Source organism: Shewanella frigidimarina, from assembly GCF_003797125.1.
Classification (GTDB): Bacteria; Pseudomonadota; Gammaproteobacteria; order Enterobacterales; family Shewanellaceae; genus Shewanella; species Shewanella frigidimarina.
This window is the reverse complement of record NZ_RKKE01000013.1, coordinates 1-46,396: the sequence shown is the minus strand read 5'-3', so window position 1 is coordinate 46,396 and position 46,396 is coordinate 1. Positions and strand designations below refer to the sequence as shown.

At 42.9% G+C, this 46,396-nt stretch carries 55 protein-coding genes, 4 tRNA genes and 1 rRNA gene; 7 read left to right on the top strand and 53 right to left on the bottom strand.

Going from position 1 to position 46,396, the window contains the following annotated elements; all coding sequences use genetic code 11:
- Positions 1-227 precede the first annotated feature (227 nt).
- Genes EGC86_RS20570 through EGC86_RS20555 form a run of 4 tightly spaced genes read right to left on the bottom strand, consistent with a single transcriptional unit; the run spans position 228 to position 3,851 of the window.
- The gene (locus EGC86_RS20570) at positions 228-767 is read right to left on the bottom strand and encodes a TlpA family protein disulfide reductase (protein WP_102037388.1); all 540 of its coding nucleotides are present in this window, start codon (positions 765-767) and stop codon (positions 228-230) included.
- A gap of 60 nt (positions 768-827) precedes the next feature.
- A complete protein-coding gene (gene nrfF, locus EGC86_RS20565) occupies positions 828-1,310 on the bottom strand; it encodes a heme lyase NrfEFG subunit NrfF (RefSeq protein ID WP_011635674.1) in 483 nt (160 codons plus the stop codon).
- Positions 1,310-1,864: a DsbE family thiol:disulfide interchange protein gene (locus EGC86_RS20560; protein ID WP_011635673.1), complete on the bottom strand. Its 555-nt coding sequence runs from the start codon at positions 1,862-1,864 to the stop codon at positions 1,310-1,312. Before EGC86_RS20560 ends, nrfF begins: the two co-directional genes overlap by 1 nt.
- 16 nt (positions 1,865-1,880) lie before the next feature.
- Complete coding sequence (locus EGC86_RS20555; protein WP_123778856.1) at positions 1,881-3,851, bottom strand: heme lyase CcmF/NrfE family subunit; 1,971 nt, start codon at positions 3,849-3,851, stop codon at positions 1,881-1,883.
- 417 nt (positions 3,852-4,268) lie between these two features.
- On the opposite strand from EGC86_RS20555, the gene ccmI reads away from it, so the two are divergent.
- Positions 4,269-5,522: a c-type cytochrome biogenesis protein CcmI gene (gene ccmI / locus EGC86_RS20550; protein WP_123778855.1), complete on the top strand. Its 1,254-nt coding sequence runs from the start codon at positions 4,269-4,271 to the stop codon at positions 5,520-5,522.
- A 96-nt stretch (positions 5,523-5,618) separates the two neighbouring features.
- On the opposite strand, the gene EGC86_RS20545 is transcribed toward ccmI, so the two are convergent.
- Entirely contained in the window at positions 5,619-5,912 is a 294-nt protein-coding gene (locus EGC86_RS20545) for a c-type cytochrome (protein ID WP_011635670.1), read from the bottom strand.
- 324 nt (positions 5,913-6,236) lie between these two features.
- On the opposite strand from EGC86_RS20545, the gene ccmA reads away from it, so the two are divergent.
- Genes ccmA through ccmE form a run of 5 tightly spaced genes read left to right on the top strand, consistent with a single transcriptional unit; the run spans position 6,237 to position 9,010 of the window.
- A complete protein-coding gene (gene ccmA, locus EGC86_RS20540) occupies positions 6,237-6,887 on the top strand; it encodes a cytochrome c biogenesis heme-transporting ATPase CcmA (protein ID WP_011635669.1) in 651 nt (216 codons plus the stop codon).
- Between the two features lie 9 nt (positions 6,888-6,896).
- Positions 6,897-7,583, top strand: coding sequence for a heme exporter protein CcmB (ccmB, locus tag EGC86_RS20535; RefSeq protein WP_011635668.1), 687 nt, complete (start codon positions 6,897-6,899; stop codon positions 7,581-7,583).
- Positions 7,583-8,329: a heme ABC transporter permease gene (locus EGC86_RS20530; RefSeq protein WP_123778854.1), complete on the top strand. Its 747-nt coding sequence runs from the start codon at positions 7,583-7,585 to the stop codon at positions 8,327-8,329. Before ccmB ends, EGC86_RS20530 begins: the two co-directional genes overlap by 1 nt.
- The gene (gene ccmD / locus EGC86_RS20525; protein ID WP_011635666.1) at positions 8,329-8,541 is read left to right on the top strand and encodes a heme exporter protein CcmD; all 213 of its coding nucleotides are present in this window, start codon (positions 8,329-8,331) and stop codon (positions 8,539-8,541) included. Before EGC86_RS20530 ends, ccmD begins: the two co-directional genes overlap by 1 nt.
- A complete protein-coding gene (ccmE, locus tag EGC86_RS20520) occupies positions 8,525-9,010 on the top strand; it encodes a cytochrome c maturation protein CcmE (protein ID WP_101084806.1) in 486 nt (161 codons plus the stop codon). The genes ccmD and ccmE overlap by 17 nt, the downstream gene beginning before the upstream one ends.
- A gap of 1,327 nt (positions 9,011-10,337) precedes the next feature.
- On the opposite strand, the gene rplQ is transcribed toward ccmE, so the two are convergent.
- The 45 genes from rplQ to EGC86_RS20295 all read right to left on the bottom strand — a co-directional run bounded on the left by rplQ (position 10,338) and on the right by EGC86_RS20295 (position 42,747).
- Positions 10,338-10,733 carry a 50S ribosomal protein L17 gene (rplQ, locus tag EGC86_RS20515; protein WP_011635664.1) on the bottom strand — a complete coding sequence of 132 codons (396 nt, stop codon included), beginning with the start codon at positions 10,731-10,733 and terminating at the stop codon, positions 10,338-10,340.
- A gap of 40 nt (positions 10,734-10,773) precedes the next feature.
- Entirely contained in the window at positions 10,774-11,763 is a 990-nt protein-coding gene (locus EGC86_RS20510) for a DNA-directed RNA polymerase subunit alpha (RefSeq protein ID WP_011635663.1), read from the bottom strand.
- Between the two features lie 24 nt (positions 11,764-11,787).
- On the bottom strand, positions 11,788-12,408 hold the full coding sequence (rpsD, locus tag EGC86_RS20505) for a 30S ribosomal protein S4 (protein WP_011635662.1): 621 nt from the start codon (positions 12,406-12,408) through the stop codon (positions 11,788-11,790).
- Between the two features lie 32 nt (positions 12,409-12,440).
- Entirely contained in the window at positions 12,441-12,833 is a 393-nt protein-coding gene (gene rpsK / locus EGC86_RS20500) for a 30S ribosomal protein S11 (protein ID WP_011635661.1), read from the bottom strand.
- A gap of 17 nt (positions 12,834-12,850) precedes the next feature.
- Entirely contained in the window at positions 12,851-13,207 is a 357-nt protein-coding gene (gene rpsM, locus EGC86_RS20495; RefSeq protein ID WP_011635660.1) for a 30S ribosomal protein S13, read from the bottom strand.
- A 117-nt stretch (positions 13,208-13,324) separates the two neighbouring features.
- Positions 13,325-13,438, bottom strand: coding sequence for a 50S ribosomal protein L36 (gene rpmJ / locus EGC86_RS20490; protein ID WP_006083579.1), 114 nt, complete (start codon positions 13,436-13,438; stop codon positions 13,325-13,327).
- Positions 13,439-13,461: 23 nt separating this feature from the next.
- Positions 13,462-14,802 carry a preprotein translocase subunit SecY gene (secY, locus tag EGC86_RS20485; protein ID WP_101084805.1) on the bottom strand — a complete coding sequence of 447 codons (1,341 nt, stop codon included), beginning with the start codon at positions 14,800-14,802 and terminating at the stop codon, positions 13,462-13,464.
- A gap of 7 nt (positions 14,803-14,809) precedes the next feature.
- The gene (gene rplO, locus EGC86_RS20480; protein WP_011635657.1) at positions 14,810-15,244 is read right to left on the bottom strand and encodes a 50S ribosomal protein L15; all 435 of its coding nucleotides are present in this window, start codon (positions 15,242-15,244) and stop codon (positions 14,810-14,812) included.
- Positions 15,244-15,432 carry a 50S ribosomal protein L30 gene (rpmD, locus tag EGC86_RS20475; RefSeq protein ID WP_011635656.1) on the bottom strand — a complete coding sequence of 63 codons (189 nt, stop codon included), beginning with the start codon at positions 15,430-15,432 and terminating at the stop codon, positions 15,244-15,246. Before rpmD ends, rplO begins: the two co-directional genes overlap by 1 nt.
- Positions 15,433-15,438: 6 nt before the next feature.
- Entirely contained in the window at positions 15,439-15,942 is a 504-nt protein-coding gene (rpsE, locus tag EGC86_RS20470) for a 30S ribosomal protein S5 (protein WP_011494651.1), read from the bottom strand.
- Positions 15,943-15,954: 12 nt separating this feature from the next.
- Positions 15,955-16,305, bottom strand: a complete 351-nt coding sequence (gene rplR / locus EGC86_RS20465; protein ID WP_011635655.1) for a 50S ribosomal protein L18 — start codon at positions 16,303-16,305, stop codon at positions 15,955-15,957.
- 10 nt (positions 16,306-16,315) lie between these two features.
- Positions 16,316-16,849 (bottom strand): 50S ribosomal protein L6, encoded by a 534-nt coding sequence (rplF, locus tag EGC86_RS20460; RefSeq protein WP_011635654.1) that lies wholly within the window; start codon positions 16,847-16,849, stop codon positions 16,316-16,318.
- 10 nt (positions 16,850-16,859) lie between these two features.
- Complete coding sequence (rpsH, locus tag EGC86_RS20455) at positions 16,860-17,252, bottom strand: 30S ribosomal protein S8 (RefSeq protein WP_011635653.1); 393 nt, start codon at positions 17,250-17,252, stop codon at positions 16,860-16,862.
- Between the two features lie 24 nt (positions 17,253-17,276).
- Positions 17,277-17,582, bottom strand: a complete 306-nt coding sequence (gene rpsN, locus EGC86_RS20450; RefSeq protein WP_011635652.1) for a 30S ribosomal protein S14 — start codon at positions 17,580-17,582, stop codon at positions 17,277-17,279.
- 10 nt (positions 17,583-17,592) lie between these two features.
- A complete protein-coding gene (rplE, locus tag EGC86_RS20445; protein ID WP_011635651.1) occupies positions 17,593-18,132 on the bottom strand; it encodes a 50S ribosomal protein L5 in 540 nt (179 codons plus the stop codon).
- A 13-nt stretch (positions 18,133-18,145) separates the two neighbouring features.
- A complete protein-coding gene (rplX, locus tag EGC86_RS20440; RefSeq protein ID WP_011635650.1) occupies positions 18,146-18,460 on the bottom strand; it encodes a 50S ribosomal protein L24 in 315 nt (104 codons plus the stop codon).
- Positions 18,461-18,470: 10 nt separating this feature from the next.
- Positions 18,471-18,839 carry a 50S ribosomal protein L14 gene (gene rplN / locus EGC86_RS20435; RefSeq protein WP_011635649.1) on the bottom strand — a complete coding sequence of 123 codons (369 nt, stop codon included), beginning with the start codon at positions 18,837-18,839 and terminating at the stop codon, positions 18,471-18,473.
- Positions 18,840-19,015: 176 nt separating this feature from the next.
- Positions 19,016-19,264 (bottom strand): 30S ribosomal protein S17, encoded by a 249-nt coding sequence (gene rpsQ / locus EGC86_RS20430; protein ID WP_011635648.1) that lies wholly within the window; start codon positions 19,262-19,264, stop codon positions 19,016-19,018.
- Positions 19,264-19,455 (bottom strand): 50S ribosomal protein L29, encoded by a 192-nt coding sequence (gene rpmC, locus EGC86_RS20425; RefSeq protein WP_011635647.1) that lies wholly within the window; start codon positions 19,453-19,455, stop codon positions 19,264-19,266. The genes rpsQ and rpmC overlap by 1 nt, the downstream gene beginning before the upstream one ends.
- On the bottom strand, positions 19,455-19,865 hold the full coding sequence (gene rplP / locus EGC86_RS20420; RefSeq protein WP_011635646.1) for a 50S ribosomal protein L16: 411 nt from the start codon (positions 19,863-19,865) through the stop codon (positions 19,455-19,457). Before rplP ends, rpmC begins: the two co-directional genes overlap by 1 nt.
- A gap of 11 nt (positions 19,866-19,876) precedes the next feature.
- Positions 19,877-20,566 carry a 30S ribosomal protein S3 gene (gene rpsC, locus EGC86_RS20415; RefSeq protein ID WP_011635645.1) on the bottom strand — a complete coding sequence of 230 codons (690 nt, stop codon included), beginning with the start codon at positions 20,564-20,566 and terminating at the stop codon, positions 19,877-19,879.
- Between the two features lie 12 nt (positions 20,567-20,578).
- Positions 20,579-20,911, bottom strand: coding sequence for a 50S ribosomal protein L22 (gene rplV / locus EGC86_RS20410; protein WP_011635644.1), 333 nt, complete (start codon positions 20,909-20,911; stop codon positions 20,579-20,581).
- 15 nt (positions 20,912-20,926) lie between these two features.
- The gene (gene rpsS, locus EGC86_RS20405) at positions 20,927-21,205 is read right to left on the bottom strand and encodes a 30S ribosomal protein S19 (RefSeq protein ID WP_006083596.1); all 279 of its coding nucleotides are present in this window, start codon (positions 21,203-21,205) and stop codon (positions 20,927-20,929) included.
- Between the two features lie 14 nt (positions 21,206-21,219).
- Positions 21,220-22,044, bottom strand: coding sequence for a 50S ribosomal protein L2 (gene rplB / locus EGC86_RS20400; protein ID WP_011635643.1), 825 nt, complete (start codon positions 22,042-22,044; stop codon positions 21,220-21,222).
- A gap of 16 nt (positions 22,045-22,060) precedes the next feature.
- A complete protein-coding gene (rplW, locus tag EGC86_RS20395; protein WP_011635642.1) occupies positions 22,061-22,363 on the bottom strand; it encodes a 50S ribosomal protein L23 in 303 nt (100 codons plus the stop codon).
- The gene (gene rplD / locus EGC86_RS20390; protein ID WP_011635641.1) at positions 22,360-22,965 is read right to left on the bottom strand and encodes a 50S ribosomal protein L4; all 606 of its coding nucleotides are present in this window, start codon (positions 22,963-22,965) and stop codon (positions 22,360-22,362) included. The genes rplW and rplD overlap by 4 nt, the downstream gene beginning before the upstream one ends.
- A 17-nt stretch (positions 22,966-22,982) precedes the next feature.
- Positions 22,983-23,621 carry a 50S ribosomal protein L3 gene (gene rplC / locus EGC86_RS20385; protein WP_011635640.1) on the bottom strand — a complete coding sequence of 213 codons (639 nt, stop codon included), beginning with the start codon at positions 23,619-23,621 and terminating at the stop codon, positions 22,983-22,985.
- A gap of 27 nt (positions 23,622-23,648) precedes the next feature.
- Positions 23,649-23,960, bottom strand: a complete 312-nt coding sequence (gene rpsJ / locus EGC86_RS20380) for a 30S ribosomal protein S10 (protein ID WP_011635639.1) — start codon at positions 23,958-23,960, stop codon at positions 23,649-23,651.
- 352 nt (positions 23,961-24,312) lie between these two features.
- The gene (gene tuf, locus EGC86_RS20375) at positions 24,313-25,497 is read right to left on the bottom strand and encodes an elongation factor Tu (RefSeq protein WP_011635638.1); all 1,185 of its coding nucleotides are present in this window, start codon (positions 25,495-25,497) and stop codon (positions 24,313-24,315) included.
- 69 nt (positions 25,498-25,566) lie between these two features.
- Entirely contained in the window at positions 25,567-27,663 is a 2,097-nt protein-coding gene (gene fusA / locus EGC86_RS20370) for an elongation factor G (protein ID WP_011635637.1), read from the bottom strand.
- A gap of 79 nt (positions 27,664-27,742) precedes the next feature.
- Entirely contained in the window at positions 27,743-28,213 is a 471-nt protein-coding gene (gene rpsG / locus EGC86_RS20365; RefSeq protein ID WP_011635636.1) for a 30S ribosomal protein S7, read from the bottom strand.
- 82 nt (positions 28,214-28,295) lie between these two features.
- Positions 28,296-28,670 (bottom strand): 30S ribosomal protein S12, encoded by a 375-nt coding sequence (gene rpsL, locus EGC86_RS20360; RefSeq protein WP_011635635.1) that lies wholly within the window; start codon positions 28,668-28,670, stop codon positions 28,296-28,298.
- A gap of 177 nt (positions 28,671-28,847) precedes the next feature.
- Complete coding sequence (gene rpoC / locus EGC86_RS20355; RefSeq protein WP_123778853.1) at positions 28,848-33,074, bottom strand: DNA-directed RNA polymerase subunit beta'; 4,227 nt, start codon at positions 33,072-33,074, stop codon at positions 28,848-28,850.
- 82 nt (positions 33,075-33,156) lie between these two features.
- The gene (gene rpoB, locus EGC86_RS20350) at positions 33,157-37,188 is read right to left on the bottom strand and encodes a DNA-directed RNA polymerase subunit beta (RefSeq protein ID WP_011635633.1); all 4,032 of its coding nucleotides are present in this window, start codon (positions 37,186-37,188) and stop codon (positions 33,157-33,159) included.
- A gap of 235 nt (positions 37,189-37,423) precedes the next feature.
- Entirely contained in the window at positions 37,424-37,789 is a 366-nt protein-coding gene (rplL, locus tag EGC86_RS20345) for a 50S ribosomal protein L7/L12 (RefSeq protein WP_011635632.1), read from the bottom strand.
- Between the two features lie 54 nt (positions 37,790-37,843).
- Positions 37,844-38,344, bottom strand: a complete 501-nt coding sequence (gene rplJ / locus EGC86_RS20340; protein WP_011635631.1) for a 50S ribosomal protein L10 — start codon at positions 38,342-38,344, stop codon at positions 37,844-37,846.
- Between the two features lie 276 nt (positions 38,345-38,620).
- Entirely contained in the window at positions 38,621-39,322 is a 702-nt protein-coding gene (gene rplA / locus EGC86_RS20335; protein WP_011635630.1) for a 50S ribosomal protein L1, read from the bottom strand.
- A gap of 4 nt (positions 39,323-39,326) precedes the next feature.
- On the bottom strand, positions 39,327-39,755 hold the full coding sequence (gene rplK, locus EGC86_RS20330) for a 50S ribosomal protein L11 (protein WP_011635629.1): 429 nt from the start codon (positions 39,753-39,755) through the stop codon (positions 39,327-39,329).
- A 129-nt stretch (positions 39,756-39,884) separates the two neighbouring features.
- Entirely contained in the window at positions 39,885-40,436 is a 552-nt protein-coding gene (gene nusG, locus EGC86_RS20325) for a transcription termination/antitermination protein NusG (RefSeq protein WP_011635628.1), read from the bottom strand.
- 10 nt (positions 40,437-40,446) lie between these two features.
- Positions 40,447-40,818, bottom strand: a complete 372-nt coding sequence (gene secE, locus EGC86_RS20320) for a preprotein translocase subunit SecE (RefSeq protein WP_011635627.1) — start codon at positions 40,816-40,818, stop codon at positions 40,447-40,449.
- Between the two features lie 268 nt (positions 40,819-41,086).
- Entirely contained in the window at positions 41,087-42,271 is a 1,185-nt protein-coding gene (tuf, locus tag EGC86_RS20315) for an elongation factor Tu (protein ID WP_011635626.1), read from the bottom strand.
- Between the two features lie 114 nt (positions 42,272-42,385).
- Positions 42,386-42,461: transfer RNA gene (locus EGC86_RS20310), tRNA-Asn, on the bottom strand.
- Between the two features lie 9 nt (positions 42,462-42,470).
- A tRNA-Gly gene (locus EGC86_RS20305) sits at positions 42,471-42,544 on the bottom strand.
- A gap of 35 nt (positions 42,545-42,579) precedes the next feature.
- Positions 42,580-42,664 (bottom strand) — tRNA-Tyr (locus tag EGC86_RS20300).
- Positions 42,665-42,671: 7 nt separating this feature from the next.
- A tRNA-Thr gene (locus EGC86_RS20295) sits at positions 42,672-42,747 on the bottom strand.
- Between the two features lie 223 nt (positions 42,748-42,970).
- Between EGC86_RS20295 and coaA the strand changes: the two genes are divergently transcribed.
- On the top strand, positions 42,971-43,921 hold the full coding sequence (gene coaA / locus EGC86_RS20290) for a type I pantothenate kinase (protein ID WP_059746619.1): 951 nt from the start codon (positions 42,971-42,973) through the stop codon (positions 43,919-43,921).
- 36 nt (positions 43,922-43,957) lie between these two features.
- On the opposite strand, the gene birA is transcribed toward coaA, so the two are convergent.
- The 3 genes from birA to rrf all read right to left on the bottom strand — a co-directional run.
- Entirely contained in the window at positions 43,958-44,920 is a 963-nt protein-coding gene (gene birA, locus EGC86_RS20285) for a bifunctional biotin--[acetyl-CoA-carboxylase] ligase/biotin operon repressor BirA (RefSeq protein ID WP_011635624.1), read from the bottom strand.
- On the bottom strand, positions 44,917-45,933 hold the full coding sequence (gene murB / locus EGC86_RS20280) for a UDP-N-acetylmuramate dehydrogenase (protein WP_123778852.1): 1,017 nt from the start codon (positions 45,931-45,933) through the stop codon (positions 44,917-44,919). The genes birA and murB overlap by 4 nt, the downstream gene beginning before the upstream one ends.
- 378 nt (positions 45,934-46,311) lie before the next feature.
- Positions 46,312-46,396 (bottom strand): 5S ribosomal RNA (rrf, locus tag EGC86_RS20275); the annotation flags it as partial.

The following is a 46,396-nucleotide window of genomic DNA, read 5'->3' as shown; positions in this document are numbered from 1 at the left end:
TGGCGTCAAGTGTTTTTTCAAACTTTCTTTTCGCCTTGAACTCAGTGTTTTGAAGCACTTAATCCAACCTGACTCGGTAACCGCTTACGCTGTCTGCCGTGTCAGTGGATGCGCATTATAGGCACCACACGATTTAGCGCAAGGCCTTTTTTAATAAAAAAGGATCGCTTGGCTATCTTTTCACCAAAAGCGATCCTTTTTCGTATTTTAAGCTATTTTATGACTGTTTATTGTACTTTTTTAGCGTTCTGGCGAAACTGTTCAAGGAAGGTAGCCACACTTGTATCATCCCAATCGACATACGAACGTACATAAGCCACCAGCTCACCTTGCTCATTTAAGATAAATGTTGCAGGTATCGTATCAAGCGGAAAGACATCACGTAGTTGTTGTTGCGGATCGAAATACGAATTAAATTCGCCTAATCCAAGAGACTCCAAAAATGGTTGCACAATAGCCACAGCTTCTGCATCAATAGAAATGGGCAATAATGCAAAATGTTCTGCATTTAGAGTTTGATTTAATCGATTGAGTGCAGGAAGTTCTCTTACACACGGCGGACACCAAGTAGCCCAAAGATTAACAACAACCACTTTACCCTTATATTGTTCAAAGTTAACCGACTGACCAACGAGATCAGTAAAATCGACCAGAGCAATTGGGAATGGTTGCGGCAATATATTTATGCGTTCGAGAGTTGATTCAGAGGTTTGCTTAGCCGCAGCTTGCATGCCGGGGTATGCATTAGCCACACTTGCAGTACCCATAAGAAAGAAGCTAGTGAATATAAACGCAAACCACTGTTTCAAGGTTAATACTCCATTATGTTACTTAGTTGTCTTACTACGATTTAATAGCGCATCTAACTCGGCTTGTTGCTCTGTCGACAAGGTTGTCGATTCTGTTGCCTGGATACGCTGCTTACGCACGAAGATAAAACCAATAAAGAGACCCAAAACAAGTAATCCAAATGGACCAAGCCATAGAATATAAGTTTTCGAGTCTAACTTTGGATTGTACAAGACAAAATCGCCATAGCGGCTGGTCATAAATTCAATAATCTCTGAATCTGACTTACCACTATCGACCATGGTATACACCTCAAGACGTAAATCTTGGGCAACCGGAGAGTTTGAATCGACTAAGTTTTGATTCTGACACTGTGGGCAACGCAATTGGTGTGCTAGTGACAATGCTCTTTGTTGATTATCTGCCGATTGAAATTCATAAGTATCAACAGGTGTCGCCATTACCGTCAGAGTAAAAAGTAAACTCGTACAAGCCACCATCATTTTAAATATGAATTTCATTACGATGCTCCATCGACTTTAGCTTCAGCTTGTAATTGCTGGATCATTGGATACAAGGTTTGTGTCCATACTGTTTGATCTATAGGACCGGCATAGCGATAACGAATAATACCGTTGTGGTCGACTATAAAAGTTTCCGGTGCTCCATAAACTCCAAGATCAAGACCTAAGCGACCATCTTTGTCAAAGATGTTAACTGTGTATGGATCACCTTGAGTAGTTAACTCCTTAACAGCTAATGCTCTCTCGTCACGATAATTGATACCATATATAGGTAATAAGTTACGTTTAGACAGCATCATCAAATAAGGATGTTCATACTTACATGCCGGACACCAAGTTGCCCAAAAGTTCAACATAGACACTTTTGCTGGAAGATCTTTCTCAGTTAACACTTCACTAGGCACTTCTAAGCGCTCAAGTTGGAAAGCCGGAACTGGCTTTCCTTCTAATGCAGAATCAAGCACTTTAGGATTTAGAAATAATCCTTTGTATAAAAACACGCCCATACCCAAAAATATAACCAAAGGTATAAACAGTACAAACTTCTTCATAATGTCTCCGAGTATATTAAGCTGTCGCTAATTTTGCTTTTGCTGCATCTTCTGTTGCAACCTGCTTCACACGATAACGCTTATCAGATGCCGCAAGGAACCCACCTATCATCATGAAGATCGAGCCAAACCATAACCAACGAACAAATGGCTTGTAATTAAGACGCACAGCAAACTCAGTTAAACTAATTGGATCGCCCATAGTGACATATAAATCGCGGAACAATCCCCAATCAATACCCGCTTCGGTCATATCCATAGTTCGAACATTATATTGACGACGATCAGGCTTTAACAAGGTAATAAATTCATCATCTTTGTAGATTTCGATTTGACCTTGTTGAGCGGTATAGTTTGGACCTACTACATTTTTAGTTTCTAAATACTTAAATGTATAACCAGCCAGTTCTTGGCTAATTCCTGGTCCCATACGCACGCTTTTTTCAATCGAGTAATTAGACACGATAGTTGCGCCCATTACCGACACAGCAATACCAAAATGAGCGACGATCATGCCTAATTGGCTACGGCCCATTTTATTAAGACTGATACCACCTTCTTTGTTGCTTACAATATTATAAGCAGCCCGCAAAGTTGATAGCATGATCCACGTTGTAGCCGCTACACCACACATCACCCAAGCATTAAATTGACCATCAGCAACAAATGGAGCCGACACACCAACCACTAACGCGATAATAGCAGGCACAAGTAACTGCTTTTTAATTTCACTCGGTTTAGATTTCTTCCAGCGAATAATTGGACCAATACCCATAAAGCCAAATAGCACTAACACGATAGGCACAAATACGGCATTAAAATATGGAGGGCCAACAGAAATTTTACCCATGCCTAATGCATCGATCAGTAACGGATAAAGCGTACCCAGCAAAACGGTACCTGCCGCAACAGTGAGTAACACATTACAGATTAGTAACATGGTTTCTTTCGATTTAAGCTCAAATCGTGCAGGGCTACTCATTTCGCTTGCTCGGAAGGCAAACAAAGTTAATGAACCACCAATGGCAATACCTAACAACAACAAGATAAACAAGCCACGACTTGGATCTGCTGCAAAAGAATGCACTGAAGTAAGAACGCCCGAACGTACAATAAAGGTGCCGAGTAAACTTAATGAGAAGGCAAAGATAGACAGCAATACAGTCCAGTTACGGAATGCCCCACGCTTTTCCGTCACAATTAATGAGTGCACTAAAGCAGTACCGACTAACCAAGGCATAAATGATGCATTTTCAACTGGGTCCCAGAACCACCAGCCGCCCCAACCTAATTCGTAGTAAGCCCACCAAGAACCAAGTGAAATACCACCAGTTAGAAATATCCATGCAGCTAAAGTCCAAGGACGACTCCAGCGTGCCCAAGCAGAATCAAGTCTGCCACTCATAAGGGCTGCAATAGCAAAAGCAAAACATACCGAGAAACCCACATACCCTAGATACAACATTGGCGGATGGAAGATTAAGCCAACATCTTGCAACATTGGGTTTAAATCTCGCCCTTCTAGAGGAATAGGGAATATCCGTTCAAATGGACTAGAAGTTAGGATCATGAATAAACTGAAGCCAACAACGATCATCGCTAAAACAGATAACACCCTTGCAGTAAAGACTTCTTCTAAGCCCTTACTAAACAGTGCCACTGATGCAGTCCATACAGACAACGCGAATACCCAGAATAATAATGAACCTTCATGACCACCCCATACCGCCGCAATTTTAAAGAATATTGGTAGTTGAGAATTAGAGTGATGGGCGACATAAGCCACAGAGAAATCATCAACAGCAAAGCTGTACCCTAGCGCTATAACGGAGAGACTGATGAAAAAAAACATTCCGTATGTCAGTGGCCAGGCATAGCGAACAAGATACTGGTCTTTACGTGCGGAACCATATAACGGCACGCTAGCTAGCAGTAAGGCAAAAGCCAAACCGAGAATTAGCGAGAAATGTCCAAGTTCTGGAATCATGGGTATTCCTTAGTCTAAAAAAATTAGCGGATCTGAAACAAACAAATCACGGCAGTACTAATTAATGCGGTGAAACTAATATACGCACATTAGCTTAAACGAATTTTAACGCATTTTAGAACTTGCTATGGCTTCTGTCTGCCATTTTCGTACAAAATTGGGTCACTAGTCTCATTATGAGTATCTATTCAATCAAAACGAAAATTTATAACAACCAGTCTGACATGGTTACCTTAACAAAGTTTCGTCTTAAGTTAGACAAACAATTCAATCTGTGAACCAGTACGCAACTCTCAGGATTTAGATTCATATCTTCCTTATATTACTATTCAATTAATAATCTTTACGTATAATCAAGATTCCAAGCACTGCGGAAAAACCGCTTTCTCTGTTAACCTAAAAGTGAATATTGAAACAATGACCACATTTTGGATATTTATTGCGCTTGTCGTACTCATCGGCCTAATCATGATTTGGGTTCCACATTTTCGCCAACAAAAGCTGTTACAAGCTGAAGAATCAGGTGTTCGTAGACAAACTAACCTTGAACTTTTTGCTGAACGCATCTCCATTCTTGAAAAGGAATTGCAAGACCAATTATTAGATCAGGTCGAATTCGAGGCATTAAAGAAAGAATTAGAGATAAATTTACTTCAGGACATGAGCCAGAAGGGTGATGACTCCCTTGATGTAGAAATTAAATCAAAAACCGCATTATGGCCTGCTTTTATGACCCTGTGTCTATTAGCAGTATCTGGTTACTTATATCAACACCTCGGTGCTTACAACGAATTAGCTAACCCACCACAAGCAAGCAATCCTCATCAAGGTATGGATCCTGCGCAAATTATGTCGCAACGGGTGCAGATGATGGAAACTAAGGTTCAGGCACAGCCAGACGATAGCCAAGCTTGGTTTAGCCTTGGCCATGCTTATATATCTGCCAACCAATATGATAAAGCCATTGGCGCATTTGATAAGGTAATGGAACTTGTCGGCACGCAAGCAGAACTCCTTGGGCCTAAAGCAACCGCGCTATACTATAAAGCGAATCAGCAGATGTCGCCGGCGATTCAAGCTGTGATTGATCAATCTTTAGCCTTAGACCCACAAGACCCTTCTACACTACTTCTTGTTGGTATGGATGCATTCTTTACCGCTGATTACAAAAAAGCTATCAATGCTTGGCAGATGATCTTAGACAGCGATCGTGATGATGTTGATAGAACAGCATTAATGAATGCAATTGAATCTGCAAACATGCGCCTTAATGAAGGCTCGGCAATGCCTAATGGTGAGTCAACTCAAAAGCCAGCTGTTACGAGCAATGCTAATACAGTCACAATTGAAATTTCTATTGCTCCAGAATTAGCAGACAAAGTAGCTGATACCGATACTGTGTTTATTTTCGCACGAGCAACTCAAGGCCCAAAAGTACCGCTAGCAGCAACTAAAATCAGTGCTAGCTGCTTACCTGTCACTGTCACACTAGATGACAGTACTTCTATGGGTGGTGATGTAAAACTGAGTTCTGTCGGAGAAGTAGAAATCATTGCAGTACTGTCAAAAAATGGCAGCGTGAAACCACAGTCTGGTGACCTAAAGGGTAACATTAAAGCCGTTAAGGTGGGTGGCAATGCTACACTAACTCTGGATACCTTAGTGCAATAGCACTGTGTAATATTAGTGATGTTAAAAGTTAGCATCACTGAAATTAACCCATAAAAAAAACCGGCTACAAAGCCGGTTTTTTGATTTAGTTGAAAACTACTTAGACATAAACTGAATTGCGTTTTTGTAATCTTCATCAGTACAGTCAGTACACATACCACCTGGTGGCATTGCGTTTAAACCAGACTTAACTGAACCCACTAAGGCATCTAAACCTTTTGCTAGACGTGGTTCCCATGCCGCAGTGTCATGAACTTTAGGCGCACCGGCCACACCCATGCTGTGACATACTTGACACGCTTTATTATAAATAGCTTCACCTTCTTGAGCAAATACATTTGCAGACAAAGTTAAGGCAGCTACTGCAGTCATTGCTAACAATTTTTTCATATTCATCGTTCCTAATTGCAAATATACAAAGCTTAACGCTGCCCTTTGATTTAGAAGGCAGACTCATTTTTAGCAACGTTAGATTACTACAATTAGCAAAAAAACTCATCTTTTTGTGATAACAATCTCAGCTTAGGCTCTAAATCAAGACAATCTGTGTAGTTAAGGTAATATATTAGTAATCGATGAAAAAGTTCAAACTAAATACATAATTTTGGAACCATATCAAATTGCTAGCACTTAATCAGTGACAAAGCTAAACCGATAAAAGTGTTTGTGTTAATATCATTTCGAATTCATCCTCAAGTAAAATAAGAGGGATAAGTGACCATATCAAACCAATCACAAGTGCTATTAAGTGCCAACGAATTAACCTGTATTCGGGAAGAGCGCATTCTATTTGATGGACTTAGTTTTAATATCAATGCGGGGGATATTGTCCAGATTGAAGGCCCTAATGGTGCAGGTAAAACCAGTCTTTTACGAATTATTGCTGGTTTGTCACGTCCCTATGCTGGTGAAGTTGAATATAGTGGTGAAAACATCAATCGCTGTAGAGACGAATTTAATCACGACTTACTATATCTTGGGCATTTAGCTGGCGTAAAAAGTGAGCTAACAGCAGAAGAAAATCTTAACTTCAATTTAAGAATTAGTGGCTATGATGATTTCGATACCACTGCAATTTTGGCGAAAGTCAATTTAACCGGTTTTGAAGAAGCACTAGCAGGTCATTTATCTGCGGGACAACATCGACGTACCGCATTAGCAAGATTACAACACAGTAATTGTAAAATATGGATCCTCGACGAACCTTTTACCGCTATTGATAAAAAAGGTGTAGAAGAATTAGAGCAACTTTTTATTCAACATGCAGAATCGGGTGGATGTGTAATATTAACCACACATCAGGATATGAGCATTATTAGTGATGCCATGTTACGTAAAATCACTCTCGACTATCGCTTTGTATAAGGTATTTGAATGAAACGAGGAATTAGTTACACAACAGCATTCATGACGCTTTTGCAACGTGATTTGAGAATTGCTATTCGACATCGAGGTGACATTTTTAACCCGTTGTTATTCTTTATTTTAGTGGTCACTCTTTTCCCATTAGGTATTGGACCAGAACCTCAAGTTTTGACTAGAGTTGCACCTGGCATTATCTGGGTAGCGGCCTTACTTGCATCGATGTTGTCATTGGAACGTTTATTTAAAGCAGATTACAACGATGGTAGCTTAGAGCAAATGCTACTGAGCCCACAACCGTTAGCATTAATGGTTCTGGCGAAAGTACTTGCACATTGGATACTTACTGGTGTGCCATTAATTCTAGTCGCACCATTACTGGCTGTACTGTTGCATCTAGAAGACAATAGTTACGGTGCATTGATGTCAACATTAGCATTAGGTACACCGATATTGTCGTTACTTGGTGCAATAGGTGTTGCACTAACAGTAGGACTTCGAAAAGGAGGCGTGCTGTTAAGTTTACTTATTCTACCTTTATATATACCTGTACTTATTTTTGCCACTAGTGCGATTGACGCTGCAGGACTGAATATGGCTTATGATGGTCAACTTGCGATTCTTGCTGCAATGTTGGTCGGTTCTTTAATCTTGGCACCTTTCGCAATTGGCGCCTCTTTACGTGTGAGCACAAACTAATGTGGAAATGGTTACATTCTTACGCAGACCCTGAACGGGCATATAAATTGTCAGGCACATTGTTGCCTTGGTTTAGTACACTGGCAATATTGCTGGTTGGAACAGGCAGTATTTGGGGTTTATTGTTTGCCCCAACAGATTACCAACAAGGTGACAGTTACCGAATCATCTTTATCCATGTACCTGCTGCGTCTATGTCAATGGCTGCTTATATGGGTATGGCTATTGCTTCATTTATTGGCTTAGTTTGGCAGATAAAGTCGGCAGATTGGGCCGCTGCTGCAATTGCTCCTATTGGCGCCGTAATTACCTTTATTGCCTTATTAACAGGTGCTGCATGGGGTAAACCTATGTGGGGAACTTGGTGGGTATGGGATGCACGTTTGACATCTGAATTGGTATTGCTGTTTCTTTACCTTGGTGTGATCTCACTGTATGCATCATTTGAAGATAAAGTCCTCGCGGCTAGAGCTTCTGGAATTCTGGCGATTGTCGGCGTAATTAATATACCCATTATTAAATATTCCGTTGATTGGTGGAGTAGTTTACATCAGCCATCAACCATTAGAATCACAGAAAAATCGACGATGTCGACCGATATGTTATACCCACTGTTAATTAATATTTTCGGGTTTGGGATGATGATTGGAGCGATAACCTTGATCCGCTATAGAACAGAGATCCTTGCTCGCAATGGCATGCGCCCTTGGGTGAGAGACTTAGCAACCGCAGAGGAGGCAAAATAATGCAATTTGATTCATTTAAAGATTTTCTTGATATGGGCGGTTACGCATTTTATGTTTGGCTATCCTATGGTGTAACGTTCGGCTGTCTAGCCACATTAATAACCCTGAGTATCAGACAAAAACGTAAAGTCCTGATCGAAATTGCTAAAAAGATAACGCGTGAACAACGCCTGAAAGAAACAAGAGGTAATAACCGTGAATCCAAGACGTAAAAAGAGATTAACCCTTGCCGTTGCATTGATTGCGGGCGTTGCTGCTGTTGCATCATTACTATTGTACGCACTAAATTCAAATTTGAATTTATTCTATACACCGTATGAAATTACCCACGGTAAAAACGATACGGGTGTAAAGCCGGAGCTTGGACAACGTATCCGAATCGGTGGCATGGTAACAATGGGATCGATGAAACGCGATCCAGACAGCTTACACGTTGAATTTGCTGTACATGATTCAGCGGGTGGGACTGTATCCGTTACATACGACGATTTATTACCAGACTTATTTAGAGAAGGTCAAGGTATCGTTGCCCAGGGTGTACTGGTTGAGTCAGGAAAACTAGAGGCCACTGAAGTACTCGCTAAGCATGATGAAAATTACATGCCACCTGAAGTTGCTGAAGCTATGGGTCAAACGCATGAAAAACCGACCTATAATCAAAAAGCTCTTGAAGAAAAATAAAGTCTATTTGTAATAAAAAGCCTCTTCGGAGGCTTTTTTTATGAATGAAATTTCAATTTTTATCGACAGATAGTTGCTATTATTTTAGCTACTCATTACGGAGAGGATACTTTGAACATAGGTTTGTAACCTATTGTCAGTTTTACATTAAGATTTTCAGCAAGGATAAGAAACAATGGTGTGACGGCGCAAAAAACCATTATATCCATTTAAGGTAAAATACTGCTTAACTGAAAATGTTGTGTCTCTATTAAAAGTCTGCTTATTTTCCGCGTACTGAACAATGCCAGTCACAGTAAGTCATACCTATAATGAAAGCCTATCGAATTATGAACAACTCTGGTTTCAATAAAACCCTTCTATTTATTGTGTTTCCAGTTTTGATTCAATGATTTTGAACCACAGCACAACGGCTTTAACCTATAGACTAATCCATATTTTCTATTTTTGGCATCAGCTCAATAATGCTAAATAACCTCAATTCAGGTTAATAAGTGAGATAGGTAAGGCAAAATGATAATATTCGGCCTATTTCATATCAAACTTGTCATTTTTTTTAACTAAGCACAGCGGTGCGTCATTACTAGCCTATTGCAAGTAATGCAATACAGTTGGCAATACAAAGGAGAATTTGATGACCATTTATGATTCCAAGCTGAGGCCAAATAGATAATAGTTAGTTATGGTAAGACCTATGTAGCATGTCTACACGCCACGGTTAACAATAATGGCATCATATAACCTAGTCATTGAGTATAACTTCAAAGTACGTTAATCAAGTCGAATACGCAGCCTTAACGTGATGTTAAGTAACAGATCCAGCATTGCATTCCCGTCGTCAGCCATATTCCTACATCAATAAAATATTACACATACAGTAAGTGGTTTCGACCAACTCTGTTGAAGGTTCGTTTGCAGCTCAAAACCTGTGAACATTGGCTTAAATGGAGTAGCCATTGTTGCAAACATAAGAACAACTTTAGCGTCTTGTACTTGGTATTATCGACTTAAGCTTAGACATGGTTAACGTTGCTAATATGTCCTTAATACAAACACTATAATACGATTTTACTAAACAGAGTTGTACGACACATATCGGATCAGAGAATCAAGAAAATGAGTATTGGGTTCATCTCGTTGACCGAGCTGAGAGCGATTGTGAAAATAATCAGATAGAAGATTACGCATAAATAGTAGACATTTACCAAGTTGTACAATAAATGGATATGGATTGCAGCTAAAAAGATATGATGTTTGAAACAAAGTCGAAGTTAAAAAAAGATAAAAAAAAACCGAGCCTAGGCTCGGTTTTTCGGTGAGTAATTAATTACTCAGCAGCTTCAACTTCAACAGCTTCAGCAGCTTCAGGACGACCTACTAACTCGATGTAAGCCATTGGGGCTTTATCACCGGTACGTAGACCGCACTTAAGAATACGAGTGTAACCACCAGGACGTTCCTGGAAGCGTGGACCCAATTCAGTAAATAACTTACCTACAACTTCAGCGTCGCGGGTACGAGCGAAAGCTAAACGGCGATTTGCAACGCTGTCAACTTTAGCAAGTGTTATTAGAGGTTCAACAACGCGACGCAGTTCTTTCGCTTTAGCTACAGTTGTCTTGATAATCTCATGACGAACTATTGAACAAGCCATGTTACGGAACATAGCTTGGCGATGACTGCTGTTGCGGTTTAGTTGACGACCACTCTTACGATGGCGCATGACCTAATCCTTATAACCTAAATCTGTACTAACCTGAGACTTATAGGTCGTCAGCTAAACTAGCCGGAGGCCAGTTTTCTAGACGCATACCTAACGACAGTCCGCGAGACGCTAAAACATCCTTAATTTCAGTAAGAGATTTCTTACCTAAGTTAGGGGTCTTAAGCAACTCAACTTCAGTGCGTTGTACCAGATCTCCGATGTAATGAATCGCTTCGGCTTTTAAACAGTTAGCCGAACGTACAGTTAGCTCTAAATCGTCGACAGGACGCAGCAAAATCGGATCGAACTCCGGTTTCTCTTCTACAACAGCCTGCTCAGTAACATCACGTAGTTCAACAAACGCATCTAGCTGTTCAGCTAAAATTGTTGCAGAACGACGAATTGCTTCCTCAGGATCGATAGTACCGTTTGTGGTCATATCTATCACAAGTTTGTCTAAGTCAGTACGCTGTTCAACACGAGCGGCTTCAACATTATAAGCAATGCGAGCAACAGGTGAAAAAGAAGCATCAACCAGCAAACGACCGATTGGGCGATCATCGTCTTCAGTCTGTGCACGAGCCGAAGCTGGCACATAACCACGACCACGCTCAACGCGGATACGCATGCTGATATCATTGTTACCAGTCAAGTGACAGATAACATGATCAGGATTCACGATGGTAACATCACCATCATGTGTGATATCTGCTGCTGTAACAGGGCCTGTGCCGGACTTGCTTAATGTAAGCAAAGCCTCGTCTTTACCCTCGATGGTCACTGCTAATCCCTTAAGATTAAGCAATATCTCAAGGATATCTTCTTGTACGCCTTCCTTACTGCTGTATTCATGCAGTACGCCGTCAATTTCGACTTCAGTAACTGCACAGCCAGGCATAGACGACAATAGGATGCGACGCAACGCGTTACCTAAGGTATGGCCAAAACCACGTTCTAGTGGCTCTAGTGTAACTTTGGCGCGAGTTGAATTAACCTGCTCAATATCAACGAGACGCGGTTTAAGAAATTCTGTAACAGAACCCTGCATTGTGTCCTCTCTTGTTTGTTAGCTTTACTTAGAGTAAAGCTCGACGATCAGCTGTTCGTTAATATCCGCAGACAAATCGCTACGTTCTGGAACGCGCTTGAAAGCACCTTCCATTTTCGCATTGTCGACTTCTACCCATGTAGGCTTTTCGCGTTGACCAGCCACTTCTAAAGCCGCTTTAATACGAGCTTGAGTACGTGACTTTTCACGGATGCTTACAACATCATTCGCAGACACTTTGAATGACGGAATGTTAACAACACGACCGTTAACCATAACAGATTTATGGCTTACTAGCTGACGTGATTCTGCACGAGTAGAACCGAAACCCATACGATAAACGACGTTATCTAGGCGGACTTCTAAAAGTTGCAAAAGGTTTTCACCAGTATTGCCTTTTAGACGTGCAGCTTCTTTGTAGTAGTTACGGAATTGCTTTTCTAGCACACCATAAATACGACGAACTTTTTGTTTCTCGCGTAACTGAATACCATACTCAGACAAACGTGGCTTACGTGCGCCATGTTGTCCAGGTGCAGTTTCTAGCTTACACTTCGAATCGATTGCTCTCACACCGCTTTTTAGGAAAAGGTCTGTACCTTCTCTGCGGCTGAGCTTGAGCTTGGGACCCAAGTATCTTGCCATGATCTTTCTCCAACTATCCTATATACGCAGTGTTATACACGACGCTTTTTAGGTGGACGACAGCCATTATGAGGGATAGGCGTCACATCGGTAATGTTGGTAATTTTATAACCAACAGCGTTCAGCGCACGAATGGCTGATTCACGACCTGGACCAGGACCCTTCACGAAAACTTCAAGGTTTTTAACACCGTAGTCTTGAGCAGCAATACCTGCACGCTCAGCAGCAACCTGCGCAGCGAATGGTGTTGATTTACGTGAACCACGGAAACCAGAACCACCTGAGGTAGCCCATGACAACGCATTACCTTGACGATCCGTAATGGTGACAATTGTGTTGTTGAAAGACGCATGGATATGAGCCATGCCATCTGCAACCTGTTTACGTACGCGCTTACGCGGAGAACGTGACGGAACTTTAGCCATTTTGGTTTACCTTCCCGTTACTTTCTTATTGGCTTACGTGGACCTTTACGCGTACGCGCATTGGTCTTAGTACGTTGCCCACGAAGGGGCAGGCTACGACGATGGCGGAGACCACGATAACAACCAAGATCCATAAGACGCTTGATGTTCATTGAAATCTCACGACGCAAGTCACCTTCTACAGTGTATTTGGCGACTTCTTCGCGTAGGATATCTATTTGAGCTTCGCTCAATTCCTTGATCTTAGCATCTTCAGCAATTGAAGTAGATGCGCAGATTGCTCTAGCGCGTGTACGTCCAATACCAAAAATAGCAGTCAACGCAATGACTGTATGCTTTTGATCAGGAATGTTAATGCCAGCGATACGGGCCACTATGCACTCCTTAAAGTTAAAGGCCATCTGCGAAAAGCCCGAAAGGATACTCGACAGACGACAGATTTGCAAACAATATTTTGGTCAGCCCATTATTGAGCTGACCAAACTTCTTTCTTAGCCTTGACGCTGTTTGTGTTTTGGTTCAACACATATAACGCGTACAACACCACTACGCTTGACGATCTTGCAATTACGGCAGATCTTCTTCACGGAAGCTCGAACTTTCATTTCATCACTCCGTAAAAGCAATCTTATTTTCCAAAGCGGTCTAAATTGGCTTTGTTAACAAGATTAGCTTTCTTCATCACAGACTCATATTGATGGGACATCATATGGGTCTGAACCTGAGCCATGAAGTCCATGATTACGACTACTATAATTAGTAGCGAAGTACCGCCAAAATAGAACTGTACTTTCCACGCAATTAACATGAACTCCGGAATTAAGCAGATAAAGGTAATATACAACGCACCCGCTAAGGTTAAACGTGTCATTACTTTATCAATGTAACGCGAAGTCTGTTCTCCGGGACGGATCCCAGGAATGAATGCACCACTCTTTTTCAAGTTATCTGCTGTTTCACGAGGGTTAAAAACCAACGCAGTATAGAAGAAACAGAAAAAGATGATTGCTGTCGCATACAATAATGAATACAGCGGTTGTCCTGGTGACACAGCTAAAGCGAAATCGCTTAACCATGACATAGACTCATTTTGTCCAAACCACTGAGCCAGTGTACCTGGAAACAAAATAATGCTGGAAGCAAAGATTGGTGGAATCACACCTGCCATATTTATTTTTAATGGTAAATGTGTGCTTTGCGCTGCAAAGACCTTACGGCCTTGTTGACGTTTAGCGTAGTTAACGACGATACGACGTTGACCACGTTCCACAAATACCACTAAATAAGTTACAGCAAATACAATCACTGCGAGCAACAGTAGTACTAATACATTCATGTCACCTTGACGCGCCTGCTCGGCTGTTGAGCCGATGGCCGATGGTAGACCAGCAACAATACCTGCGAAAATTAAAATCGAGATACCATTACCAATACCACGTTCGGTAATTTGCTCACCTAGCCACATAAGGAACATAGTTCCTGTTACTAAGCTCACAACTGCAACGAAGTAGAAACCAAATCCGGGATTGGCCACAAGACCAGGCATCAGATTTGGTAAACCCGTTGCAATACCGACAGATTGCAGCGTACCCAACACGAGTGTGCCATATCTAGTATATTGACTAATTTTCTTGCGTCCTGATTCGCCTTCCTTTTTCAATTCAGCGAGTGCAGGATGCACAACAGTCAATAACTGCATTATGATAGATGCCGAAATATACGGCATAATACCCAATGCGAAGATAGAAGCACGCTCTAAGGCACCACCCGAGAACATGTTAAACATGCCAAGGATGGTATCTTTTTGCTGAGCAAATAGCTCTGCCAATACAGCTGCGTCAATACCAGGAATTGGCACGAACGAACCGGCTCTAAAGACGATAATCGCACCAATCACGAACAGAAGACGAGTTTTCAGTTCAGATAAACCGCCTTTCGCGCTTTTTAAATCAAGTCCTGGTTTTGCCATCGACGTATTATTCCTCGATCTTGCCACCGGCAGCTTCAATAGCTGCACGAGCACCTTTGGTTACCTTGAGACCTTTTACAGTCACTGGGCGGTCAATGGTACCTGAAAGAACGATTTTCGCAAACTGGATGTTGCGAGTAATAACGTTCGCATCTTTCAGTGCATTCAAATCGACAACATCACCGTTAACTTTTGCTAGTTCGAGTAAACGAACTTCAGCTGTTACCAAAGCGCGACGCGAAGTAAAGCCAAACTTAGGTAAACGAATCTTAAGTGGCATTTGACCACCTTCGAAACCGACGCGAACACCGCCGCCTGAACGAGACTTCTGACCTTTATGGCCACGTCCCGCTGTTTTACCTAAACCTGAACCGATACCACGGCCTACACGCTTAGGAGCAGATTTAGAACCTGCTGCTGGAGATAGAGTATTTAGACGCATTATCCTAATTCCTCCACCGAAACCATGTAGTACACCTTGTTAATCATACCGCGAACTGAAGGTGTATCTTCAACTTCAACAGTGTGATTAATGCGGCGTAGGCCTAAACCGGTTAAGGTTGCACGGTGTTTTGGTAAACGACCAATGCTGCTTTTAGTCTGTGTGACTTTTAAAGTTTTAGTAGCCATGGTGCATTACCCCCGAATCTCATCAACATTCAGGCCACGTTTTGCTGCGATTTGAGCTGGTGACTTCATGTGCACCAACGCATCGACAGTTGCGCGAACGATGTTGATCGGGTTAGTAGAACCGTATGCTTTTGACAGAACGTTATGAACGCCTGCTACTTCCAATACGGCACGCATTGCGCCACCGGCAATAATACCGGTACCCTGTGATGCTGGTTGCATATAAACTTTAGAACCAGTATGACGACCCTTAACTGGGTGATGCAAAGTACCTGCATTCAACTCCACTGTCACCATATTACGACGGGCTTTTTCCATTGCTTTTTGAATAGCAGCTGGAACTTCACGCGCTTTACCATAGCCATAGCCAATCTTACCGTTACCGTCACCCACTACTGTTAGTGCTGTGAAGCTAAAGATACGACCGCCCTTAACTACTTTAGAAACACGATTAACTGCAATTAATTTCTCTTGCAGATCGTCTTTTTGCTGAGCTTCTAATTTAGCCATTTTTATAACCCCTTAGAACTTCAGGCCAGCTTCACGAGCGGCATCTGCTAGTGCAGCTACACGACCATGATACTTGAAACCAGAACGGTCGAACGCAACTGTTGCTACGCCCTTCTCGATCGCACGCTCAGCAACAATTTTACCTACTGCTTTAGCCGCATCAACGTTACCGGTACTCTTTAGTAGCTCTTTAACCGCTTTTTCCACGGTTGAAGCAACTGCCAACACCTGAGCTTCAGGATTGATCACCTGAGCATAAATGTGACGCGGTGTACGATGTACAACCAGACGATTCACGCCCAGCTCTTGGATCTTCTTACGTGCACGTAACGCGCGACGTAAGCGAGATGTTTTCTTATCCATATCGCGTTACCTACTTCTTCTTAGCCTCTTTACGGCGTACTATTTCGTCATCATAACGAACACCTTTGCCTTTGTAAGGCTCTGGTGGACGATATCCGCGAATTTCAGCAGCAACCTGACCAACAACTTGTTTATCTACGCCCGAAAGCACGATTTCAGTTTGGCTAGGACACTCTGCAGTAACGCCTGCGGGCAGTTTGTGTACTAATGGATGTGAGAAACCCAACGTTAAATCTAAGTCACTACCAGCAATCTTTGCACGGTAACCTACACCAACTAATTTAAGTTTTTTCACAAAACCTTGAGATACACCAACAACCATGTTGTTTACTAGTGCACGTGCAGTACCAGCCTGTGCCCAAGCGTTAGAAACGCCATCGACAGGAAGAAACTTTACTTGTGCATCTTCGATAACAACATTTACCGCATTGTTGATTACTCGAGTCAGACTTCCTTTACTGCCTTTAACAGTTAAGGTCTGTTCGTTTAAAGTCACCTCTACGCCAGCAGGAACAGTGACTGGTGCTTTTGCAACACGAGACATTTCTAGCTCCTTACGCTACGTAGCAGATAACCTCGCCACCCGTGCCATTTTGGCGGGCGGCGCGATCAGTCATCAAGCCTTGAGAAGTGGACACAATTGCGATACCCAGACCGCCCATCACCTTTGGTAGCTCGTCTTTACCTTTGTAAATACGAAGACCAGGGCGACTTACACGCTGGATAGTCTCAACGACTGGTTTGCCTTGAAAATACTTTAACGTAATTTCTAATTCAGGCTTAGCTTCATCTGCTACGGCGTATTCAGTAATGAAACCTTCATCTTTAAGTAATTTCGCAATTGCTACTTTTAACTTAGCTGAAGGCATCTTAACAGATACGTGGTTAGCAGCTTGGCCGTTACGAATACGGGTTAACATATCCGCAATAGGATCTTGCATGCTCATATTAGCTTACTCCGTGACAAGTGCTTACCAGCTGGCCTTACGCAGACCAGGAACTTCACCACGCATGGTTGCTTCACGTAATTTAATACGGCTTAAGCCGAATTTACGTAGAAAACCATGTGGGCGACCAGTTTGATTACAGCGGTTGCGTTGACGCGCAGCGCTAGAATCACGTGGTAGAGCTTGTAACTTAAGTACGGCATCCCAGCGATCTTCTTCAGAAGTTGCAGGGCTGCTGATTATAGCCTTAAGTGCTAAACGCTTTTCAGCATATTTAGCTACGAGCTGCGCACGTTTTGCTTCACGTGCTTTCATAGATGTTTTTGCCATTATGCTACCCTTATTTCTTGAATGGGAAGTTAAAAGCGTCTAACAAAGCACGACCTTCTTCATCATTCTTCGCAGTAGTAGTGATAACAATATCCATACCACGAATTTTATCGATTTTATCATAATCGATTTCTGGGAAGATGATCTGCTCACGCACGCCCATTGCGTAATTACCACGGCCGTCAAACGCTTTAGCGCTTAAGCCTCGGAAATCACGAATACGTGGTATTGCAATGTCAACTAAACGCTCTAAAAATTCCCACATACGCTCACCGCGTAGGGTCACTTTACAGCCAATAGGGTAGCCTTCACGGATTTTAAAACCAGCAACTGATTTACGAGCAACAGTTACAATTGGTTTCTGGCCAGCGATTGCAGTCATGTCACGGAGCGCATGCTCCATAACTTTCTTATCTGCAACAGCTTCGCCCACACCCATGTTTAGGGTGATTTTTTCAATCCGAGGGACTTGCATGACACTGCTGTAGCCGAACTTTTTAGCTAGTTCAGCAACTACAGTCTCTTGATATTTATCATGCAGTTTCGCCATCGTTTACTCCAAATTACTTAACGAGTTCGCTGTTCGATTTAAAGAAACGGACTTTTTTGCCGTCTTCAAATCGGAAACCAACACGATCTGCCTTGCCTGTGGCTTGGTTAAAGATCGCAACGTTTGATGCTTGCATCGGTGCTTCTTTCTCGATAACGCCGCCAGCAACACCCAATTGAGGGTTAGGTTTCTGGTGCTTTTTAACAAGATTAAAGCCTTCAACAATTAACTTACCAGTAGGTAGAACTTGAGAAACCTTACCGCGGCTACCCTTGTCTTTACCTGCTAATATAATTACTTCGTCTTCACGACGGATTTTAGCTGCCATTTGAAGCTCCTTACAGTACTTCTGGTGCCAGCGAGACAATTTTCATGAATTTATCATTACGCAATTCACGTGTCACTGGGCCAAAGATACGAGTACCAATCGGTGCAAGGTTTGCGTTAAGCAATACCGCTGCATTCCGATCGAAGCGAATGACAGAACCGTCTGGACGACGTACGCCTTTCTTAGTACGGACTACCACCGCGTTATATACATCACCTTTCTTCGCTTTAGCGCGAGGAATCGCTTCTTTAACAGAAACTTTGATAATGTCGCCGATACCGGCATAACGACGATGAGAGCCACCCAAGACCTTAATACACTGAACTCTGCGTGCGCCGCTGTTACATGCGACGTCTAGAGTCGATTGCATTTGGATCATTTCAAGTGCTCCGCTATCGTTACTACACAATCCCACTATGGGAGTATATTTGAACCAAATTCAAGTAATAATTTACTCAAAATTGGCGCGCAAGTATAACACACATTTTTGGAATGCATAGCAAAAAAAACAAACGGCCCCAAATACTGGGGCCGTTTACGTTAACCTAATCGAAATTAGGCTTTTGTTACTACTTCAGCTAGTGTCCAAGACTTAGTCTTAGATAGAGGACGACACTGGCTAATAGCCACGAAATCCCCTTCATTACACTGATTAGTTTCGTCATGTGCATGGATCTTAGTTGTACGCTTAATGTACTTCCCATAAATAGGATGTTTCACTTGGCGCTCAATAGCAACAGTAATAGACTTGTCCATTTTGTTGCTAATTACTTTACCTTGCAAAGTACGGGCTTTATCAGACATTACACACCTGCCTTAGAAGTAATAATGGTCTTAACACGTGCAATGTTACGACGCACTAGTTTCAACTGATTCGTTTGAGTCAACTGACCAGTAGCGTGTTGCATACGCAGGTTAAACTGCTCACGCAGCAGACCAAGTAATTCAGCGTTAAGTTCTTCAACGCTCTTTTCTCTTAGTTCGCTCGCTTTCATTACATCACCGTCTTAGTTACGAAGGTAGTCTTCAGAGGAAGTTTGGCAGAAGCCAAAGCGAAGGCTTCACGAGCCAACGACTCAGGAACACCATCCATCTCATAAAGAACCTTACCAGGTTGAATCTGACATACCCAGTATTCAACGTTACCTTTACCTTTACCCATACGCACTTCAAGAGGCTTAGAGGTAATTGGCTTGTCAGGGAAAACTCGAATCCAAATTTGTCCTTGACGTTTAACATGACGTGTCATGGCACGACGTGCAGATTCGATTTGACGAGCAGTTAAACGGCCACGGCCGACTGCTTTCAAACCGAAAGTACCAAAGCTAACTTCAGTACCGTTCGCCAGACCACGGTTGCGGCCTTTGAACATCTTGCGAAACTTCATACGTTTAGGTTGCAGCATAAAAGTTTCTCCTATTTACCACGAGGCTTACGCTTAGGTTGCTGCTTAGGCTCTTCAATAGCAGGTACTAAACCGTCTAGAACTTCGCCTTTGAAGATCCAAACTTTAATACCAATCACACCGTATTGGGTGTGACTTTCTGCGGTTGAATAGTCGATATCAGCACGCAAAGTATGCAAAGGTACACGACCTTCACGATACCATTCTGCACGCGCAATTTCAGCGCCGCCTAAACGGCCGCTCACTTGAACTTTGATACCTTGAGCACCAATGCGCATTGCGTTTTGTACTGCGCGCTTCATAGCACGACGGAACATAACACGACGCTCTAACTGCTGAGCAATAGAGTCAGCAACGAGCTTAGCGTCTAATTCAGGCTTACGGATCTCAGCGATGTTGATTTGAGCAGTAGTACCAGTGATTTTAGACACATAGGCACGTAATACTTCAACGTCTTCACCTTTCTTACCAATCACAATGCCTGGACGGGCTGTGTGAATAGTAACGCGGATGCTTTTCGCTGGGCGTTCAATAACAATCTTAGATACTGATGCGGCTTTTAACTTTTCAGTTAAATATTGACGCACTTCCCAGTCGCTGTTCAGATTATTTGCATAGTCTGACTTATCTGCGTACCAGGTAGAGATCCAAGGCTTAGTGATACCCAGACGGATACCATTAGGATGTACTTTCTGTCCCATTGCTCTCTTCTCCTAGCGATCTGCTACAACCACAGTAATGTGACTGGTACGCTTCATGATACGATCAGCGCGGCCTTTAGCACGTGGCATGATACGCTTCATTGTTGGGCCTTCATCTACGAAGACGGCTCCAACTTTAAGCTCATCAATGTCAGCACCTTCGTTGTGTTCGGCGTTTGCGATAGCTGAGTCAAGTACTTTTTTTACTAGTACGGCGGCTTTCTTGGGGCTGAATGTCAAAATCTCGAGTGCCTTAGAAACAGGCAATCCGCGAATTTGATCAGCAACTAGACGGGCCTTCTGCGCAGACGTACGAGCAAAACGATGTTTAGCTAAAACTTCCATCTTATTCCTCCCGTATTAACGCTTCTTCGCTTTCTTATCTGCAGCATGGCCGCGATAAGTGCGAGTTGGTGAAAATTCACCAAGCTTGTGGCCGATCATTTCGTCAGTTACGAACACAGGTACGTGCTGACGACCATTATGGACAGCGATGGTCAACCCAATCATATTAGGGATGATCATTGAGCGACGAGACCAAGTCTTAATTGGCTTTTTGTCTCCCGCTTCCATCGCTTTCTCTACCTTCTTCAGCAAGTGCAGGTCAATGAAGGGACCTTTCTTGAGAGAACGTGGCATGGCGAATCCTCTTACTATTTATTACGACGACGTACGATGTACTTATCAGTGCGCTTGTTGCTACGAGTTTTATAACCCTTAGTCGGCACACCCCATGGACTCACTGGATGACGTCCACCAGAAGTACGGCCTTCACCACCACCATGTGGATGGTCTACTGGGTTCATTGCAACACCTCGAACTGTAGGGCGTACGCCTCTCCAGCGCTTAGCACCTGCTTTGCCTAACTGGCGTAGCATGTGCTCGGCATTACCAACTTCACCAAATGTCGCGCGGCAATCTACTGGAACTTTACGCATTTCGCCAGAGCGAAGACGTAGAGTTGCATAAGCACCATCACGAGCAACAACTTGTACATAAGCACCAGCTGAACGTGCGATTTGAGCGCCTTTACCAGGCTTCATTTCGACAGCGTGTACAACACTACCTACTGGAATGTTGCGTAACGGTCTAGCGTTACCAGTCTTGATTTCTGCATCCAAGCCAGATTGGATTGGGTCGCCAGCTTTCATGCCTTTTGCAGCAAGAATATAACGACGCTCACCATCTGCATACAGTACTAGCGCGATGTGCGCTGTACGGTTTGGATCGTATTCAAGACGTTCAACTTTCGCAGGGATACCATCTTTGTTGCGTTTGAAGTCAACAATACGATAGTGCTGCTTATGTCCACCACCTACGTGGCGTACAGTGATACGGCCAGTATTATTACGGCCACCACTTTTAGTTTTTTTCGCCAACAGGCCAGCAAAAGGTTTACCCTTATGCAGGTCCGTATTCACCACTTTAACTACGTGGCGACGACCTGGAGAGGTTGGCTTACACTTAATAACTGCCATGATAATTCTCCTTTGCTTATTCAGCGCCGCCGACGAAATCGATTTCAGCACCAGCAGCTAAAGTAACATAAGCTTTTTTCCAATCGATACGACGACCTACACGGCCACCGGTACGCTTGGTTTTACCTTTATTAACTAAAGTGCGAACAGAATCAACTTCAACTTCAAATAGCTTCGCTACTGCAGCTTTAATCTCTGCTTTAGTTGCATCGATGGCTACGCGGAAAACTACAGTGTTGTTTTTCTCAGCAAGCACAGTACTCTTTTCAGAGATATGTGGACCAAGAATAACTTTTAGCAAACGTTCTTCGCGGATCATGCTAGCATCTCCTCGATTTGCTTCACTGCATCAGCAGTAACAAGAACAGTGTTGAACGCAATTAGACTTACTGGGTCAAGACCCGCTACGTCACGCACGTCAACTTTGTATAAGTTGCGAGCTGCTAAGAATAAATTCTCATCAACTTCAGCTGTAACAATTAGAACATCTTCTAAGTTCATTGCTTTTAATTTAGCTTTCAGCTCTTTAGTTTTAGGAGCTTCAACACCAAACGATTCAACAACAACTAGACGTTCTTGACGTACCAATTCAGAGAATATGCTCTTTAGAGCACCACGGTACATCTTCTTGTTAACTTTTTGGCTGTGATCTTGTGTTTTAGCAGCGAATGTTACGCCACCGCCACGCCAGATTGGGCCTTTAACACTACCGGCACGAGCGCGGCCTGTGCCTTTCTGGCGCCAAGGCTTTTTGCCTGAGCCAGTTACTTCCGCACGAGTCTTTTGAGCACGAGTGCCCTGACGCGCGTTTGCAGCATATGCTACAACTACCTGATGAACCAATGCCTCGTTAAAGTCACGGCCGAAGGTAGTTTCGGAAACTTCAAGAGCGCTCTGGGCGTCTTTCAATACCAATTCCATTACTATCTCCTCAGACCTTAAGCTTTAACTGCTGGCTTGATAATCAAGTCACCATTGGTAGCGCCTGGAACTGCGCCGCGTACTAATAACAAGTTACGCTCTGCATCAACACGTACTACGTGTAGATTTTGAGTTGTTACTTGCTCAGCACCCATATGGCCTGACATTTTCTTGCCTTTGAATACACGACCAGGCGTTTGGTTCTGACCGATAGAACCATTCGAACGGTGTGCCAAAGAGTTACCGTGTGTCATATCTTGAGTACGGAAGTTCCAACGCTTAACGCCGCCTTGGAAACCTTTACCTTTTGATTGACCAGTAACATCTACTTTCACTGTATCAGCGAAAATATCAACATTAATTTCAGCACCAACTTCAATGCCTTCGCCTTCACCATCTGCTAAACGCATTTCCCACAAACCACGACCGGCTTCTACGCCGCCCTTGGCAAAGTGACCTGCTTCTGCTTTAGTGATGCGATTGGCTTTTTTGGTACCAGTAGTCACTTGAAGTGCACGATAACCGTCAGTTTCTAAAGTTTTCACTTGAGTAACACGGTTGCCTGCAATCTCGATTACTGTTACAGGGATTGACGTACCATCTTCAGTGAAGATGCGAGTCATACCCACTTTACGACCAATAAGACCGATAGCCATCTCTCAAACCTCTTCTAAGGATCTCAATTAACCTAAGCTAATCTGAACGTCGACACCAGCCGCAAGATCTAAACGCATTAATGCGTCTACAGTCTTTTCTGTTGGCTCTACGATGTCAACTAAACGCTTGTGGGTACGAATTTCGTACTGATCACGAGCATCTTTATTAACGTGCGGAGAGATCAAAACGGTATAACGCTCTTTGCGTGTTGGTAGTGGAATAGGACCACGTACCTGCGCGCCTGTACGCTTAGCAGTTTCAACGATTTCCGCTGTAGACTGATCAATTAAACGATGATCAAAGCCTTTCAAGCGGATACGGATTCTTTGGTTCTGCATTGACCAGAGCTCCTAAAATGGACATATAAAAAATCACCCTCTAGCTTCTTCCTAATGGAAAAGCAGAGCGAGATGATTTAACCGTTCGACTCCCAATCGGAGTCGCTGTGAAAATGAGTAACCTACTTGGTTAAACATTATAATTACGCTGACTAGTCAGCGAGTGGGCAATTATACAGATCTTCTTTCTAAGATCAAGCCCATTGTGTAAATAGTCTTCTAAAAGTCTTCTTACAATCAACTGCCGCGCATTTTACACATTTTATATGTTAATGCTACTAATGATTGTTACTTTTTAGAAATAAAAAAAGGAAGCCTAGGCTTCCTTTTTTAGTGTTCACTAAAGTCGCTATTACGCGATAATTTTAGCTACAACACCTGCACCAACTGTACGGCCACCTTCACGGATAGCGAAACGTAAACCGTCGTCCATCGCGATTGGGTAAATCAGAGTAACGACCATCTTGATGTTATCACCAGGCATAACCATTTCTACGCCTTCTGGTAACTCAATTGTGCCTGTTACGTCTGTTGTACGGAAGAAGAATTGTGGACGGTAGCCTTTGAAGAATGGAGTATGACGTCCGCCTTCTTCTTTTGACAACACGTAAACTTCTGATTCGAAAGTTGTGTGTGGGTTAATTGAACCAGGCTTAGCTAGTACTTGACCACGTTCTACGTCATCACGCTTAGTACCACGTAATAACACACCACAGTTTTCGCCAGCACGACCTTCGTCAAGTAGCTTGCGGAACATTTCTACACCAGTACAAGTTGTTTTAGTTGTTGGACGAACACCAACAATTTCAACTTCGTCTGATACGCGAACGATACCACGTTCAACACGACCTGTTACCACTGTACCACGACCTGAAATCGAGAATACGTCTTCGATTGGTAGTAGGAATGGCTTATCGATGTCACGAGCTGGTTCTGGAATATAAGTGTCTAGGGCTTCTGCAAGCTCAAGAATTTTAGCTTCCCACTCTGGCTGGCCTTCTAGTGCCTTAAGAGCTGAACCTTGAATTACTGGTAAATCATCACCTGGGAAGTCGTATTCTGAAAGAAGCTCACGCACTTCCATTTCTACTAATTCTAGTAATTCTTCGTCATCTACCATGTCACACTTGTTCATGAATACGATGATGAAAGGTACGCCTACTTGACGAGAAAGCAGGATGTGCTCACGGGTCTGTGGCATTGGGCCATCTGTAGCAGCAACTACTAAGATTGCGCCGTCCATCTGTGCAGCACCGGTAATCATGTTTTTAACATAATCCGCGTGACCTGGACAATCTACGTGTGCGTAGTGACGGATTGGTGTGTCATATTCGATGTGAGAAGTATTAATGGTAATACCGCGCTCACGCTCTTCTGGAGCGTTATCGATTTGAGCGAAGTTTTTAACTTCACCACCATAAGTTTTAGACAAAACGGCAGAGATTGCTGCTGTTAAAGTTGTTTTACCATGGTCAACGTGACCAATGGTGCCCACGTTTACGTGAGGCTTAATACGTTCAAATTTAGCTTTTGCCACGATATATTCCTTTCTTTTCAGAAGTGCTCGATTAATTCGAGCAATATAACATTGATGCCGTAACCAATATTAGTTACGAGATTCTATAATCGCTTTTGCAATGTTTTGCGGTGCATCAGTGTACTTCAAAAACTCCATAGAGTATGAAGCACGACCCTGAGATGCAGAGCGCAAATCAGTCGCATAACCAAACATTTCAGATAGAGGCACTACTGCATGGACAAGTTTAACACCTGCGATGCCATCGTCCATACCTTCAATTATGCCACGACGGCGGTTTAAATCACCCACAACATCGCCCATATAATCTTCAGGTGTAGTTACTTCTACTTTCATACAAGGTTCGAGCAACACAGGGGTAGCTTCTAGCGCACCCTTTTTGAAGCCCATAGAACCTGCAATTTTGAACGCCATTTCGTTCGAGTCCACATCATGATATGAACCATCAAACAAACTGACTCTCACATCAAGTACAGGATAGCCGGCTAATACGCCATTCTTCATCTGTTCTTGAATACCTTTGTCAACGGCAGGAATGAATTCACGAGGAACTACACCACCTACAATCTCGTTAACAAATTCGTAGCCCGCACCCTCTTCGAGTGGTTCAATTCTTAACCAAACATGACCAAATTGGCCACGTCCGCCAGATTGACGTACGAATTTACCTTCCACTTCTACTTTAGAACGAATTGTTTCACGGTAAGCAACCTGAGGTTTACCTACGTTACACTCTACACCAAATTCGCGACGCATACGGTCAACGATAATGTCTAGATGCAATTCGCCCATACCAGATATTAGTGTTTGTGCCGACTCTTCATCAGTCTCAACTTTGAATGATGGATCTTCTGCTGCTAATTTTTGCAGCGCAATTCCCATTTTATCTTGGTCTGCTTTTGAACGTGGCTCAACGGCTATGGTAATTACGGGTTCAGGGAAATCCATGCGCTCAAGAATCACTCTGTGATTATTATCGCAAAGAGTATCACCGGTTGTTACATCTTTAAGACCGATAGCAGCTGCAATATCGCCAGCACGTACTTCTTTCAGTTCTGTTCGGTCATTTGCGTGCATTTGCACAATTCGACCTACTCGTTCACGTTTCTGTTTAACAGAATTATAAACACCAGCACCTGATTCAAGTACACCTGAATACACGCGGATAAAGGTCAGTGTACCAACAAATGGATCAGTCGCAATTTTAAATGCTAAAGCCGCAAAAGGGGCATTGTCATCTGGTGGGCGTTTTACTTCATTTTCGCTTTCATCGATGCCTGTAATTGCAGGAACATCAATAGGAGCGGGTAAGAAGTCAACTACCGCATCGAGTACCGCTTGCACACCTTTGTTCTTAAATGCAGAACCGCAAGTGGCTAACACGATCTCATTGTTAATTGTGCGCTGACGCAACGCTGTTTTGATCTCGACTTCTGATAACTCACCTTCTTCAAGGTACTTATTCATCAGTTCATCAGAGGCTTCAGCTGCTGCTTCCACGAGATACTCATGCATTTCTGCAGCTTTTGCTGCTAGATTTGCAGGAATGTCTTCATAAGTGAAAGTCATACCCTGATCGGTTTCAGACCAGTTAATGGCTTTCATCTTAATTAAATCAATAACACCCTTGAAGTTTTCTTCTGCACCAATATTCAATTGAATTGGCACACAAGTCGCACCAAGGCGGTTACGAATTTGATTTATTACACGGTCAAAATCTGCACCTGCACGGTCCATCTTATTAACAAACACCAAACGCGGAACGTGGTATTTGTCAGCTTGACGCCATACGGTTTCAGATTGTGGTTCAACGCCAGACGAGCCGCAGAAGACTACTACAGCGCCATCGAGTACGCGTAATGAACGCTCGACTTCAATAGTGAAGTCTACGTGACCTGGGGTATCGATGATATTAATTCGGTGTTCAGCGAACTGAGCCTCCATTCCGCGCCAAAATGTGGTTACAGCGGCTGAGGTGATAGTAATACCACGCTCTTGCTCTTGTACCATCCAATCTGTCGTGGCGGCGCCGTCATGCACCTCACCGATTTTATGAGACATACCGGTATAGAACAGAACACGTTCTGTTGTGGTAGTTTTACCTGCATCCACATGAGCTACAATACCGATATTACGATAACGCTCAATTGGGGTTGTACGAGCCACTATTTATACCCTCTCAGCTAAAGCTTTTGGCTTCAGCAATATCAACAATATGGAGCGGACCGAAGTCCGCTCCATCATATTACCAACGGTAATGGGCAAAGGCTTTGTTAGCTTCAGCCATGCGATGCACGTCTTCACGCTTCTTAACCGCAGTACCTTTGTTTTCAGACGCATCTAGCATTTCACCTGCTAGACGTAGAGCCATAGATTTTTCACCACGCTTGCGAGCAGCTTCAACTAACCAGCGCATCGCTAGTGCGTTACGACGCACTGGACGAACTTCACATGGTACTTGATAAGTAGAACCACCAACACGACGAGATTTAACTTCGACTGATGGGCGAACGTTATCAAGGGCTGCCTCAAGGATACTTAAATGATTTTCGCTTTTCTTTTCAGCGACAACATCTAGTGCCTTGTAGATAATTTTTTCTGCAGTCGACTTTTTGCCGTCCTGCATAATGACGTTGATGAACTTAGCCAACAACTCACTGTGAAACTTTGGATCTGGTAGGATTTTACGTTGTCCTACAACGCGACGTCTTGGCATATTAATTCTCCGTATGCTTCAGGTATTTCCAAAACTGGAATGTCAAATAAATACTAGCTTGGCCTTACTTAAACGGGATACGTTAAGACTTAGGACGCTTAGCACCGTACTTAGAACGGCCTTGGCGACGTGAAGTCACGCCAGCACAGTCTAATGCGCCACGAACAGTGTGGTAACGCACACCAGGTAAGTCTTTAACACGACCACCACGGATTAGAATTACACTGTGCTCTTGCAAGTTATGGCCTTCACCACCGATATACGAAGTTACTTCGAAACCGTTAGTTAGACGCACACGAGCTACTTTACGTAGTGCAGAGTTAGGTTTTTTAGGTGTTGTAGTGTACACACGAGTACAAACACCACGTTTTTGTGGGCACGCGTTCAACGCAGGCACATTAGTCTTTTCGACTTTTGGCGTGCGTGGCTTACGTACCAACTGGTTAACAGTTGCCATGTATAGCTCCGACAGTTGATTTAAACTCAACAATTAGGTGTGAAAAATCTATATCCCACAATGGTGGGACGCGGAATTTTAGAAAGGTAATGGCTGCCTGTCAAGAAATAGACAACTTTTCGTGCAAATTCCAATAAAAAAGGCGCCATTGGCGCCTTTTTTTAACAAATTACTAACTTAATCTTGGCTACCAGCCAGATTTAGTAGATCTGCTAGGTTCTTTTCAGCTTCGCTTGCGGTTACTGTAGTAGTTTCCACTTTGCCACGAGAGCTTAATACTTTAGCACGTTCTTCGTTACGGGTTTTGTGATAAGCATAACCTGTACCTGCTGGGATCAAACGACCTACGATTACGTTTTCTTTCAAACCACGTAATGGATCGCTCTTACCGCCAACAGCCGCTTCAGTTAACACACGAGTGGTTTCCTGGAACGATGCAGCAGAGATGAATGATTCAGTTGCCAAAGAAGCTTTGGTAATACCGAGTAATTCACGTTCAAACGTTGCAGGTGTTTTACCTTGAGCGATTAGCTCACGGTTAGCAATCTTCACGCGTGATACTTCTGCTTGCTCACCTTCTAAGAACTCAGTGTCGCCTGTTGAAGTGATTAGACACTTACGTAACATTTGACGAATGATAACTTCGATGTGCTTATCGTTGATCTTAACGCCCTGTAGACGGTAAACGTCCTGTACTTCGTTCACAATGTAGTTTGCTACGTTGTGGATACCACGAAGACGCAAGATGTCATGAGCCGCTTCTGGACCGTCTGCAATAACTTCACCACGTTCGACTTTTTCACCTTCGAACACGTTCAAGTTACGCCATTTAGGGATCATTTCTTCATAATGTTCACTGCCATCAGCTGGAGTGATCACTAGACGACGTTTACCCTTCGTTTCCTTACCGAACGAGATCGTACCAGAGATTTCTGCAAGAATTGCAGGCTCTTTTGGTTTACGCGCTTCGAATAAGTCAGCAACACGTGGAAGACCACCGGTGATGTCGCGAGTTTTAGACGATTCTTGTGGAATACGTGCTAATGGATCACCAACGTTGATTTTCGCGTTATCATCTTTCGATACAATCGCGTTACCCGGTAAGAAGTATTGAGCTGGTACTTCAGTACCAGGGATCATTAAGTCATTACCATCGGCATCAACTAAGCGAATTGCTGGACGCAATTCTTTACCGGCTGAAGTACGCGCACCAACATCGAGCACAACTACAGAAGATAGACCCGTTAACTCATCTGTTTGACGTGTCATAGTGACACCATCAATCATGTCAACGAACTTCACGCTACCAGCAACTTCAGAAATAATTGGGTGAGTATGTGGATCCCAGTTAGCGATGATTTCGCCAGCTGCAACTTCACTGTCTTCCAATTTCTCTAATACTGTACCGTAAGGCACTTTATAACGCTCTTTCTCACGACCTAGCTCATCGATGATGGCTAACTCAGAAGAACGAGATACGATAACGAGCTTACCGTCGATGTTAGAAACATGCTTAGCATTGTGTAACTTCAGAGAACCCGCGTTCTTAACTTGAACGTTGTTTTCTGCAGAAGCTCGAGATGCCGCACCACCAATGTGGAACGTACGCATGGTTAACTGTGTACCAGGTTCACCAATTGACTGAGCTGCAACAACACCAATAGCTTCACCGTGGTTAATAATATGGCCACGAGCCAAGTCACGACCATAACACGCTGCACACACACCGAAGTCTGTGTCACAGGTAATTACAGAACGTACAATCACTTCATCAATGCTGTGTTCTTCTAACGTATTACACCATGCTTCATCAAGAAGTGTGTTGCGTGGAGCAAGCACTTCATTAGTACCTGGCTTCATTACGTCAAGAGCAACTACACGACCTAGAACACGTTCACGCAATGGCTCAACAACATCACCACCTTCAATAAGCGGTTTCATTGTAAGACCATGCTCAACACCACAGTCATCTTCAATAACGACTAAGTCTTGTGCAACGTCTACTAAACGACGAGTCAAGTAACCCGAGTTAGCTGTCTTCAATGCTGTATCGGCAAGACCTTTACGCGCACCGTGAGTAGAAATAAAGTACTGAAGTACGTTTAGACCTTCACGGAAGTTAGCCGTAATTGGGGTTTCGATGATTGAGCCATCTGGCTTAGCCATCAAACCACGCATACCCGCTAACTGACGGATCTGTGCAGCACTACCACGAGCGCCCGAGTCAGCCATCATATAGATGCTGTTAAACGAAGCTTGTTGCTCAGGTACGCCATCACGGTTAATCACTGTCTCAGTTGACAGGTTTTCCATCATCGCTTTTGAAACTTTTTCGTTCGCACTTGCCCAGATATCAATGACTTTGTTGTAACGCTCACCGGCAGTAACAAGACCTGATTGGAACTGCTCTTGAATTTCAAGCACTTCAGCTTCAGCGTCAGCTACTAAGGTGTATTTCTCGTCTGGAATAACCATGTCATCGATACCAACAGAGGCACCAGAAATGGTTGCAAAACGGAAACCGGTATACATCAATTGGTCAGCAAAGATAACGGTATCTTTAAGACCTAGTTGACGATAACAAGTGTTCAACAGTTTAGAAATCTGTTTCTTACCCATGTTTTGGTTAACCAAATCATACGATAAGCCTTCAGGCAAAATTAATGATAAAAGAGCACGACCAACGGTGGTATCAATGATACGAGTTGATTTAGTTCTTTCGCCATCATCTGCGATGTTCGTTTCGGTAATCCGTACTTTAACGCGAGCATGTAGTTCAGCAACACCAGTAGCGTAAGCTTTTTCTACTTCTGACACATCAGCGAACGCCATACCTTCACCGCGACCGTTAATACATTCACGGCTGGTGTAGTACAAACCTAATACAACGTCCTGAGACGGAGTAATTACAGGCTCACCGTTAGCAGGTGACAAAATGTTGTTGGTTGACATCATTAGCGCACGAGCTTCTAACTGAGCTTCAAGCGTTAATGGAACGTGAACCGCCATTTGGTCACCGTCGAAGTCGGCGTTGTATGCCGCACAAACTAACGGATGCAATTGAATTGCTTTACCTTCAATCAGAACAGGTTCAAATGCTTGAATACCTAGTCTGTGAAGTGTTGGTGCACGGTTAAGCATTACTGGATGTTCACGAATAACTTCGTCTAACACATCCCATACTTCAGCCTGTTCGCGTTCAACCATTTTCTTAGCAGCTTTAATCGTAGTCGCTAAACCACGAGCTTCTAGCTTGCCGTAAATAAATGGCTTGAATAGCTCAAGTGCCATCTTCTTAGGAAGACCACACTGATGCAGACGTAAAGTAGGACCTACGGTAATTACCGAACGACCTGAATAGTCAACACGCTTACCAAGTAAGTTCTGACGGAAACGACCTTGCTTACCCTTGATCATATCAGCAAGAGATTTAAGCGGACGCTTGTTAGAACCCGTAATAGCACGACCGCGACGACCGTTATCTAATAGCGCATCAACTGACTCTTGTAACATACGTTTTTCGTTACGTACGATAATGTCAGGCGCAGCTAAATCTAACAGACGCTTTAAGCGGTTGTTACGGTTAATCACACGACGGTATAGATCATTAAGATCAGATGTCGCGAAACGACCACCATCTAACGGCACTAATGGACGTAGATCAGGTGGAAGAACCGGTAATACTTTTAAGATCATCCACTCTGGCTTGTTGCCAGATGTGAAGAATGCTTCCATCAGCTTAAGGCGCTTAGTGACCTTCTTGCGACGGGTTTCAGAGTTAATTGAAGGCAACTCTTCGCGCATTTGCTCGATCTGTTCAGCTAAGTTGATAGCTCGTAGCAATTCAAGAACTGCTTCAGCACCCATTTTAGCTTCAAACTCGTCACCGTATTCTTCTAACGCATCAAGATACGTTTCTTCGGTTAGCATTTGGCCGCGCTCAAGCGTGGTCATGCCAGGCTCGATCACAACAAATGATTCGAAATACAGTACGCGTTCAATATCACGCAACGTCATATCTAGCATTAAGCCAATACGTGACGGAAGTGATTTTAAGAACCAAATGTGGGCAACTGGGCTAGCCAGATCAATGTGACCCATGCGCTCACGACGCACTTTAGTCTGGGTAACTTCTACGCCACACTTTTCACAAATAACACCACGATGCTTCAAACGCTTGTATTTACCACACAAACATTCGTAATCTTTAACTGGACCAAAGATACGCGCACAGAACAAACCTTCACGTTCAGGCTTGAATGTACGGTAGTTAATGGTTTCTGGCTTCTTTACTTCACCAAAAGACCAAGAACGGATTAGATCTGGCGAGGCCAAACCAATTTTTATACCGTTAAATTCTTCAGTCTTACTTTGCTGTTTAAGAAACTTTAATAAGTCTTTCACGTTTCTCTCCTGAAGGAGTTAAACCAGGTGCTTTGCTTGTGCAAAGCACCCTTGGTTACCAAACATTGCTTAAGTGCGATGCTTACTCTTGGTCCAACTCGATATTAATACCAAGTGAACGAATTTCCTTCAACAATACGTTGAAAGACTCAGGCATGCCTGGTTGCATCTGATGGTTACCGTCGACGATGTTTTTATACATCTGAGTACGACCGTTAACGTCATCTGACTTAACTGTTAGCATTTCTTGTAGAGTATAAGCAGCACCATATGCTTCAAGTGCCCACACTTCCATCTCACCGAAACGCTGACCACCGAATTGAGCTTTACCGCCCAATGGTTGTTGAGTCACTAAGCTGTATGAACCCGTAGAACGAGCATGCATCTTGTCATCAACTAAGTGGTTCAATTTAAGCATATACATGTAACCAACGGTTACTTTACGCTCAAATTCGTTACCGGTACGGCCGTCACATAATGTCAACTGGCCAGACTCAGGTAAGCCTGCAAGAGCAAGCATTTGCTTGATCTCTTTCTCTTTAGCACCGTCGAATGCTGGTGTTGCAATTGGAATACCACCTTTAAGGTTGGTAGCCAAGCGCACAACTTCATCATCAGTAAACGAATCGATATCAACGCGCTGAAGCACGTCATCACCTAATTCGTACACTTGCTTGATGTAACCACGAAGTTCGGCAATTTCACGCTGCTCTTCAAGCATAGCAGTAATCTTATTACCGATACCTTTGGCTGCTGCGCCCATGTGGACTTCAAGTACCTGACCGATGTTCATACGCGATGGTACGCCCAATGGGTTAAGTACGATGTCTACAGGATTACCTTCTTCGTCGTATGGCATGTCTTCAACAGGACAAATCTTCGAGATAACACCTTTGTTACCATGACGACCCGCCATCTTGTCACCAGGCTGGATAGTACGTTTAACTGCAAGGTAAACCTTAACAATCTTCAATACACCAGGAGCCAAGTCATCACCTTGGGTGATCTTACGACGCTTAATTTCAAATGTCTTATCAAAGTCAGCTTTTAGCTCTTCGTGCTGTTCAGCTAACTGCTCTAATTCAGTTTGTTTAGTTTCGTCGTCGATAACTTGAATCAATACGTCTTTACGTGGGATCTCAGCTAACTTAGCTTCAGAATAACCCACAGACAGTAACAAGTTACGTGCACGGCCCAATACGCCTTCTTCAAGGATCTTGAACTCTTCGCCTAAGTCTTTACGAGCTTGACGAACGTGCATGTCTTCAATTTCAAGCGCACGCTTGTCTTTCTCAACGCCGTCACGGGTAAATACCTGTACGTCGATGATGGTGCCTTTCACTGAGTTAGGAACACGTAATGAGCTGTCCTTAACATCAGACGCTTTTTCACCAAAAATAGCTCGGAGTAGTTTCTCTTCAGGGGTTAACTGTGTTTCACCTTTAGGTGTCACTTTACCCACTAGAATGTCGCCACCCTTCACTTCTGCACCAATATAAACGATACCTGATTCATCTAGTTTAGATAAAGCAGACTCACCTACGTTTGGAATATCAGCAGTGATTTCTTCGCTACCCAATTTAGTATCACGAGCAATACAAGAAAGCTCTTGGATATGGATAGTAGTGAAACGGTCTTCTTGCGCTACGCGCTCAGAAATTAAGATCGAATCTTCGAAGTTATAACCGTTCCAAGGCATGAACGCGATACGCATGTTCTGACCAAGAGCCAAATCACCTAAATCGGTAGATGGACCATCTGCCAATACGTCACCACGAACCACAGGCTCACCAACAGAACAACAAGGACGTTGGTTAATACAAGTGTTTTGGTTTGAACGGGTATATTTAGTTAGGTTATAAATGTCGATACCGGCTTCACCTGCGTGTAGCTCATCTTCATTTACTTTAACTACGATACGACTAGCATCAACATAATCAACCACACCGCCACGTTTAGCAGCTACAACCACACCAGAGTCAACAGCAAGAGTACGTTCAATACCCGTTCCGACTAACGGCTTATCAGCACGTAAAGTTGGTACTGCTTGACGTTGCATGTTTGCACCCATCAATGCGCGGTTAGCATCATCGTGTTCTAAGAACGGAATTAATGATGCTGCAACAGAAATAATCTGTTGTGGAGATACGTCCATATACTGAACATCAGCTGCGCGCATAAAGGTAGATTCACCTTTGTGGCGACAAGCAATTTGTTCTTCTGCCATACGGCCATCAGCATCAACTTCGATGTTAGCCTGAGCAATAACGTAACGACCTTCTTCGATTGCTGATAAGTATTCAACATCATCAGTAATCACACCATCAACCACTTTGCGGTAAGGTGTTTCTAAAAAGCCGTAAGAGTTAGTACGTGCAAAACTTGCTAACGAGTTGATTAGACCAATGTTTGGACCTTCTGGGGTCTCAATTGGACATAAACGACCGTAGTGAGTTGGATGTACGTCACGAACTTCGAAACCAGCACGCTCACGAGTCAAACCACCTGGACCAAGCGCAGAAATACGACGCTTATGCGTTACTTCTGATAGCGGGTTGTTTTGATCCATAAACTGTGACAACTGTGAAGAACCAAAGAATTCTTTCACTGCCGCAGAAATTGGCTTAGCGTTAATTAAGTCTTGTGGCATAAGCTCGTTTAAATCGCCTAAAGATAGACGTTCACGAACAGCACGCTCAACACGGACTAAACCAACACGGAACTGGTTTTCAGCCATTTCACCAACGCTACGAATACGACGGTTACCTAAGTGGTCAATATCGTCGACTTCATCATAACCGTTACGGATTTCGATGATTTTCTTCATAACAGATACGATGTCTTCTTTAGACAACACACCGTTACCTTCGTCTTCAGCAATCTCAAGACGACGGTTGAACTTCATACGACCTACTTTAGATAGGTCATAACGCTCTTCACTGAAGAATAGGTTTTGGAATAAACCTTCAGCTGCATCTTTGGTTGGTGGCTCGCCAGGACGCATCATACGATAGATTTCAACTAGCGCTTCTAAGCGGTTAGTTGTTGAATCAATGCGCAATGTGTCAGCAATATAAGCACCATGATCAAGATCATTGATAAATAAAGTATCAATATTCTTAATACCAGCAAGTGATAACTTAGCTAAATCTTCTAAAGTAATTTCGCTGTTTGCAGTCACTAAAACTTCACCGGTATCTTCATCGATGTAGTCTTGAGCAGCATACTTACCAACAATATAATCTACTGGCACTTCTAGCTCAGTAGTATTGGTTTTTTCAAGTTGCTTAATATGACGTGCAGTGATGCGACGACCAGCTTCAACCAATAAAGCGCCTTCAGCATCTTTAATGTCATAGCCAGCAGTTTCACCACGTAGACGGTCAGGCACAAGTGCCATGACTAATGAATCTTTTTTAATCTTAAACTCAATACGCTCGAAGAATAAATCGAGGATATCTTGAGTAGAATATTCAAGCGCACGTAAGATAATAGTCGCTGGTAATTTGCGACGACGGTCAATACGAACGAATAGAGCATCTTTAGGATCAAATTCAAAGTCAAGCCATGAACCACGGTAAGGAATAATACGTGCGTTATACAGCACCTTACCAGAAGAGTGGGTTTTACCACGGTCATGATCAAAGAACACACCTGGAGAACGGTGTAACTGAGACACGATTACACGCTCAGTACCGTTAATAACGAAAGTACCGTTATTAGTCATCATAGGAATATCACCCATGTAGACTTCTTGCTCTTTAATGTCTTTAACAGTGCCAGCAGCAGCTTCACGGTCGAACAACACCATGCGTAATTTAACGCGTAGTGGTGCCGAATAAGTTACACCGCGGATCTGACATTCTTTCACATCAAAAACTGGCTCACCTAGCTTGTAGCTGACATATTGCAGCTCAGAATAGCCAGAAAAGCTCTTGATAGGAAAAACGCTACGGAATGCGGCTTCTAAGCCACGCTCACCCGTAGGGTCATGATCGGTGAACTTCTTAAAAGAGTCTAACTGGATAGACAATAAATAAGGGATGTCCAAAACTTTTGGACGCTTACCAAAGTCTTTGCGAATACGCTTCTTTTCAGAATAGGAGTAAACCATGGGTTTCCTCTGCTTACGAGATGTGACCAAGACTGAAATTAATATTAATTAAATCAGCACGTTTGCCTATCACCCTTGTTGACAAGAACCTAACCAGTAATCTCTGCTAGGGACTGTTAAAACTGGCGACAAAAGGTGAAAAAAATCGCCTGCGCATAAAGCGCAAAAAAGGCCAACGGTTAAAAAACCGTCAGCCTTCACCCAATCACTTGGGTGATGCAAGCTAAATTATAGCTTACTTAACTTCAACAGAAGCACCAGCGGCTTCTAGATCAGCTTTAAGAGTTGCAGCTTCTTCTTTAGACACAGCTTCTTTAACTGCGATTGGAGAAGATTCAGCCATAGTCTTAGCTTCTTTCAGGCCTAAACCTGTAGCGCTACGAAGAGCTTTAATAACAGCTACTTTGTTTTCGCCGAATGAAGTAAGTACTACGTCAAATTCTGTTTGCTCTTCAGCAGCAACAGCGTCGCCGCCGCCTGAAACTACTGCAGCAGCAGCAGAAACGCCGAATTTCTCTTCCATAGCTTCGATTAGTTCAACTACTTCCATTACAGACATTGCTGCAAAAGCTTCTAACATTTGGTCTTTAGTGATAGACATTAGAAATATTTCCTATTGTTCTGAATTCAATTTTATTAAGCTGCCAGCCTAAAATTAAGCGGCGTCTTGTTTTTGATCGCGAAGGGCGGCCAATGTACGAACGAACTTGCCAGCAGATGCTTCTTTCATAGTCATCATCAACTGAGCTAGTGCTTCTTCGTATGTTGGTAGTTTCGCTAAACGATCAATATCAGCTGCAGGGATAAACATCCCTTCGAAAGCTGCACCTTTAACTTCAAATTTTGCTTGTCCCTTAGCGAAGTCTTTTAAAAGACGCGCTGCAGCACCTGGATGCTCGTTAGAGAAAGCTATTAAAGTTGGGCCAGTGAACGTTTCTGCTAGGCACTCAAAAGCTGTACCTTGAACTGCACGACGAGCAAGAGTGTTACGTACTACACGTACAAACACACCATTTTCGCGAGCAGCTTTACGCAGACCGGTCATAGCACCTACAGTTACGCCACGTGAATCGGCAACAACTGCAGAAAGTGCACCTTTGGCAGCTTCGTTGACTTCAGCAACAATTGCCTGTTTGTCTTCGAGTCTTAATGCCATTGGCTTTACTCCTGGATTCTACCTAGAGAAGTTTCTCTAGTATTTACCAAATTAAACACTTATGTGCTTAATTACTTACGGTGCAGATTTTCCAGTAAAAAAATTTAGCTGGGGCCTGACACCGTCTACGCTGGAAATTAAGTTAATCTAACGATTAACACCTGCGGTCTTGGACGGAAACCGACTCTAATATACAAAAAGTTTAAAACTAATGCATAAAAGCGGCTTCAACCCACAAAGTGCGCGCATTATAGACTAATACGCGCGCCTTGTATATTACTTCGCTTCTTCCAGAGAACCCTGGTCGATAGCAACACCTGCACCCATAGTGGTAGAGATGCTAATCTTTTTCACGTAAATGCCTTTAGCAACTGCAGGCTTAGCCTTTTTCAGTGCTGACACTAACGATTCTAAGTTTTCTTTCAACTGCTCAGTAGTAAAAGTTACTTTACCGATAGTTGTATGGATAATACCGTTTTTGTCGTTTCTGTAACGAACTTGACCCGCTTTGGCATTCTTAACTGCTTCAGCAACGTTTGGCGTTACTGTACCAGTTTTAGGGTTAGGCATTAAACCACGTGGGCCTAAGATTTGACCTAACATACCAACAACGCGCATTGCATCTGGAGATGCGATAACAACGTCAAAGTTCATTTCGCCAGCTTTAACTTTTTCAGCTAAATCTTCCATACCCACTAGTTCAGCGCCAGCAGCGATAGCAGCTTCAGCGTTTGCACCTTGTGTGAATACAGCAACACGAACATCACGACCAGTACCATGTGGAAGTACAGTAGCACCACGCACGTTTTGATCTGATTTACGAGGATCGATACCTAGATTAACAGCTACGTCAACACTCTCAACAAATTTAGCAGTCGCTAATTCTTGTAAAAGTACTACGGCTTCGTTGATGTCATACAATTTTGTTGCATCAACTTTTTCGCGGATAACGCGAGCACGCTTAGTTAGCTTTGCCATTATATTAATCCTCTACTACCAAACCCATTGAACGTGCAGTACCTTCAATTGAGCGAGTCATCGCTTCAATATCAGCACCAGTCATATCAGCAGCTTTAGTTTCAGCAATTTCCTGAACTGCGCTACGCTTGATAGTACCTACTTTTTGAGTATTAGGACGGCCAGAACCTGATTTCAGACCAACTGCTTTAAGCAGTAGGAAAGATGCAGGTGGAGTCTTAGTTTCAAAAGTGAAAGAACGGTCATTATATACAGTGATAACAACAGGAATTGGCATGCCTTTTTCGAACTTTTCAGTACGAGCGTTGAATGCTTTACAGAATTCCATGATGTTCACACCTTTTTGACCTAAAGCAGGTCCAACTGGTGGAGACGGGTTTGCAGCGCCAGCTGCTACTTGTAGCTTAATATAAGCTTCAATTTTCTTTGCCATGTCGACATTTCCTCAATTTGGGTTCAAACGCATGTTGGCGACATGCCAATACGCTCCCCTGAAAACAACGGGTGCGAATTATATAAAAATACGCACCCGCAAACAATGTTTATTTTGTAGTTATTTTAATCAGCTTTTTTCAACTTGATTAAAATCTAATTCTACTGGTGTTGAACGACCGAAAATCATCACCGAAACTTTAATACGGTTCTTTTCATAATCGACTTCTTCGATAGTACCGTTAAAGTCAGCAAATGGACCGTCACACACACGAACAACTTCACCCGGCTCGTACATAATACGATGAGTTGGTGATTCAACAGTGTCTTGAAGACGTTGAAGAATAGCGTCAGCTTCCTTGTCAGAAATCGGTGCCGGGCGATCGGATGTACCACCGATAAAGCCCATTACACGTGGAATACTTTTGACTAAATGCCAGCTATCGTCGTTCATTTCCATCTGGACTAATACATAACCAGGGAAAAACTTACGCTCACTCTTACGACGTTGACCTGCACGCATTTCAACAACTTCTTCGGTAGGAACTAAAATCTCACCGAAGTATTCTTCCATATTGTGCATTTTGATATGTTCAAGCAGTGTTTTAAGCACACGGCCTTCATAGCCTGAAAAGGCTTGGATCACATACCATCTTTTTTTCGCTTCTGTAACTTCAGTCATTTTCAGATGCCTATACGCCAGTAATTAAATTGACTACTCGTAACAATATAGCATCTAATCCCCAAAGGATTAATGCCATTACTGCAGTAGCTGCAAGTACTATAAAGGTAGTGTTTAGCGCCTCTTGGCGAGTTGGCCAAACGACTTTACGCACTTCAATATGGGCTTCTCTAGCAAAAGATTGTGCCTGTTTACCCTTGCTTGTCTGCAGTGCAATGATGCCTGCAATAGCGAAGGCAATAATTACCCCAGCAACACGAGCTACAACATTAGCGTCTGCATAAAATTGATTGCCTATAACAGCAGTAGCAATTAGCAATGCAGCTATGCCCCACTTAACGATATCCAAAGAATTACTCTGGTTTTCAGTATTTGTTGTCATCGGTTAATTCCGTTACTCACTACGACCTGGGCTTAGCTTGGTAAACAACATATTTACCAAATCCGCATTTCCGAACTTTCCCAGAAAATGCATAAGCACAGGGTCAAAAATCGGCCATAGATTGTATTCTTATTCAGCTTTGTTCGCAACAATACAGGCAAAGTAAGATTAACAAATCAATCAAAAAATCGATTTTTGTTACTAACTTCACCCTAAAAATAAAAAAGGAAGCCTAGGCTTCCTTTTTTAGTGTTCACTAAAGTCGCTATTACGCGATAATTTTAGCTACAACACCTGCACCAACTGTACGGCCACCTTCACGGATAGCGAAACGTAAACCGTCGTCCATCGCGATTGGGTAAATCAGAGTAACGACCATCTTGATGTTATCACCAGGCATAACCATTTCTACGCCTTCTGGTAACTCAATTGTGCCTGTTACGTCTGTTGTACGGAAGAAGAATTGTGGACGGTAGCCTTTGAAGAATGGAGTATGACGTCCGCCTTCTTCTTTTGACAACACGTAAACTTCTGATTCGAAAGTTGTGTGTGGGTTAATTGAACCAGGCTTAGCTAGTACTTGACCACGTTCTACGTCATCACGCTTAGTACCACGTAATAACACACCACAGTTTTCGCCAGCACGACCTTCGTCAAGTAGCTTGCGGAACATTTCTACACCAGTACAAGTTGTTTTAGTTGTTGGACGAACACCAACAATTTCAACTTCGTCTGATACGCGAACGATACCACGTTCAACACGACCTGTTACCACTGTACCACGACCTGAAATCGAGAATACGTCTTCGATTGGTAGTAGGAATGGCTTATCGATGTCACGAGCTGGTTCTGGAATATAAGTGTCTAGGGCTTCTGCAAGCTCAAGAATTTTAGCTTCCCACTCTGGCTGGCCTTCTAGTGCCTTAAGAGCTGAACCTTGAATTACTGGTAAATCATCACCTGGGAAGTCGTATTCTGAAAGAAGCTCACGCACTTCCATTTCTACTAATTCTAGTAATTCTTCGTCATCTACCATGTCACACTTGTTCATGAATACGATGATGAAAGGTACGCCTACTTGACGAGAAAGCAGGATGTGCTCACGGGTCTGTGGCATTGGGCCATCTGTAGCAGCAACTACTAAGATTGCGCCGTCCATCTGTGCAGCACCGGTAATCATGTTTTTAACATAATCCGCGTGACCTGGACAATCTACGTGTGCGTAGTGACGGATTGGTGTGTCATATTCGATGTGAGAAGTATTAATGGTAATACCGCGCTCACGCTCTTCTGGAGCGTTATCGATTTGAGCGAAGTTTTTAACTTCACCACCATAAGTTTTAGACAAAACGGCAGAGATTGCTGCTGTTAAAGTTGTTTTACCATGGTCAACGTGACCGATGGTGCCCACGTTCACATGGGGCTTGTTACGTTCAAATTTAGCTTTTGCCATGGTATTGCCTCAGTCCAATTATCTTGGTGATGAAAACACATATAGTAAAAATCCGATGCATAGAAATGACATCGAATCGATTATTTAGGGTTAGGAAGTTTATTCATGACATGGTGGTGTTGATAGGCAGATTCGTACTGCCGACCTCACCCTCAACAAGGGTGCGCTCTACCAACTGAGCCATATCAGCGAACAAATTTGGAGCGGATGGCGGGAATCGAACCCGCGTTATCAGCTTGGAAGGCTGGAGTAATACCATTATACGACATCCGCGCAACCTATTTTAGGCTACCTAACTACCTAGAAAGTGGTGGAGGGAGAAGGATTCGAACCTTCGAAGGCTGAGCCGTCAGATTTACAGTCTGATCCCTTTGGCCACTCGGGAACCCCTCCAGAAAAATGGTGCCGGCACCAAGAGTCGAACTCGGGACCTACTGATTACAAGTCAGTTGCTCTACCAACTGAGCTATGCCGGCGTGTCATTTCGGGTTCGGATATTAGGTAAATGTGCCTCGGAGTGCAATAGGAAAATGCTAAAAAACCAAAAAAAAGTTTCAAATGACGTTTTTTTACACTCGTTTCACTTAAAAAGTGTGATTTGTAGGCAAATGTAATGGGGGATGAAGACAAATGAGCCGCAGACTATTGTCGCCATTTATTCGATAGTGTAATGTGCCTGACCAACCTAGAGGAATGGTTATGAATCCAATTAACTCAATACAAGATGCACTCTACTTTGCTTTTCAGCGCGAGCATTGGGCTGAATTACGCAAATCAGTGCCGCTTACATTGAGCCAGGCTGAATTAGAAAACCTGCGTGGTATGAATGAAAAGCTGTCTTTAGATGAAGTCACTGACATTTACCTTCCTCTCAGCCGTTTACTGAATTTATTTGTCGGCTCAAAACAGCAGCGTGGGCTTGTTCTTGATAAGTTTCTGGAGCAAAAAGCTTCCCCAGGTCCTTATATTATTAGTATCGCAGGAAGTGTCGCTGTCGGTAAGAGTACTACAGCGCGTATATTACAAACGTTATTGCAACGTTGGCCAGAGCATCCTAAAGTTGATTTAGTTACTACAGATGGCTTCTTGTATCCTCTTGCAGACCTTAAACGTAAAGGGTTACTCCAACGTAAAGGTTTTCCTGAAAGTTACGACATGAAAATGTTGGTTGAATTCATTTCGGCAGTTAAAGCTGGGCAAAAAGAGATTCTTGCACCGCTTTATTCGCATGTTACATACGATAGATGTCACGATGAACATCAAGCCATCCGTCAGCCCGATATTTTAATTTTAGAAGGGCTAAATGTGCTGCAAACGGGTTTGGATACGCCTATCGATACAAGAAGGCCGTTTGTATCAGATTTTGTTGATTTCTCGATTTATGTTGATGCTGATGAGTCATTATTGAAAGAGTGGTATAAACAGCGTTTTTTACAATTTAGGAAAGGCGCATTTAGTGATCCAAACTCATTCTTTCATCACTATTCATGCCTAACTGATGATGAAGCTAATACTATTGCTGCAAATATTTGGGATACGATTAACGGCCCCAATTTATCACTCAACATTCAACCAACGCGTGAACGGGCAAACCTCATCTTACAAAAAGGCCCAAACCACTTAATGGACCGAGTTTTACTTAGAAAATAACAATATATGAGCCTATTTCAGGCTCATTTCTAGCATCTACATTACTGCTCGCAGGCTAATTTCACCGCCAAGATAACGTGTAACCCCTTGCTCGTTTTCAAGTAACAAAGCCCCTTGCTCGTCAATACCTCGACAGATACCGTTAACAGAATTAGGTGCCATTAGTAGTGATACTTCACGGCCAATAAATAAATCAAATTTATTCCAACGATCAAGGAAAGCCTCCAACCCTTTCTGCTCAAACAGCTGTAAATCAGCCTTTAGGGTTTTGTGTAGTTTAATTAATAGCTCCGTTTTATCAGGCATATTCACCAAACCAGATAGATCGTTCCATGGCTGGTCTATTAGCTCTCCCTGCTCTACAGACATACTCATATTAATCCCAAAACCAATGACTAATTCTGTTTTCTGAGCTGACGAATTGCTGACCTCAACTAAAATCCCAGCCAATTTTTTATGATCAAGATAGATATCATTTGGCCATTTCAGTCCCAATCCCTCAACTCCAAAGTCAGCTAAAGATTTAACAATAGAACAACCTACAACTAAACTTAAACCACTGGCATGACTAATATCATTATTTAAACGCCAAAACATGGAAGCATAAATATGATGAGCATAAGGAGACAACCATTGACGCCCTCTTCGACCTCGGCCAGCGGATTGATATTCAGCAATGCAAATATCACCCGATTTTAATTCTGAGGCATGTCCAAGCATAAAAGCATTAGTGCTGGTCGTTTCATCAAAATAAAAACAACGGCCATCAATTCCATTAACAAGATGAGACTCATTTACCAACGACACTGGATTTGCTAATTTATAGCCTCTTCCTTTCACACTATAAATTTCGATACCATAATCTTTTAATGCATCTATATGCTGATTAATTGCTGCACGAGTAAGCGACAAGGATTGCGCAATTACCTCACCAGAAACAAAACGTTCATGATGCAAACATGCTAATATTTGCCGTTTACGCGACCAATGCTCATTCATTTTACTTCTATCTCCCCAACTGAGCCCATAATCCTAGGCTCTGGTTGTAATGTGACCGCAAATTTATCAAAAACAGTCTGAATTATGTATTTCGCTAATTGGCATACTTGGTCACCAGTTGCTTGGCCTAGATTAACCAACACCAAAGCTTGATCTTGATGAACAGCTGCACCACCGATATTAATTCCTTTCAAACCGGCATGCTCGATTAGCCAACCTGCTGCAAGCTTATAATGGTCATCAACCTGGCGGTAACCCACTAAGTCTTCGTAACGATTTTTAAGTGAATGATAATCTACTACTGATACAACAGGGTTTTTGAAGAAACTCCCTACATTACCTAATACTTTAGGATCGGGAAGCTTGGATTGACGTACATGGCAAACACAATCAAATACCTGTTGTGCAGTAACATCCATAGCATCAAAGTGTTGTAATGGCCCGTAATTTACCACTGGTTCCCACTTCTTAGGCAGCTTTAGAGTCACTTCAGTAATGACGGCTAAGTTTTTAAGTTGTTGTTTAAAAATGGATTCGCGATAGCCAAATTCACATTGTTGATTATCATAATGTACTAAGTCACCCGTATCGAGTTGTAAAAATTCAATCTTGTGACAGAAACGATTAAACTCAACACCATAAGCACCTATATTTTGTATTGGCGCAGCACCTACGGTTCCGGGGATCAGAGCCATATTTTCTAAACCATAAATATGTTTAGTTAAGCAATATTCAACTAATTGATGCCAATTTTCACCAGCTTGAATCGTGAGATAATAATAATCATCATCTTCATTAATCGTAATGCCCTTCGTGCTAACTTTAACTACGGTTCCCTGAAAATCGTCAGTAAATACTACGTTACTGCCTCCTCCGAGGATGAGCATACTTTGCTGTTGTTGATACAGCATAAGGCTTGTCTTTATTAGCTCATCTTTGTTAGTCACTTCAACTAAAGAATCGCAATGCTGGTTAAGACCAAATGTGTTTAATGAAGTAAGCGAAATAGGCATAAATAGAAAAGCATCAAATTCAAAAAATATATCGCTATTGTAGCAGGGAATAGCTAACAAATTAGCATGATTACACTAAAAACATATCAATGAAAAAGCTGTATACGTCAACTATTCTGATAACTTTAGTGACACCGATGACTCATATGTAGGTTGGATATAAGTTGGAAAAACCAACGACGGCTACATGATAGCGTTCTGTTTCACGACTCTTTCATGTCAATTAGGCGCCTGAAAATAACCTACTTCGCATGGGCATATCGTCCACACAAGCATTATGCTCATATTAACCAAACCGTAATTTCAACAAATGACAGACGTAAAAAAGCCCGCTATATAATAGCGGGCTGTTTCACGACTCTTTCAAGTCAATTAGGCGCCTGGAAATGACCTACTCTCGCATGGGGAGACCCCACACTACCATCGGCGATACTGTGTTTCACTTCTGAGTTCGGAATGGGAT

Excerpts from the sequence above, each read along its gene's own strand:
- nrfF (WP_011635674.1), bottom strand. The coding sequence starts at position 1,310 with ATGAAATTCATATTTAAAATGATGGTGGCTTGTACGAGTTTACTTTTT.
- EGC86_RS20560 (WP_011635673.1), bottom strand. The coding sequence starts at position 1,864 with ATGAAGAAGTTTGTACTGTTTATACCTTTGGTTATATTTTTGGGTATG.
- rpmJ (WP_006083579.1), bottom strand. The coding sequence starts at position 13,438 with ATGAAAGTTCGAGCTTCCGTGAAGAAGATCTGCCGTAATTGCAAGATC.
- rpsE (WP_011494651.1), bottom strand. The coding sequence starts at position 15,942 with ATGGCTAAATTAGAAGCTCAGCAAAAAGACGATCTGCAAGAGAAATTA.
- rplK (WP_011635629.1), bottom strand. The coding sequence starts at position 39,755 with ATGGCAAAGAAAATTGAAGCTTATATTAAGCTACAAGTAGCAGCTGGC.
- rpsG (WP_011635636.1), bottom strand. The coding sequence starts at position 28,213 with ATGCCAAGACGTCGCGTTGTAGGACAACGTAAAATCCTACCAGATCCA.
- EGC86_RS20530 (WP_123778854.1), top strand. The coding sequence starts at position 7,583 with ATGTGGAAATGGTTACATTCTTACGCAGACCCTGAACGGGCATATAAA.
- rplF (WP_011635654.1), bottom strand. The coding sequence starts at position 16,849 with ATGTCTCGTGTTGCAAAAGCACCAGTCACTGTTCCTGCTGGCGTAGAG.
- ccmD (WP_011635666.1), top strand. The coding sequence starts at position 8,329 with ATGCAATTTGATTCATTTAAAGATTTTCTTGATATGGGCGGTTACGCA.
- rpsC (WP_011635645.1), bottom strand. The coding sequence starts at position 20,566 with ATGGGACAGAAAGTACATCCTAATGGTATCCGTCTGGGTATCACTAAG.
- murB (WP_123778852.1), bottom strand. The coding sequence starts at position 45,933 with ATGCCTATTTCGCTTACTTCATTAAACACATTTGGTCTTAACCAGCAT.
- rplW (WP_011635642.1), bottom strand. The coding sequence starts at position 22,363 with ATGATCCGCGAAGAACGTTTGCTAAAAGTTATTCTTGGTCCACATATC.
- rplD (WP_011635641.1), bottom strand. The coding sequence starts at position 22,965 with ATGGAATTGGTATTGAAAGACGCCCAGAGCGCTCTTGAAGTTTCCGAA.
- EGC86_RS20570 (WP_102037388.1), bottom strand. The coding sequence starts at position 767 with ATGGGTACTGCAAGTGTGGCTAATGCATACCCCGGCATGCAAGCTGCG.
- coaA (WP_059746619.1), top strand. The coding sequence starts at position 42,971 with ATGAATCCAATTAACTCAATACAAGATGCACTCTACTTTGCTTTTCAG.
- rpoB (WP_011635633.1), bottom strand. The coding sequence starts at position 37,188 with ATGGTTTACTCCTATTCTGAAAAGAAGCGTATTCGCAAAGACTTTGGT.
- rplP (WP_011635646.1), bottom strand. The coding sequence starts at position 19,865 with ATGCTGCAACCTAAACGTATGAAGTTTCGCAAGATGTTCAAAGGCCGC.
- EGC86_RS20555 (WP_123778856.1), bottom strand. The coding sequence starts at position 3,851 with ATGATTCCAGAACTTGGACATTTCTCGCTAATTCTCGGTTTGGCTTTT.
- rplA (WP_011635630.1), bottom strand. The coding sequence starts at position 39,322 with ATGGCAAAGCTAACTAAGCGTGCTCGCGTTATCCGCGAAAAAGTTGAT.
- rpsJ (WP_011635639.1), bottom strand. The coding sequence starts at position 23,960 with ATGCAGAACCAAAGAATCCGTATCCGCTTGAAAGGCTTTGATCATCGT.
- rpsS (WP_006083596.1), bottom strand. The coding sequence starts at position 21,205 with ATGCCACGTTCTCTCAAGAAAGGTCCCTTCATTGACCTGCACTTGCTG.
- rpmD (WP_011635656.1), bottom strand. The coding sequence starts at position 15,432 with ATGGCTACTAAAACTTTAAAAGTCACACAGACTAAAAGCAGCATTGGT.
- rplN (WP_011635649.1), bottom strand. The coding sequence starts at position 18,839 with ATGATCCAAATGCAATCGACTCTAGACGTCGCATGTAACAGCGGCGCA.
- rpsN (WP_011635652.1), bottom strand. The coding sequence starts at position 17,582 with ATGGCAAAAACATCTATGAAAGCACGTGAAGCAAAACGTGCGCAGCTC.
- rplE (WP_011635651.1), bottom strand. The coding sequence starts at position 18,132 with ATGGCGAAACTGCATGATAAATATCAAGAGACTGTAGTTGCTGAACTA.
- rpsQ (WP_011635648.1), bottom strand. The coding sequence starts at position 19,264 with ATGTCTGATAAAGCCCGTACTTTGCAAGGTAAAGTAATTAGCAACAAA.
- tuf (WP_011635626.1), bottom strand. The coding sequence starts at position 42,271 with ATGGCAAAAGCTAAATTTGAACGTAACAAGCCCCATGTGAACGTGGGC.
- birA (WP_011635624.1), bottom strand. The coding sequence starts at position 44,920 with ATGAATGAGCATTGGTCGCGTAAACGGCAAATATTAGCATGTTTGCAT.
- rplB (WP_011635643.1), bottom strand. The coding sequence starts at position 22,044 with ATGGCAGTTATTAAGTGTAAGCCAACCTCTCCAGGTCGTCGCCACGTA.
- rplC (WP_011635640.1), bottom strand. The coding sequence starts at position 23,621 with ATGGCTATCGGTCTTATTGGTCGTAAAGTGGGTATGACTCGCATCTTC.
- EGC86_RS20510 (WP_011635663.1), bottom strand. The coding sequence starts at position 11,763 with ATGCAGGGTTCTGTTACAGAATTTCTTAAACCGCGTCTCGTTGATATT.
- ccmI (WP_123778855.1), top strand. The coding sequence starts at position 4,269 with ATGACCACATTTTGGATATTTATTGCGCTTGTCGTACTCATCGGCCTA.
- rpsL (WP_011635635.1), bottom strand. The coding sequence starts at position 28,670 with ATGGCAACTGTTAACCAGTTGGTACGTAAGCCACGCACGCCAAAAGTC.
- secE (WP_011635627.1), bottom strand. The coding sequence starts at position 40,818 with ATGACAACAAATACTGAAAACCAGAGTAATTCTTTGGATATCGTTAAG.
- rplR (WP_011635655.1), bottom strand. The coding sequence starts at position 16,305 with ATGGATAAGAAAACATCTCGCTTACGTCGCGCGTTACGTGCACGTAAG.
- rplQ (WP_011635664.1), bottom strand. The coding sequence starts at position 10,733 with ATGCGCCATCGTAAGAGTGGTCGTCAACTAAACCGCAACAGCAGTCAT.
- secY (WP_101084805.1), bottom strand. The coding sequence starts at position 14,802 with ATGGCAAAACCAGGACTTGATTTAAAAAGCGCGAAAGGCGGTTTATCT.
- rpsH (WP_011635653.1), bottom strand. The coding sequence starts at position 17,252 with ATGAGCATGCAAGATCCTATTGCGGATATGTTAACCCGTATTCGTAAC.
- rplL (WP_011635632.1), bottom strand. The coding sequence starts at position 37,789 with ATGTCTATCACTAAAGACCAAATGTTAGAAGCTTTTGCAGCAATGTCT.
- rplV (WP_011635644.1), bottom strand. The coding sequence starts at position 20,911 with ATGGAAGTTTTAGCTAAACATCGTTTTGCTCGTACGTCTGCGCAGAAG.
- ccmB (WP_011635668.1), top strand. The coding sequence starts at position 6,897 with ATGAAACGAGGAATTAGTTACACAACAGCATTCATGACGCTTTTGCAA.
- rpsK (WP_011635661.1), bottom strand. The coding sequence starts at position 12,833 with ATGGCTAAAGTTCCGTCACGTTCTCCGCGTAAGCGCGTACGTAAACAG.
- nusG (WP_011635628.1), bottom strand. The coding sequence starts at position 40,436 with ATGACTGAAGTTACAGAAGCGAAAAAAAGATGGTATGTGATCCAAGCC.
- rplJ (WP_011635631.1), bottom strand. The coding sequence starts at position 38,344 with ATGGCATTAAGACTCGAAGACAAACAGGCAATTGTTGCTGAAGTCAAC.
- rpsD (WP_011635662.1), bottom strand. The coding sequence starts at position 12,408 with ATGGCAAGATACTTGGGTCCCAAGCTCAAGCTCAGCCGCAGAGAAGGT.
- rplO (WP_011635657.1), bottom strand. The coding sequence starts at position 15,244 with ATGCGTCTAAATACTCTATCTCCAGCAGCAGGTTCTAAATCTGCTCCT.
- rplX (WP_011635650.1), bottom strand. The coding sequence starts at position 18,460 with ATGGCAGCTAAAATCCGTCGTGAAGACGAAGTAATTATATTAGCAGGT.
- EGC86_RS20545 (WP_011635670.1), bottom strand. The coding sequence starts at position 5,912 with ATGAAAAAATTGTTAGCAATGACTGCAGTAGCTGCCTTAACTTTGTCT.
- rpmC (WP_011635647.1), bottom strand. The coding sequence starts at position 19,455 with ATGAAAGCGAGCGAACTAAGAGAAAAGAGCGTTGAAGAACTTAACGCT.